Origin of the sequence: Microbispora sp. H10836, assembly GCF_012999525.1 — a bacterium.
Taxonomy (GTDB): Bacteria; Actinomycetota; Actinomycetes; order Streptosporangiales; family Streptosporangiaceae; genus Microbispora.
This window is the reverse complement of record NZ_JABBWU010000004.1, coordinates 113593-168412: the sequence shown is the minus strand read 5'-3', so window position 1 is coordinate 168412 and position 54820 is coordinate 113593. Positions and strand designations below refer to the sequence as shown.

Annotated in this window: 59 protein-coding genes (2 of these 59 running past the window's edge); 38 read left to right on the top strand and 21 right to left on the bottom strand. The window is 71.1% G+C overall.

The window, feature by feature from the left end; genetic code table 11:
• From HHX30_RS10340 to HHX30_RS10330, 3 genes are all read left to right on the top strand, one after another.
• A protein-coding gene (locus HHX30_RS10340) for a DUF6461 domain-containing protein (protein ID WP_169981669.1) crosses the window boundary here: on the top strand, nt 1–260 show its final stretch. The gene continues 451 nt to the left of window position 1, outside the view; the window shows 260 of its 711 coding nt (coding positions 452–711); its start codon lies off the left edge, out of view; the stop codon is at nt 258–260.
• A gap of 4 nt (nt 261–264) precedes the next feature.
• Nucleotides 265–729 carry a hypothetical protein gene (locus HHX30_RS10335; RefSeq protein WP_169981668.1) on the top strand — a complete coding sequence of 155 codons (465 nt, stop codon included), beginning with the start codon at nt 265–267 and terminating at the stop codon, nt 727–729.
• 626 nt (nt 730–1355) lie between these two features.
• Complete coding sequence (locus tag HHX30_RS10330) at nt 1356–1931, top strand: hypothetical protein (RefSeq protein ID WP_169981667.1); 576 nt, start codon at nt 1356–1358, stop codon at nt 1929–1931.
• Between the two features lie 17 nt (nt 1932–1948).
• On the opposite strand, the gene HHX30_RS10325 is transcribed toward HHX30_RS10330, so the two are convergent.
• Complete coding sequence (locus HHX30_RS10325) at nt 1949–3808, bottom strand: ABC transporter ATP-binding protein (protein ID WP_169981666.1); 1860 nt, start codon at nt 3806–3808, stop codon at nt 1949–1951.
• A 189-nt stretch (nt 3809–3997) separates the two neighbouring features.
• Here HHX30_RS10325 and HHX30_RS10320 point away from each other — a divergent pair, with 189 nt between their 5' ends.
• The 5 genes from HHX30_RS10320 (at nt 3998) to HHX30_RS10295 (ending at nt 8228) form a co-directional block, all read left to right on the top strand.
• A complete protein-coding gene (locus HHX30_RS10320) occupies nt 3998–4378 on the top strand; it encodes an SDR family oxidoreductase (protein ID WP_211591841.1) in 381 nt (126 codons plus the stop codon).
• Between the two features lie 13 nt (nt 4379–4391).
• Nucleotides 4392–5135 (top strand): SDR family NAD(P)-dependent oxidoreductase, encoded by a 744-nt coding sequence (locus tag HHX30_RS10315; protein WP_169981665.1) that lies wholly within the window; start codon nt 4392–4394, stop codon nt 5133–5135.
• Nucleotides 5132–6133 carry an asparaginase gene (locus HHX30_RS43195; protein WP_169981664.1) on the top strand — a complete coding sequence of 334 codons (1002 nt, stop codon included), beginning with the start codon at nt 5132–5134 and terminating at the stop codon, nt 6131–6133. The genes HHX30_RS10315 and HHX30_RS43195 overlap by 4 nt, the downstream gene beginning before the upstream one ends.
• A 30-nt stretch (nt 6134–6163) precedes the next feature.
• Nucleotides 6164–7042, top strand: a complete 879-nt coding sequence (locus HHX30_RS10305; protein ID WP_169981663.1) for a polysaccharide deacetylase — start codon at nt 6164–6166, stop codon at nt 7040–7042.
• 394 nt (nt 7043–7436) lie between these two features.
• Nucleotides 7437–8228 carry a collagen-like protein gene (locus HHX30_RS10295; protein ID WP_249349890.1) on the top strand — a complete coding sequence of 264 codons (792 nt, stop codon included), beginning with the start codon at nt 7437–7439 and terminating at the stop codon, nt 8226–8228.
• A 91-nt stretch (nt 8229–8319) separates the two neighbouring features.
• On the opposite strand, the gene HHX30_RS10290 is transcribed toward HHX30_RS10295, so the two are convergent.
• On the bottom strand, nt 8320–8778 hold the full coding sequence (locus HHX30_RS10290; protein WP_396703720.1) for a MarR family winged helix-turn-helix transcriptional regulator: 459 nt from the start codon (nt 8776–8778) through the stop codon (nt 8320–8322).
• Between the two features lie 93 nt (nt 8779–8871).
• Here HHX30_RS10290 and HHX30_RS10285 point away from each other — a divergent pair, with 93 nt between their 5' ends.
• Complete coding sequence (locus HHX30_RS10285) at nt 8872–9051, top strand: hypothetical protein (RefSeq protein WP_169981660.1); 180 nt, start codon at nt 8872–8874, stop codon at nt 9049–9051.
• 131 nt (nt 9052–9182) lie between these two features.
• On the opposite strand, the gene HHX30_RS10280 is transcribed toward HHX30_RS10285, so the two are convergent.
• Nucleotides 9183–10889: a cellulose binding domain-containing protein gene (locus HHX30_RS10280; RefSeq protein WP_169981659.1), complete on the bottom strand. Its 1707-nt coding sequence runs from the start codon at nt 10887–10889 to the stop codon at nt 9183–9185.
• A gap of 383 nt (nt 10890–11272) precedes the next feature.
• Nucleotides 11273–12187, bottom strand: coding sequence for a DUF72 domain-containing protein (locus tag HHX30_RS10275; RefSeq protein ID WP_169981658.1), 915 nt, complete (start codon nt 12185–12187; stop codon nt 11273–11275).
• Between the two features lie 93 nt (nt 12188–12280).
• Here HHX30_RS10275 and HHX30_RS10270 point away from each other — a divergent pair, with 93 nt between their 5' ends.
• From HHX30_RS10270 to HHX30_RS10255, 4 genes are all read left to right on the top strand, one after another.
• Nucleotides 12281–12805 (top strand): hypothetical protein, encoded by a 525-nt coding sequence (locus HHX30_RS10270; RefSeq protein WP_169981657.1) that lies wholly within the window; start codon nt 12281–12283, stop codon nt 12803–12805.
• 74 nt (nt 12806–12879) lie between these two features.
• Nucleotides 12880–13560 (top strand): TetR/AcrR family transcriptional regulator, encoded by a 681-nt coding sequence (locus HHX30_RS10265; protein ID WP_169981656.1) that lies wholly within the window; start codon nt 12880–12882, stop codon nt 13558–13560.
• 80 nt (nt 13561–13640) lie between these two features.
• Nucleotides 13641–14537 (top strand): aldo/keto reductase, encoded by an 897-nt coding sequence (locus tag HHX30_RS10260; protein WP_169981655.1) that lies wholly within the window; start codon nt 13641–13643, stop codon nt 14535–14537.
• Between the two features lie 434 nt (nt 14538–14971).
• Nucleotides 14972–15601: a hypothetical protein gene (locus HHX30_RS10255; RefSeq protein WP_311922283.1), complete on the top strand. Its 630-nt coding sequence runs from the start codon at nt 14972–14974 to the stop codon at nt 15599–15601.
• Between the two features lie 16 nt (nt 15602–15617).
• Here HHX30_RS10255 and HHX30_RS10250 read toward each other — a convergent pair whose 3' ends face one another.
• The 3 genes from HHX30_RS10250 to HHX30_RS10240 form a co-directional block, all read right to left on the bottom strand.
• Nucleotides 15618–16775, bottom strand: a complete 1158-nt coding sequence (locus HHX30_RS10250) for an acyltransferase (protein ID WP_169981654.1) — start codon at nt 16773–16775, stop codon at nt 15618–15620.
• A 42-nt stretch (nt 16776–16817) separates the two neighbouring features.
• Entirely contained in the window at nt 16818–18416 is a 1599-nt protein-coding gene (locus HHX30_RS10245) for a serine/threonine-protein kinase (protein ID WP_211591839.1), read from the bottom strand.
• A gap of 129 nt (nt 18417–18545) precedes the next feature.
• Complete coding sequence (locus HHX30_RS10240) at nt 18546–18734, bottom strand: DNA-binding protein (protein ID WP_169981652.1); 189 nt, start codon at nt 18732–18734, stop codon at nt 18546–18548.
• 199 nt (nt 18735–18933) lie between these two features.
• Here HHX30_RS10240 and HHX30_RS42585 point away from each other — a divergent pair, with 199 nt between their 5' ends.
• The 4 genes from HHX30_RS42585 (at nt 18934) to HHX30_RS10220 (ending at nt 26397) form a co-directional block, all read left to right on the top strand.
• Nucleotides 18934–20553: a cytochrome P450 gene (locus HHX30_RS42585; protein ID WP_169981651.1), complete on the top strand. Its 1620-nt coding sequence runs from the start codon at nt 18934–18936 to the stop codon at nt 20551–20553.
• 67 nt (nt 20554–20620) lie between these two features.
• Entirely contained in the window at nt 20621–23191 is a 2571-nt protein-coding gene (gene lanKC / locus HHX30_RS10230; RefSeq protein ID WP_169981650.1) for a class III lanthionine synthetase LanKC, read from the top strand.
• Nucleotides 23192–23510: 319 nt separating this feature from the next.
• Nucleotides 23511–25346, top strand: a complete 1836-nt coding sequence (locus HHX30_RS10225; RefSeq protein ID WP_311922281.1) for an ABC transporter ATP-binding protein — start codon at nt 23511–23513, stop codon at nt 25344–25346.
• A 22-nt stretch (nt 25347–25368) separates the two neighbouring features.
• Entirely contained in the window at nt 25369–26397 is a 1029-nt protein-coding gene (locus tag HHX30_RS10220; protein WP_169981649.1) for a radical SAM protein, read from the top strand.
• A 19-nt stretch (nt 26398–26416) separates the two neighbouring features.
• On the opposite strand, the gene HHX30_RS10215 is transcribed toward HHX30_RS10220, so the two are convergent.
• Nucleotides 26417–27334 (bottom strand): DUF72 domain-containing protein, encoded by a 918-nt coding sequence (locus HHX30_RS10215; protein WP_169981648.1) that lies wholly within the window; start codon nt 27332–27334, stop codon nt 26417–26419.
• A gap of 139 nt (nt 27335–27473) precedes the next feature.
• Between HHX30_RS10215 and HHX30_RS10210 the strand changes: the two genes are divergently transcribed.
• Nucleotides 27474–28259 (top strand): hypothetical protein, encoded by a 786-nt coding sequence (locus HHX30_RS10210; protein WP_169981647.1) that lies wholly within the window; start codon nt 27474–27476, stop codon nt 28257–28259.
• Complete coding sequence (locus tag HHX30_RS10205; protein WP_169981646.1) at nt 28246–29424, top strand: ImmA/IrrE family metallo-endopeptidase; 1179 nt, start codon at nt 28246–28248, stop codon at nt 29422–29424. Before HHX30_RS10210 ends, HHX30_RS10205 begins: the two co-directional genes overlap by 14 nt.
• Before the next feature lie 30 nt (nt 29425–29454).
• Here the strand turns inward: HHX30_RS10205 and HHX30_RS10200 are convergent, their stop codons facing one another.
• Nucleotides 29455–30798: a glycoside hydrolase family 36 protein gene (locus HHX30_RS10200; protein ID WP_169981645.1), complete on the bottom strand. Its 1344-nt coding sequence runs from the start codon at nt 30796–30798 to the stop codon at nt 29455–29457.
• A gap of 71 nt (nt 30799–30869) precedes the next feature.
• Nucleotides 30870–31238 (bottom strand): group 1 truncated hemoglobin, encoded by a 369-nt coding sequence (locus HHX30_RS10195; protein WP_169981644.1) that lies wholly within the window; start codon nt 31236–31238, stop codon nt 30870–30872.
• 418 nt (nt 31239–31656) lie between these two features.
• Here HHX30_RS10195 and HHX30_RS10190 point away from each other — a divergent pair, with 418 nt between their 5' ends.
• Together HHX30_RS10190 and HHX30_RS10185 are read left to right on the top strand one after the other, a co-directional pair.
• Nucleotides 31657–31923 carry a hypothetical protein gene (locus HHX30_RS10190; RefSeq protein WP_169981643.1) on the top strand — a complete coding sequence of 89 codons (267 nt, stop codon included), beginning with the start codon at nt 31657–31659 and terminating at the stop codon, nt 31921–31923.
• Nucleotides 31924–31951: 28 nt separating this feature from the next.
• Entirely contained in the window at nt 31952–33904 is a 1953-nt protein-coding gene (locus tag HHX30_RS10185) for a hypothetical protein (protein ID WP_169981642.1), read from the top strand.
• 7 nt (nt 33905–33911) lie between these two features.
• On the opposite strand, the gene HHX30_RS10180 is transcribed toward HHX30_RS10185, so the two are convergent.
• Entirely contained in the window at nt 33912–34358 is a 447-nt protein-coding gene (locus HHX30_RS10180) for a hypothetical protein (RefSeq protein ID WP_169981641.1), read from the bottom strand.
• A gap of 266 nt (nt 34359–34624) precedes the next feature.
• Nucleotides 34625–35557 (bottom strand): GerMN domain-containing protein, encoded by a 933-nt coding sequence (locus tag HHX30_RS10175; RefSeq protein WP_169981640.1) that lies wholly within the window; start codon nt 35555–35557, stop codon nt 34625–34627.
• 468 nt (nt 35558–36025) lie between these two features.
• Here HHX30_RS10175 and HHX30_RS10170 point away from each other — a divergent pair, with 468 nt between their 5' ends.
• Nucleotides 36026–40003 (top strand): discoidin domain-containing protein, encoded by a 3978-nt coding sequence (locus HHX30_RS10170; protein WP_311922321.1) that lies wholly within the window; start codon nt 36026–36028, stop codon nt 40001–40003.
• 153 nt (nt 40004–40156) lie between these two features.
• A complete protein-coding gene (locus HHX30_RS10165; protein WP_169981638.1) occupies nt 40157–40348 on the top strand; it encodes a hypothetical protein in 192 nt (63 codons plus the stop codon).
• Nucleotides 40349–40447: 99 nt separating this feature from the next.
• On the opposite strand, the gene HHX30_RS10160 is transcribed toward HHX30_RS10165, so the two are convergent.
• Nucleotides 40448–41581 carry a GH12 family glycosyl hydrolase domain-containing protein gene (locus HHX30_RS10160; RefSeq protein WP_211591837.1) on the bottom strand — a complete coding sequence of 378 codons (1134 nt, stop codon included), beginning with the start codon at nt 41579–41581 and terminating at the stop codon, nt 40448–40450.
• A 192-nt stretch (nt 41582–41773) separates the two neighbouring features.
• On the opposite strand from HHX30_RS10160, the gene HHX30_RS10155 reads away from it, so the two are divergent.
• Nucleotides 41774–42130: a DUF488 domain-containing protein gene (locus HHX30_RS10155; protein ID WP_169981636.1), complete on the top strand. Its 357-nt coding sequence runs from the start codon at nt 41774–41776 to the stop codon at nt 42128–42130.
• A 3-nt stretch (nt 42131–42133) separates the two neighbouring features.
• On the opposite strand, the gene HHX30_RS10150 is transcribed toward HHX30_RS10155, so the two are convergent.
• The 6 genes from HHX30_RS10150 to HHX30_RS10125 all read right to left on the bottom strand — a co-directional run bounded on the left by HHX30_RS10150 (nt 42134) and on the right by HHX30_RS10125 (nt 44715).
• Nucleotides 42134–42709, bottom strand: a complete 576-nt coding sequence (locus HHX30_RS10150) for an alkaline shock response membrane anchor protein AmaP (RefSeq protein ID WP_169981635.1) — start codon at nt 42707–42709, stop codon at nt 42134–42136.
• 88 nt (nt 42710–42797) lie between these two features.
• Nucleotides 42798–43406 carry a DUF6286 domain-containing protein gene (locus HHX30_RS10145; RefSeq protein WP_169981634.1) on the bottom strand — a complete coding sequence of 203 codons (609 nt, stop codon included), beginning with the start codon at nt 43404–43406 and terminating at the stop codon, nt 42798–42800.
• Nucleotides 43381–43713 (bottom strand): Asp23/Gls24 family envelope stress response protein, encoded by a 333-nt coding sequence (locus HHX30_RS10140; protein ID WP_211591836.1) that lies wholly within the window; start codon nt 43711–43713, stop codon nt 43381–43383. The genes HHX30_RS10145 and HHX30_RS10140 overlap by 26 nt, the downstream gene beginning before the upstream one ends.
• A gap of 2 nt (nt 43714–43715) precedes the next feature.
• Entirely contained in the window at nt 43716–43901 is a 186-nt protein-coding gene (locus HHX30_RS10135) for a hypothetical protein (RefSeq protein ID WP_169981632.1), read from the bottom strand.
• Between the two features lie 2 nt (nt 43902–43903).
• Nucleotides 43904–44242, bottom strand: coding sequence for a hypothetical protein (locus HHX30_RS10130; RefSeq protein ID WP_311922277.1), 339 nt, complete (start codon nt 44240–44242; stop codon nt 43904–43906).
• Nucleotides 44239–44715 (bottom strand): Asp23/Gls24 family envelope stress response protein, encoded by a 477-nt coding sequence (locus tag HHX30_RS10125; RefSeq protein WP_169981631.1) that lies wholly within the window; start codon nt 44713–44715, stop codon nt 44239–44241. Before HHX30_RS10125 ends, HHX30_RS10130 begins: the two co-directional genes overlap by 4 nt.
• A 338-nt stretch (nt 44716–45053) precedes the next feature.
• Between HHX30_RS10125 and HHX30_RS10120 the strand changes: the two genes are divergently transcribed.
• The 14 genes from HHX30_RS10120 to HHX30_RS10055 all read left to right on the top strand — a co-directional run bounded on the left by HHX30_RS10120 (nt 45054) and on the right by HHX30_RS10055 (nt 54345).
• The gene (locus tag HHX30_RS10120) at nt 45054–45638 is read left to right on the top strand and encodes a hypothetical protein (RefSeq protein ID WP_169981630.1); all 585 of its coding nucleotides are present in this window, start codon (nt 45054–45056) and stop codon (nt 45636–45638) included.
• Between the two features lie 5 nt (nt 45639–45643).
• Complete coding sequence (locus tag HHX30_RS10115) at nt 45644–47068, top strand: SRPBCC family protein (protein WP_169981629.1); 1425 nt, start codon at nt 45644–45646, stop codon at nt 47066–47068.
• Nucleotides 47069–47134: 66 nt separating this feature from the next.
• Nucleotides 47135–47551, top strand: coding sequence for a gas vesicle protein GvpJ (gvpJ, locus tag HHX30_RS10110; protein WP_169981628.1), 417 nt, complete (start codon nt 47135–47137; stop codon nt 47549–47551).
• 1 nt (nt 47552) lies between these two features.
• Complete coding sequence (locus HHX30_RS10105) at nt 47553–48344, top strand: GvpL/GvpF family gas vesicle protein (protein ID WP_169981627.1); 792 nt, start codon at nt 47553–47555, stop codon at nt 48342–48344.
• A gap of 19 nt (nt 48345–48363) precedes the next feature.
• Nucleotides 48364–48597 (top strand): gas vesicle protein GvpG, encoded by a 234-nt coding sequence (locus HHX30_RS10100; protein ID WP_169981626.1) that lies wholly within the window; start codon nt 48364–48366, stop codon nt 48595–48597.
• A 7-nt stretch (nt 48598–48604) separates the two neighbouring features.
• A complete protein-coding gene (gene gvpO, locus HHX30_RS10095; RefSeq protein ID WP_169981625.1) occupies nt 48605–49039 on the top strand; it encodes a gas vesicle protein GvpO in 435 nt (144 codons plus the stop codon).
• Nucleotides 49036–49488 carry a gas vesicle protein gene (locus HHX30_RS10090; RefSeq protein ID WP_169981624.1) on the top strand — a complete coding sequence of 151 codons (453 nt, stop codon included), beginning with the start codon at nt 49036–49038 and terminating at the stop codon, nt 49486–49488. The genes gvpO and HHX30_RS10090 overlap by 4 nt, the downstream gene beginning before the upstream one ends.
• Nucleotides 49481–50293, top strand: a complete 813-nt coding sequence (locus HHX30_RS10085; protein WP_169981623.1) for a GvpL/GvpF family gas vesicle protein — start codon at nt 49481–49483, stop codon at nt 50291–50293. Before HHX30_RS10090 ends, HHX30_RS10085 begins: the two co-directional genes overlap by 8 nt.
• On the top strand, nt 50290–50589 hold the full coding sequence (locus tag HHX30_RS10080) for a gas vesicle protein (protein ID WP_169981622.1): 300 nt from the start codon (nt 50290–50292) through the stop codon (nt 50587–50589). Before HHX30_RS10085 ends, HHX30_RS10080 begins: the two co-directional genes overlap by 4 nt.
• Nucleotides 50586–51002: a gas vesicle protein K gene (locus HHX30_RS10075; protein ID WP_211591835.1), complete on the top strand. Its 417-nt coding sequence runs from the start codon at nt 50586–50588 to the stop codon at nt 51000–51002. Before HHX30_RS10080 ends, HHX30_RS10075 begins: the two co-directional genes overlap by 4 nt.
• A 98-nt stretch (nt 51003–51100) precedes the next feature.
• Entirely contained in the window at nt 51101–51337 is a 237-nt protein-coding gene (locus HHX30_RS10070) for a hypothetical protein (protein WP_169981621.1), read from the top strand.
• A gap of 40 nt (nt 51338–51377) precedes the next feature.
• The gene (locus HHX30_RS10065; RefSeq protein ID WP_169981620.1) at nt 51378–52115 is read left to right on the top strand and encodes a class I SAM-dependent methyltransferase; all 738 of its coding nucleotides are present in this window, start codon (nt 51378–51380) and stop codon (nt 52113–52115) included.
• Entirely contained in the window at nt 52115–53152 is a 1038-nt protein-coding gene (locus tag HHX30_RS10060) for an iron-containing redox enzyme family protein (RefSeq protein ID WP_169981619.1), read from the top strand. The genes HHX30_RS10065 and HHX30_RS10060 overlap by 1 nt, the downstream gene beginning before the upstream one ends.
• Nucleotides 53149–54345, top strand: coding sequence for a glycosyltransferase family 2 protein (locus HHX30_RS10055; RefSeq protein WP_249349888.1), 1197 nt, complete (start codon nt 53149–53151; stop codon nt 54343–54345). The genes HHX30_RS10060 and HHX30_RS10055 overlap by 4 nt, the downstream gene beginning before the upstream one ends.
• 156 nt (nt 54346–54501) lie before the next feature.
• Here HHX30_RS10055 and HHX30_RS10050 read toward each other — a convergent pair whose 3' ends face one another.
• A complete protein-coding gene (locus tag HHX30_RS10050; RefSeq protein WP_249349887.1) occupies nt 54502–54744 on the bottom strand; it encodes a CDGSH iron-sulfur domain-containing protein in 243 nt (80 codons plus the stop codon).
• Between the two features lie 55 nt (nt 54745–54799).
• On the bottom strand, nt 54800–54820 hold the final stretch of the coding sequence (locus HHX30_RS41495) for a hypothetical protein (protein ID WP_249349886.1). The gene runs 366 nt beyond the window's last position; the window shows 21 of its 387 coding nt (coding positions 367–387); its start codon lies off the right edge, out of view — the gene reads right to left on this strand; it ends in the stop codon at nt 54800–54802.

The window sequence follows — 54820 nt, the reverse complement described above, 5'->3', positions numbered from 1 at the left end:
ACTGGAGCGACAGCACCGACCCTGAACGGCTGAAGCAGGACCTCGAAGAGTTGGGCATGCTCTGGGATTTCGACCCCGACCCCGAGGTCTTCCCGCCATATATCGAGGGCGCTCTGGCACTAGCTGAACGACGTACCGGCGTCCGGCTGGAACCCGGCCACCTCCGGCCTGGCGGCTTACCTCACCGCGCCTCTATAGCCCGCTACTACGAAAGCGCTGAAGGCACATCCCCGAGGCTCGCGCGGCGCATGAAAGAGTGACCATGTGGTCGGCCACCCGCCTGAATCCGTCAACCGCTGGCTCGCGGTTTGGGTTGTGAACAGCTCCTACGCCTGTCAGCCCGAGCAAGGCGAAGTGCGGTGGCTGTGGGCGCAGACGGCCATGTACGCGCTTGCCAGAGCCGAGGCCGCAGGTCTGGACGCCATCACCGCCAACGTGCGCAGATTCCACCTGCGCGCGTATCTGATCGGGAACCTCGGCCCCACAGACGCACCGCTTCTCAATCCGGATGCCCTCGCCATGGACATTCTCACGGCTCTCCCGCTGCAGCTGCGAGACGCCGCACAGTGGGTCACCAACTGGCGGCAGCGGCCCCACACAGAGATCTTGGCCCTCCGTCAGTGCAAAAATCTGCTGGCGCCGGCCCAGGGCATCCGTGGCCATCTTTCAGTGACGCCTACAGCAGAAGCGCTTGATCAGTGGCTGGCTCTCCGCGAGCGACTTCCCTGACCGCAGATCGGATCATGTACGAGCCCTGACCGGCATTGAATTGGTCGACAGTATCGTTCTGAAACGCGCCCGCGGCTCCGGGGAAGCAGGTCCAAAACCTGTCGCTCCTGCTGAGTGATCGGCCTACTCTGGCCGTATGGCCCACGGGAAAACGTCTTTCGTCTGTTTGCCGTGCCGTGCCTCGTACAAGCAGCCATATCCAGGCCCGGGCCCTGACGATCGGCGCTGCCCCCGGTGCGCCCGGCCGCTCATCCATGTCGGATCCGCCTTCGCGGCTCCGCGTCGTAGGGACAGCGCAGGCTGGCGTACCCTCTCGGTGCTGCTGCACGCGGGTGTCCGTTTCAACAAGAGTTGTTGCGGGGGCCCTGGTTACCGCCCACGCTCGCTCAGCGAGGTGCGCGCACGTATGACGTACGCCCGGAGAACCGGAGAACCCTTCTCCAGAGCTCTGATACGCAGCGAACTGCCCTAGCCAAACCTGCCGTCAGAAGGAGAAGCCGTCGAAACGTCGCCCGTGAATGCGCTACGAGACCCGCAGGTCCACGCAGGTTCGGGAGCGACCGCGTCGCGGCAGGTTCACGTTGAAATCACATGACCGACATCGGCGTCGATCCGAGACTGTCCGAATGCCCGCCGCAGAACTCAGCGAGCCCGAATATCTCCGCCACGTCGAACACCTCGCCCGCAAGGTGGTCGCCATGGCGAAAGAGGAGGGTTGGCTCTCCCACGGAGATGATCCGGCGGAGCTCACACCGCTCCAACAGGTGATCAGCCAGCTAGACGACCAGATCCGCCACCATCACTTCGCCGGCGACGGCTGCGTCGACGACTCCGAGCTACCGCTCATGAAGCTCGCGGGGATCGTCGTTCTCCGGCCGGAAGCCATGCCTGCGGGTATGGCGGGGACGTACGACGAGATTTGTGCCCGGCTGGGAGTCGACGCCCGGCCCGAGGGTTGGGCGATCTGGAACACCTGGGCCGCGGACGGACAACCCGTGTCGATCGTCATGGTCGATCTGGAGGGGACCGAAGGCGTGCTCATGAACTGGACGCGAGGCATCGAGGTCTACCCGGTCACCCCGCTTCCCGCTCAGGTGGTGCTGGCTCGGCAGGGATGGGTCACGCCGATGACCCTCTCCCCGCTCAGCGCACGCAAGCTCGGCACCACCCGGCCCGTCTGCTGGTCACCCGCGGACGGGTGATCGCCGGACAGGGGTGCTCAGGTGACGGTCTGGGTGGGACGGTCGAGCGCTTCGGGGGTGTCGTCGTCGATGTCGTCGTCGATGAGGAAGCCTCCGGACTGGTGGTGCCAGAGCCGGGCGTAGGGGCCGTCGGCCTGGAGCAGTTCGCTGTGGGTGCCCTGCTCCACGATGCGTCCCCGATTGAGCACGACGAGCCGGTCCATGCGGACGACGGTGCTCAGGCGGTGCGCGACCACGAGCGCGGTCCGGTCCTGCATCAGCTGCCACAGGGCCTCCTGGACGAGGATCTCGCTTTCGGAGTCCAGGGCGCTGGTCGCCTCGTCCAGCAGGAGGATGGGGGCGTCGCGCAGGATGGCGCGCGCGAGTGCGATGCGTTGCCGCTGGCCGCCGGAGAGCTTGACGCCGCGCTCGCCGACCAGAGTGTCGAAGCCGTCCGGCAGGGCCTCGACGAACTCCGTGACGTGCGCCGCCCGCGCGGCCCGGAGGATCTCGGCATCGGTGGCGCCCGGCCGGGCGAACGCGAGGTTGTCGCGTACGGACCGGTGGAACATGGCGGGTTCCTGGGGGACGTAGGCGATGAGGCCGCGCAGGTCCGCCTGACGTAGCCGGGCGATGTCCTGGCCGCCGATCAGGATCCTGCCTCCGTCTATGTCCATGAGACGCAGCAACAGCCGGGTGAGGGTGGTCTTGCCGCCACCGGACTGGCCGACCAGCCCGATCTTGGCGCCGCTGGGGATGTCCAGGTCCAGGTCCTCGAACAGGAGCGGGCCACCGCCGTGCGCGAACCTCACCCGTTCGAAGCGGATGCCCGCGTCGGCCGGGCGCAGTGGTTGCGGCTCGACCGGATCCACCACGGTCGGCGGTTCGAGGAGCAGTTCGGTGAACTGGGCCGCTTCGGTGAGCACGCTCTCGATGCGCCGGTATATCTGGTTGAACTCGAACATGATGCTGATCGTGTTCGAGTAGTAGGTGAACGTCACCACGATGGCCTCCACGCCGAGACCCCCGCGCAGCGCCACGGCGAGGAGCAGGCCCACGGAGCTGGTGAGCACCGACAACGGGGCGACGACGGTGTCCACCTTGAGATTGCCGTAATCCCAGGAACGGAGCGTCAACCTGCGCTGCTCGGCGATCCTCGCTCGATATTCCGCGGCTTCGCGTTCCTCGGCGGCGAACGAGCGGACCGTCTCCATGTTGGCCAGCACGTCGGCGACGTGCCCCGACACCAGCACCCTGGCGGCCTCGCGTTCGTCCACCAGGGCCTGGCGGCGGCGAATGAGCGGGGCGACGAGGAGTCCGGTGACGATGATGAGGCCCACGAGGACGAGGACCAGCAGCGGGTGATATCGCCACAGCACCACCGAGGCGAAGAGCAGGGGCACCAGCTTGGCCATGATCGAGAAGGTGAGCGTGTCGACGAACTCCTCGAACCTGGAGGAGAACCCGATGACCCGCTTGGTCAGCGAGCCGGCGAAGTTGTCGTGGAAGAACGCGGCGTCCTTGGCCAGCAAGGCGTCCATGCCCACCACACCGAGCCGCTCGATGCCCCGGGCGTCGGTGCGGTTCAGGAAGTGCAGCCCCACCCGCCACAGCGCCTCGCCCGCCAGCAGCATCGCGCCGAAACCCAGCACGTACGGCAGGAGCGCACCGACGGAGCCGTCACCGCCTTCGGACAGGTGCCCCACGAGCCCGGCCACCGCCAGCGGTGCCAGGTAGAACAGGCAGATGTTCCCCATCGCCGGCAACGTCAGCGTGGGCACCGCGACCCGCCACTGACGCCTCAGCTCGGCGCAGTAGTAGCGCAGCACCAGCAGGACCGCCGATTTCCGCGCGGATGGGCCGTCTCCGACCTCCTCACCTGATCCGAGCACAGCCATCAGCCCCTCCCGAATGCCGACGTCGCCGTGGCCATGCTGCCGCAGTGCTCAACGGAAGGGCGAACGATTTTCCTGTCACTCCACTACCAAGAGTGACCGGCCCGGGGGGATCCGAGACGCCGGCGCGGTTCCCCGACCGGCCCGGAGGCGGGACAATGGGCATGGTCCCGCGTTTCCTGTGCGGCCCGGATGGAGCAGGGCGGCGCGATGATGGCCACCTCCTCGATCGCCGGCGGCGTGTACGGATGGGAGGAGCACAGCCACTACGCGGCGGCCAAGGCCGGCGTGCTCGGCCTGTGCCGTTCCCTGGCCGTCGAGCTGGCACCGCGCGGGATCCGCGTGAACGCGGTGATCCCCGGGCTGATCGAGAGCCCCCAGTCGCTCGACGAGGTCAACTCCCTCGGCCCGCGGGGCCTGCGGGAGGCAGAAAAGATCATCCCGGCCGGACGGGTGGGCACGGTCGACGAGGCGGCCCGGGTGATCCGGTTCCTCACCTCCGACGACGCCGCGTACGTGACCGGGCAGAGCGTGATCGTGGACGGCGGGCTCACCGTCCGCTGGCCGAACTGAGGGGGAACGGACCATGGGAGCTCTCGACGGCCAGGTCGCCGTCATCACCGGAGCGTCGAGCGGGATCGGGGCCGCGACGGCCCGGCTGTTCGCCGCGGAAGGCGCCCGTCTCGCCCTGCTCGACGTCAGGCCCGTCGCCGGGGAATTGCTCGGCCTCGGCACGGCCACGGGCCACGTCACGGGGCACGTCGTCGACATCACCGACGCGGCCGCCGTCGAGCGCGCGACGGCCGAGGTGGCGGAGCGGCACGGCCGGATCGACGTGCTGGTCAGCGCGGCCGGCATCCTCGACGAGGTCCCCTTCCTGGAGATGACCCCGGAGCGCTTCGACCGGACCATCGCCGTGGACCTGCGCGGGGTCTTCCTCGCCGCCCGCTACGCCGCGCCGTACATGGTGGAGGCGGGCCGTGGCCGCATCATCAACATCGCCTCCCAGCTCGGGATCAAGGGCGGCACGGGCCTCGCCCACTACGTCGCCGCCAAGGCGGGCGTGATCGGCCTGACGAAGGCCCTCGCCCTCGAACTCGCGCCGAAGGGCGTGCTCGTCAACGCGATCGCGCCCGGCCCGATCGTGACACCGCTCATCGACGGGCTGTCGGAGGAGTGGAAGCGGAGCAAGGCCGCGGAGCTGCCGCTCGGCAGGTTCGGCCGGCCCGAGGAGGTCGCGCCGACCGCGCTGCTTCTGGCGAGCTCGCCCGGCGGGGACATCTACGTCGGCCAGACGCTCGGTCCCAACTCCGGCGACGTGATGCCGTGAGCACCCGGACGGAAGACGGATCCCGGAAGGCGCGCGTCGTCGTCATCGCGACCGGCGGGACCATCGCGTCGAGCAGCGAACCCGGCGGCCCGGCGGTGGCGCGCAGGACCGCCGCGCAGCTCCTCGGCTCCACCGGCTACGGGGACGTCGAGGTCGAGGGCCGCGACCTGTTCAGTCTCGGCTCCTACCTGCTCGGCCACCACGAGCTCCGCCTCATCGCGGAGGCCGTCGCGGCGGAGGTCGCCAGGGACGACGTGACCGGCGTCGTGGTGACCCACGGCACCGACACCATGGAGGAGACGGCGTTCCTCCTGGACCTCGTCCACCGCGGCGACAAGCCCGTCGTCCTCACCGGCGCCCAGCGGGCGGCCGACCAGCCCGACAGCGACGGGCCGCGCAACCTCCGGGAGGCCGTCGCCGTCGCCGCCTCTCCCGATGCGCGCGGGTGCGGCGCGCTCATCTCCTTCGCCGGGCGGATCTTCGCCGCCCGGGGCACCCGCAAGCACCACACCGTCGCCGCCCAGCCGTTCAGGACCCTGGACGGCGGTCCCATCGGCCGCGTCGACCCGACGGGGGTACACATCACGACGAGGCCGGTACGGCCGGCGCCGCTGGACCCGCCCGGGCCCCGCTTCGACGACACCCGGGTGGACGTGGTGACGGTCCACCCGGGCGCCGACGCCGCGCTCGCCCGGGCCGCCGTACGCGCCGGAGCGCGGGCGGTCGTGCTCGCCGGGACCGGCGTCGGCAACGCCAACCACGCCCTGCTGGACTGGATTACCGAGGCGGTGGCCGGGGGAACGGTCGTGGCGCTGTCCACCCGGGTGGCCGAGGGGCCCGTCGTGCCCACGTACGGCAACGGCGGCGGGGTGGACCTCGTACGCGCCGGGGCGCTGAGCGTCGGCGGGCTGCCCGTCTACCAGGCGAGGCTGCTGCTGGCGCTGCTGCTCTCTCAGGGAGTCTCCGTCACGCGGCAGGCCCTCGCCGCCCATGTCTGACCCATCGACACCAAGAGAAGAGGATGCGCTGTGGCCAAGGAAATCTTCGTAGCGTTCGGGATCGACGTCGACGCGGTCGGCGGCTGGCTCGGCTCGTACGGTGGTGAGGACTCCCCGGACGACATCTCGCGCGGCCTGTTCGCCGGCGAGGTGGGCGTCCCGCGGCTCAACGCCCTGATGAAGAAGTACGACCTGCCGTCGACCTGGTTCTGGCCGGGTCACTCCATCGAGACCTTTCCCGAGCAGTTCGAGCAGGTCGTGGCCGCCGGACACGAGATGGGCGTGCACGGCTACAGCCACGAGAACCCGATCGCGATGAGCCGCGAGCAGGAGTCGACGATCCTCGACCACTGCATCGACCTCATCGAGACGCGCACCGGCCGGCGCCCCACGGGGTACGTCGCGCCGTGGTGGGAGTTCTCGCCGGTCACCAACGAGCTGCTGCTCGAACGCGGCATCAAGTACGACCACTCGCTCATGCACCGCGACTTCGAGCCGTACTACGTGCGCGTCGGCGACACCTGGTCGAAGATCGACTATGACAAGGACGCCCGCGAGTGGATGAAGCCGCTCGTGCGCGGGCAGGAGACCGACCTCGTCGAGATCCCGGCGAGCTGGTACCTCGACGACCTGCCGCCCATGATGTTCATCAAGACCAGCCCGAACAGCCACGGCTTCGTCAACCCTCGCGACATCGAGGAGATGTGGCGGGACCAGTTCGACTGGGTCTACCGGGAGTCGGAGTACGCCGTCTTCACCATGACGATCCACCCGGACGTCTCGGGCCGTCCGCAGGTCCTGCTCATGCTGGAGCGCCTCATCGAGCACATCAACAAGCACGAGGGCGTCCGGTGGTGCACGTTCGACGCCATCGCGGACGACTTCAAGGCCCGCCGCCCCCGGGCGTAACCGTCTCGGCGAGGGAGCGCGAACAGGATGTGCAGTGCCTGGCCCATCTCCTGGTCCCGTCGGGATGGAACGAGCTCGAAGCGTCGCTGCGCGACCACGAGCACGGGACCGGCCACGAGGACGACGCCTCCCGCACCCGCCCATGGGCCATGGAAGAACCGGCGGCCCCGGCGCTGACACGGTGCCGGGGCCGCCGCATGCCGAGGCCGCCGTGTGCCACCTGGATGAAGCGGCTGGGGGCGACGAGGACGCGTGATTTCTGACCGGAGTGGCTGACACCGATCGCCGATGCGCATACGTGATCTTCGGGAAGACAACCGCGGCTGCTTCTCGGACGTGTAGCACTCGCACCTCCGCGTTTCAGTCACCTCGTATGCCTCAGGAAGGAAGTCCCGTGGCCATCAAGTTGCCGGGCGGACGCACCATCGGCGTGATGACGGCCGGTGCCCTGGTCGGGTCGCTTCTGGTTCTGGGTGGCGCGGCCACCGCTTCGTCGGCGAGTGACGCCGTGTTCTACGCGTGTGTGAACAAGAGCACGCGGTACATGCGCCTGGTGAACGCGACCACCACGTGCAAGACGACCGAGACCAAGGTGTCGTGGAACAAGACCGGCCCGCAGGGTCCGGTGGGCATCGGCGGCACCGGTCCGCAGGGTCCCGCGGGTCCGCAGGGTCTGCGTGGTCCTCAGGGCATGCGCGGCCCGCAGGGCATCAAGGGCGACACCGGCGCCGCCGGTCCCAAGGGCGAGCCCGGCAAGGACGGCACACCGGGCAAGGACGGCAAGGACGGCGAGCGCGGTCCCGCCGGCCCCCAGGGCGAAAAGGGCGAGCGTGGCCCCGCGGGTCCGCAGGGCCCGAAGGGCCAGAAAGGTGATCCGGGCACGCGTGGTCCGGCAGGCCCCGCAGGTCCGGCGGGCCCCGCAGGCCCGGCCGGTCCGGCGGGGGGAGCCGCCAACGTCATCACCAAAGCGGACGCCCTCTATCTGCCGGCCAACGGTGGCAGCGACGAAATCATGTGCCCGGACAACATGGTCGCCACGGGCGGCGGCTTCATCACGGGCAGCAGCGCGAGCGCGCCCCACATCACCACGAACGCGCCGTACCTCGTCAACGGCGAGGCGGTCGGCTGGAGGCTCTACGGCAAGTCCGTGGCCGGCACGATCTACGTGCTCTGCATCGGAGGCTGACGGCGCGGCAGGCCGGGCGGTGGCGGGGAACCGGCACCGCCTCGGTCCCGGCGACGAGGCGTACGGCGGCCGGGCGTAGGGGGCGCCGCCTTCACGGCCGTCCGACGAGGTGCGCGCCGGTGGCGGCGGCGATCACCCGGGTGAGCGCCTGGTGCAGGTCCTGCAGTTCGGTCAGCTCCATGCCCAGTCGCTCGACGATCGTCGCGGGCACCTTCTCGGCCTGCCGGCGCAGCGCGCGTCCCTCGTCGGTCAGCACCACCGCGAGCGAACGCTCGTCGTCGCTGGCGCGGCGGCGCTCGACGAGACCGGCGGACTCCAGGCGCTTGAGCAACGGCGAGAGCGTGGCAGGCTCCAGCTGCAGCAGCCGGCTGAGGTCCTTGACCGACAGCGGCGCGTGCTGCCACAGGGCCAGCATCACCAGATATTGCGGGTGGGTCAGCCCCATCGGTTCGAGCACGGGCCGGTAGAGGCCGATGACCGACCGTGAGGCGACCGCTAGAGCGAAGCAGACCTGGTTCTCCAGGGCCAGCGGGTCGACGGTGTCGCCAATCTCACTCACTACGCACCTCCACTGCCATGCTAGCGGGTTAGTACACTAATGATTAGTGGACTAAGCGCCAGCGCCGAGAACACAGGAAGTGTCATGGCCCGTAGGAAGAGTCTCGAAGAGCGCATCGCCGACCGCGTCGCCAAGCGCCCGCCGATGAAGGACAGCAAGCACTTCGAGCACGGCCCCGCCAAGTGGATCTTCGCCAGCGTGCTGGTGTTCGCGGTGCTCGTTCACTTCGTCATCGTCGGCATCGTCATGCTGCTGGGCAACTGACCGACAGCGGCACGAGGGACGCCCGGGCGACTCCCGCGCTCCTCGCGTGGCGCGGAGAACGGGATCGGGCCCGCGGCACGGTCGCCGCGGGCCCGATCGATTCACGGGTCAACCGGTCGCGACCGGTGCGGTCACGGGCTGGTGCAGGTGATCGCCGGGGTGGCCGAGGACCCTCCGGCGATGAAGCCGAAGGTCGTGCTTCCGTTGGCCGCGACCGAGCCGTTCCAGGCCTCGTTGCGCACCGTCACGGCGGAGCCGGAGCCCGACCGTACGCCTCCCCAGACCTGGGTGATGGTCTGCCCGCTTGGCCAGGTCCAGTTCGCGGTCCAGCCGTTGATCGAGGAGGTGCCCGCACGCACCGTGACCTCACCCTGCCAGCCGCCGGACCAGGAGTTGACCACGCGCATCGTCGCCGAGCACGGGCCGGTCACCCCTCCGGACGGCGAGGGGCTCGGGCTCGGAGACGGGCTCGGGCTGGTGTTGGGACTCCCGCTGGGCGAGGGGCTCGGGGAAGGGCTCGGGCTCGGGGAAGGGCTCGGAGACGGGCTGTTGTCGGTCAGGACAGGAGTCGTCCAGTCCCTCCACTGCGACAGGTTGCCGGACTTCCTGGACGAGATCCGGAAGACACCGGCGGCGTTGCCCGACTTCACCAGGAACTTCTGGATGTTCTGCTGCAGAGGCGTCCGCCATTCCGACCTAGTGGCACAGTGGGTGCCGTCCTGCACGTCGGACCAGTAGCTGATGTCGTCCCCCGCGCCGAGCGCCTTGTAGACCTCCGCACCGGCCAGCGCCGCCACGCTGCCCGACTGGGCGCCCAGCCAGTCGACGTGGGGGTTCTCCATGATGAACAGCCCGCGCGGGGCGATCATCCCCACCATCTCGTGCGTGTCGACCGGCAGCTGGCTCGGGTTGCCGGTGAAGGAGCCGAACGCGTCACCCAGCCACGGCTGCTCGGAGTAGGCGCTGCTCAGCGGCTGCGCGCCGCTCTCCTGGGCGACGCCGCGCAGGATGGGAACACCGGCGCTGCCCGACTCGATCGGCATGGTCAGCGCGATGCGCTGGTCGAACACTCCGGCCGTGAAGGCGCCCTTGCCGTACCGCGAGCACCCGGTGACGCCGGTTGCGTCCGCCTTGAGGATGCTCCCGCCCGACTGCTCGATGACGTCGATGATGCGGCTCACGCCCCAGGCCCAGGCGGCGAGCAGCCCGGTGCTGCTCGAAGAGCTGTAGATGCTGTAGAAAGCACCCTGCTTGTTGTTGCGCGCCGTGCCTTCCTTGCCGACCGTGAACGGGTCGTAGCTGATGACCGCGGCACCGCTCGCCTTGATGGTGGCGGTGTCCGCGCCGAATCCGCCGTACACGATGACGGCCGGGAACGGCCCGGTGCCGCTCGGCAGGTCCACCGACGCGGAGAAGCCGGCGCTCCTGCCGTTGGCGGACACGTTCACGGTGATGCCGGTCCGCGAGACCGTGCCCGTGACACTCGCCGGCTTGCCGGGTTTCTCGCCGTAGACGTAGCGTTCGGCCAGCTTCTTGATCTCTTCTCGGCGGCACCGCCACTCCGATTTGGACGTGATGCGCTGTCCGTTGATCTTCTTGAAGGGATCGGGAAGCCGGGAGTTGGACGCCGGCGACCCCAGGTCGGGCACCGGGCAGTCGGCGCCCTCGTCCTCGACGCCGGCCGCGGCTGCCGCGACGAGCGTGGCGGCGGTGGCCTCAGCTCTGGGAATCTCTGTTGTCGCCAGGCCGAGCGAGAGCGCCGCGACGGCGCCGATGACGAGCGCGCGGCGTACGCCGGGAGTTCGGCTCCTGCCGTCCGAGTCGACGGTGCCGATCATCGGGAGCTCCCGGGGTGAAGCCGTCCGGCAGCGGGGGCGGGCATGCGTCCGGCCCGCGGCGGGCTCTCCATCGGTGCAGGCGAGACCGTGGGACGTGTCAAGGCGGCTCGTCCTTCCTCCTGGGGATCCCGGACCTGTCACCAGGTCCGGCGATCGACCACAGGCGAGTAGGGAGGTAGGTATTTTCGGAGACTTGCCGAAAACTTCCGACGCCCGCAAGGCCCAAATCTCACGAGTTGACCTTCGTCTCCGTGTCGGTGAAACAGGGCTGTTCGGGGCGATGGCATCGATGGTGCGCACAGAAGTTTCGCTTTCGTACACGAAACTTTCAGCTTCGGGGTACACCACTCCCCGTCCGCCGTGCGGAGCGCGTCGGCGACGTCTCAGGCCGCTCCGCCGGGAGGCCTCACGACATCGGCACCTCGCACTTCGAGCAGCTCGGCCAGGCGTGCCGCGTTGCGCTGGGAGTTGTCGGCGCAGCAGTTGTTGGTCAGCACGTGGGTGGTGGTCGTACGGGCGGCCAGATCGGCGATCCTGCCGGCCCAGTGCCGGAGCTCCTCCTCCGAGTAGAGGTAGCCGAACCGCTCCTCGATCACGCGGCTCGTCCACTTCTCCGAGTGACCGTGGAGGCGGACGACGGCGAGGTCGGAGGTGGCCGCCAGCACCGGCGGGACCGACGAGGGATGCCCCTGCGGCATGTCCACTCCGACGTACGGCAGGTCGTTGGCGGTCAGGAAGCCGAGCGTGCCGCTCCGGGTGGCCTCGTCCATCCAGGCCGCGTTGCGGAACTCGACGCACACGCGCATCGGCAGGCAGCGGTCACGGCATTCCAGGATGTATCGGCGGTTCGCGCCGCCCGGCGGGAACCACTGCGGGAACTGGAACAGCACCGCGCCGAGCTTCCCCGATTCGTGCAGCGGCTCCAGCGCGCCGAGGAACCGGCGCCACACCTCCTCGACGACCTCCGGGGGGAGGTCGCGCCGGTACAGCATCCGCTTGGGCTCCCCCAGCACGGCCCGCAGGTCCTTGTACAGCGCGGCAGGCCGGGTCGGGTGCCCGGTGAGCAGGGAGAACGCCTTCACGTTGAAGGTGAAGTCCTTCGGCGTGCGGTCCCGCCACAGCTCGGCCGTACGCCGGGCCGGGGGGTTGTAGTAGGTGGCGTCCACCTCGACCAGGGGGAACCGGCCGGCGTAGTGGCCGAGCCTCTTCTCGGGGGTGGATGCCTCGGCCGGATACCAGCCCGAGGCGAGCAGCGACTTGTCCGTCCAGGAGGCCGTGCCGACCAAGATCTTGCCCATGCCTTGACCTCTCCCCTCCCCAAGGGAGGGGATTCCGGCCGTCGCCGACATCGGGCCGCGAACTTCTCCGCCGGGCACGGACTCCAACAGGACATGAAGCTCACGACCTCGCTCCGTGTTGCCCTCCCCGCCGTCGCGGCCACCGCGTTGGTCTCCGCCGCGGCGCTGCCCGCCGACGCGGCCGCCATGCCGAAGTTCACCAAGCCCAAGGTCTTCGGCACGTCGTTCCAGACCGACCCCCGTCACGACTTCACCAAGCACATCTCGCCCCGGCATGACGGCATCCTGCGGGGCTGGGTCACGTATTACCGGTCCGGTAGGGCGGAATACGAGCCGATCAAGTGGGTGAAGGACACGACCGGCCACACGGAGGGGCACTTCGAGGGCCCTGCCGAGGGTGACGTCATGGCCTACGCCTCTCCCCTGGCGAAGAACGTCGTGTTCTACAGCGCCACCGGGTGCAAGGGCACCACGGTGACGGTGAAGAACGACAGTCTCGGGTCGAAGCGGTGCTCCCCGAGCGTGCTGATTCCCCGGATGAAGGCCGGCCATCGCCCGGCGCTCATCACCGTCTACCGCGGCAAGATCGTCAAGGTTCAGGAGATCTACACCCCCTGAGCGACCCCGCCGATCGCGGACGGCCGGACCCGCCTCCGGCGGCGCCGATGAGAGGCACTCACCATAATGAGGGGATGTCAACGCCGCGGCAGCGCTACCGGGACCAGGTCCGTTCGGAGATCAAGCAGATCGCGCTCGTCCAGATCGGCGAGGGCGGGGCGGCGGCGCTCAGCCTGAACGCGGTGGCGAAGCAGCTCGGCGTCACCGGCCCGGCGATCTACAAGTACTTCCGCAGCCGCGACGACCTGCTGACCGAGCTGATCCTGGAGGGCTTCGACGAGGTCGGCGCGGCCGTACGCGCCGCCGTACGGGAGGGGTCGCCGCGGGAGCGGCTGCACGCGCTGGCCCGGGCCTTCCGCGGATGGGCCGTGGCCAACCCGCACCTGTTCCAGTTGCTGGCGGGCACCCCCTCACCCGGCTACCAGGCGCCCCCGGAGAGCGTGCTGCGGGCCCGCGACGTGCTCGGGCCCTTCCTTCCGGTGTTCGCCGGGGGACGCTGCCGTCGGGGAGCCGAAGGGCTGCGGGACCAGATGCTGCGGTGGGTGGAGCGGACCCCGGCGGTGGCCGAGTGGGTGCGGGCGTTCGCCCCGGAGGGGGACCCGGCGACCGCTCTCGCCGGAACCCTGATGGCCTGGGCCCAGCTCCAGGGCGTGGTGAGCCTGGAGGTCCAGGGGCAGTTCGCCGGCATGGGCCACGACGGGTCCACCCTGCTCGCCGCCTGCGTGGACGGCCTCGCCGACATGATGGATCTGTAGGCGGCCTGTTCCGAGCGCCCGCGTCCGCCCTCCTCCTCCCGGCTTCGGCCGGTTCAGCAGTTTTGTGACACTCTGCAGGGATGGGTGGGGACAGAATCGGCGCGGCGGCTGCGGGCACCTGGAAGCTCGGCGACCTCGCGGTCAACCGGATGGGATTCGGCGCCATGCGCCTGACGGGCAGCGCGGCCTTCGACCTCGGCACGCCGAGCGACCGCGAGCGGTCGATCGCGGTGCTGCGGCGCGCCGTCGAGCTCGGCGTGAACCACATCGACACGGCCGCGTTCTACTTCTCCCGGCTGCGCTCGGCCAACGAGCTGATCAACCGGGCGCTCGCGCCGTACCCGGACGACCTGGTCGTCGCCACCAAGGTGGGCCCGGGGCGGGATCCGTCCGGCGAGTGGCTGCCGTTCGCCCGGCCGGACCAGTTGCGCGGCCAGGTCGAGGAGAACCTGCGCCAGCTCGGCCGTGACCACCTCGACCTGGTGTACCTGCGCCAGCCGGGGCTCGACTCGATCGCCGAGCACTTCGGCGCCCTCGCCGAGCTGCGTGAGGCCGGGCTCGTCCGGCACCTCGGGATCTCCAACATCCGGCCCGCGCACCTCGCGCAGGCCCAGGCGATCGCGCCCGTGGTGAGCGTGCAGAACCGGTACGGCGTGGGCGCGACGCGGAGCCGCGAGCTGCTGCGCACCTGTGGGGAGCAGGGCATCGCCTTCGCACCGTTCTACGCGATCGCCGGCGACGGCCGTGAGGCGGGTGCGAGCGGCACGGACCAGGAGGAGGTGCTCGCCGTGGCTCGCGCGCACGGGGCGACGCCCGCGCAGGTGCGGCTGGCCTGGACGCTCCGGCAGGGACCGCACGTCCTGTCCATCCCGGGCACCGGCGACCCCGATCACCTGGCCGAGAACGTGGCCGCCGCCGCACTGCTCCTCACGGACGAGGACATGGCCCGCCTGGACGCGCTCACCGAGGCCGCCTGACCGGCTCGTACGTGCCGGAGGCGGGGACGTCGGGCCGCCCGCGCCGGCCGAGTGGGTTCAGCTGGTCCTTTTCACGACGCCGTGAAATACGTCCGGAGAATCGGTCGAAAAGTAGATTTTCCGCACCGCCCTTTTCCCCGTCCCCGGAAGGTCGACGTTCACGGGGGGATCGAGTTCGATGCGGACGTTGACCGTGCTCAGCACGGAGCACGCCAGAATTCGTGCGATACGCGTTTGGACGGTCTCACTTTCACATGGCCCTCGAGCGTACCCGGCACAGGTCGAATTCCTTCCGACGACGCGGACGATTCACCTGCCGGGATAATTTCGCGACGGGATGCTGTCGCTTACGGCCGTGGATCGCCTGTTTCACGCGGGCCTTCTGAGATCATTCCAGCACCGGATTTCGCCGGTGACTTGGAAAGGGAGACCGGGTGGCTTCGGCGGGTCGCGGCGGCATGCGAGCAGGTCGTCAGGGGGACAGGGAGGAGAACCGGGTCGCCCGGGGGCTGACCGAGGTCTTCGCGCCCGCGCACATCGTCATGGGGCTGCCGCTGGTGGTGGGCGCGGTCACCGGCGGTTGGGCGGGCGCCGCCTGGGGTGCGCTGACCGCGGCCCTGTGCGGAGGGATTCCCCTCGGGGTGCTGCTGGCGGGCGTCCGGTCGGGCCGCTTCGGCGACAAGCACGTCAGGGACCGTGCCCAGCGGCCGAAACTGATCGGCCTGATCGTCGTCCTGGTGGTCACCGCGCTGGCCCTGATGGTCATGCTCGGCGCCCCGCGCCTGATGGTCGCCGGCGTGACCGCCATGCTCGCCACGCTGGCCGTGACCGGCCCGGTCACGCTCTGGTGGAAGATCAGTTTCCACACGGCGGTGGCGGCGGGCGGCGTGGTGATGCTCGCATGGGTCCTGCCACCGGTTCCGGTCTACGCGGCCGGCGCCGTGCTGGTCTCGGCGCTGGCCTGGTCCCGGGTGGTCATCCGCGATCACACCGCGGCCCAGACCGTCGCGGGAGCCGTGGCAGGCGGCGCCGCGACGTGGCTCACCCTCGCCGTCCTCCTCTGACCGCGGGCGCCGGGGCTCACGCGCCGTCCGGCAGGCGCCCCCGCTCACCCCTCAGGGCTCCGCCGCGCTCGGTGTTCAGGCGGCGGCCGAGGCGCTGGCCGGGGGCCTCCACGAGCCGGTACGCCACGAGGCCGAGGACCAGCAGGGCGAGGAAGAACACCGGCAGGTTCGGAACGACCCGCAGCAGGAGCGGGTGCAGCAGATACAGGGAAAAGCTGATCACCCCGAGGTACGCGAGCCACCGGGGGAACGACCGGTGCCGCAGCGCGAACACGAGCACGAAGAACCCGGCCGCCAGCAGGACCGCCGAGGCCCAGGCGGGCTCGCGCGCCACCAGGACGCCGCAGGCGAGGACCGTCAGCAGGGCGGCGGCGGCCCACCTCCACCGGAGCATGCCCCGCTCCGCACGGTGGACGGCCGTACCGGCGAACATCATGGCCGCGATGACCAGCCCTTGTCCGGCGCCGATCCTGCTGCCGAGGACGACCAGGGCCAGGCCGAGAAGGCCGCCGATCACCGCAGCCGCCGTCCTGAGACGCCCGCTCGCGAGCACGGTCACGGCGATGACCAGGACCACCGCGACGCCCAGGATCGCGGCGGCCAGGTCCGCGCCTCCGTTGATCGTCGCGTGGGGCATGAGCAGCCCGAGCGGCACGGCCGCCACCGCGAGGACCACGGCGATCGGCGCCGGCCTGTGCGCCTGCCGTACGGCGAACAGTCCCGCCGTCATCAGGTAGAACGCCATCTCGTACGACAGCGTCCACATAACGCCGATCACCGAGGGGACGCCGAGGAGTTCCTGCAGCATCGTGAAGTTGGCCAGCGCGACGAGCGGCGGCGGCCGGCTGTCGAGGCCCGGGGACGTCTCGAACACCCCGGCGTACGCGAGGAGCAGCGCGAGGGCGAGCGCGGCGAGCAGCAGCGGGAGGAGCCGGAAGGCCCGGCCGGTCCAGAAGGCCCGCAGGTCGCCCCGCCGCTCCAGCGAGGCCGGGATGATGTATCCGCTGACCAGGAAGAACACGAAGACGCCCCAGGTGCCGACGTCGACCCTGCGGTCGACCTCCGCCCAGACGGCCGGGACGAAGGTCCAGGCCGAGTGGTGCAGCGCCACGGCCGGAGCGGCGACCCCCCTTAAGGCGTCCAGCCATGCCAGCCGGGAGCGGTTTGATGCCATTCAGGTGACTTTAGGTGATAAATGGGGACGTGCTCCCCCGGGTCAACCCGTCGTGTGGACGCTGAAATCGTCGAACGAGACGGTGACCACGCCGCTACCGGCCTCGGGCACGCGAGCGAGGACCCCCGCCTGGCTGTGCGGGCCGGACGGCAGAGGATTCGCGTCCTCGGCGTCGAGAGCGCGCGTGCCGTCGACCCAGAACGTCAGGCGGGAGCCCCGGCAGGCGGCCTGGAGGCGCACCTCGCGCCCGGCGCGCGGCAGGGCCGCCTTCACCGGCGGCACGACGTCGAGACGCGTGCCCCCGGACTGCCGCACGACGCGGGCGGTGCCGTCGAGGCCGAGCAGGAACGCGTATCCGCTGGGGACGTCCTCGTCCCACCGGCACAGGAGCCCGAAGCCGCCCTGTCCCGGGCCCTCCCGCAGCTCGGCCGTCACGCCGACCAGCACGTCGCGTCCGGCCGCGGCGTCGGTCTTGGCGGGCACGGGCGACAGTGCCGTGTTGACCGGGCCGGAGCGGTCGGCGCGGACCGTGTAGACGCCGCGCTCGATCTCGTAGCCGCGGGTCGTGCGCTGGTCGCCGACCGCGCCGGGGTCGAAGGTGTAGCCGTCCCAGTTGCCCCGCTCGCCGAAGTCGTCGCCGTACAGCAGGCTCCCGCCCGCGGGAACCGCCTCGCCGCCGCGGGACGCGTACAGCAGGAGGACCCCGCCCGCGACGAGCACGGCCGTCACGCCCGCCACGAGCCCCGCGGCCCACCGCCGCCGCGGGCCGGTCCCGGGGACCTCCGTACGCACCGGATCGGCCGGCCGGGTGGCGGCCGTGGCGGCGTCGCCGCCGGTGAGGGCGCGCAGCAGGCCGGAGGCGGCGGGCCGGGCGGCGGGATCCTTCGCCAGGCATGCCTCCAGCAGCGGGCGAAGGTCGGCGGGCACGCCGGACAGGTCGGGGTCGCGGGCCGAGATGGCCATCAGGATGGCCGGGACGGTCGGCCCGGCGAAGGGCAGGCGCCCGGTCGCGGCGTACGCGATCGTCACGGCCCAGCTGAACACGTCGGAGGGAGGACCGGGCCGCTGCCCGGCGAGCTGCTCGGGGGCGATGAAGGCGGGCGTGCCCGCCATGCCGCCCCCGCTGACGGTGTGGTCGGCGGCGCTCGCGATGCCGAAGTCGATGACCACGGGCCCCTCGGGGCCGAGGATCACGTTGCCCGGCTTGAAGTCGCGGTGCACGATCCCGGCCCGGTGGATCGCGGCGAGGGACGTCAGCGTGGCGACGGCGAGGCGGTGGAGCCCGCTGCCCGTACGCGGGCCGTCCTCGGCGACCGCCGTCGCCAGCGAGGGCCCGGGGATGTACTCGGTGACGATGTACGGCCGCCCGTGATGGGACCCGGCGTCGAGCACGCGGGCCGTGCAGAAGGGGGCGAGCCTGCGGGCCGTCTCCGCCTCCCGCAGGAAGCGGCGGCGGCTCGTGGCGTCCATCGCGGCCCTGGCGTGCAGCACCTTGATCGCGACCTGGGCTCCCGAGGTGTCCCGTGCGAGGTAGACGGTGCCCTGGCCGCCCTCGCCGAGGACGCCGACGAGCCGGTGGTCGCCGATCCGCTCGGGATCACCGGGGTCGAGGGGGTGCGGCGGCACGACGCGGTTCGTCACGCGCGGCGGCCGCACGTGATCGGCTCCGGCCGTTCCCGCATTCGTCCCGCTCCCCCACGATGCCGTCGGTATGTCGATGAACCAGGCGGATCCTGTCATATCCGGAGGTCACCCGGCAGCGAATCAGCCTCAACCGTCGCGGAAGGACAGGCCTCGCTCCTGCAGAGCCCGGCGGAGCACGGACATCGCCTTCGGCCCCATGCCGTGCAGCGCGAGGATCTCGGCCTCGGTCGCCCGAGTGAGGTGCTCCAACTGGGTGTAACCGGCGTTCACCAGTGCCCGCGTGGCCGGAGCACCGGTCTTCGGCAGGTCCGTCATCGGGTCCTCTCCTCGTGTGCAGGCTCCCCGTCCGGCCGGGGGGCGTACGTCGCAGCCGGGCAGGCCCGCCACGGCGTCCGCGCAGTTCACTCCACATAACACGCGGTTCACAAGTAAATCTCAACCAGACGACAAGAGTCGTCGGGAGAAATGGACCCCGTCGCAGCGGTTCCAAGGGGCATGGAACGGGGGGAACCAGATGACAACGATCGTCAGCGACGGGGGCCGGACCCTGCTGATCCTCAACGCCGAGGACGGGACGGGCCGCCTGGAGCGCGAACTCGCCGGCCTGGGCTGGCACACGGGCAGGGCCGACCTGGCCGCGGGGGACCTTCCCGGCCTGGTGGAACGGCTCGCGGACCTGCTGGCCGCGCCGGGCAGCCCGGACCGCGCCGCGATCCTCGGATACGGCGAGGCGGGCCTGGCGGCGCTGGAGATCGCCGACCGCCATCCGGAGCGGGTCACCGCCGTGGTCGTCGTGGGCACGACGGACCACGACCTCGCCGGGGAGCTGTCCTGCCCGACGCTGACGCTGCCCGCCTCCGGGCGGGAGTCCGTGGCCTCGGTGGTCGTCCCCTTCCTGGCCGCGCTGGACGAGCAGGCGGAGGTTCCCCCGCACCTGCCCGCCGCGCTCCGGCCGCTCACGCCGGCGCTGCTCAACGACGCCGAACTGCTCGGGCGGTTCCGTGAGATCGGGCCGGTCCACCGGCTCAACGCGGAGGGCGCCGCGACGACCTGGATCCTGACCGGCCACGCGGCGTCCACCCGGACGCTCACCGACCCGCGCCTCGCCGGAGAGGTGGAGATCACCGCGGGGTTCCGGCTCCAGTCGGACGATCCGGCCCTCGCCCACAAGGGCGATCTCGACCTCATCACGATCGACGGCCGGGAGCACGCCCGGCTGCGCCGGCTCATCGAGCGGCACCTCACCCCCGAGCGCGTCGAGGCGCTGCGCCCGCGGATCCAGCGCGCGGCCGACGCGCTGCTCGACGCGATCCCCGCCGGGGAGGTGGTGGAATTCCTCCACGCGTTCGCCTACCCGCTGCCGGTCCTCGTGCTGTGCGAGCTGCTCGGCGTGCCGGAGGACCGGCGGGGCCAGATCCGCGAGTGGATCCTGGAGCGGCTGGTCACCCCGCCGCCGAAGGCGCACCCCGACATCGACGAGCTCCTGCGGGACCTGATCGCGGCGCGCCGCGAGAGCCCGTCGGACGACCTGCTCGGCTGGGTCGTCGCGGCTGAGGGAGACGGCCTGGCGGAGGACGACCTCGTTTCGGCGGCCAGGTTCCTCCTGGTGAACGGGCACCGCGCCCCGACGACGGTGCTGGCGAGCGGACTGGCCGCCCTGCTGAAGCGCCCGGAGCAGTGGGCCCGGCTCGTGGCCGAGCCCGCGCTGGTCGCCCCGGCGGTCGAGGAGCTGCTGCGGCTCGTCACGCCCTTCCCTGTCACCATCGCCCGTCAGGTGACGGCCCCGATCGAGGTGGGAGGCACCCCGATCCCGAAGGGCGACCTGCTCGGCGCGTCCCTCGTGGCCGCCAACAGCGACCCGTCGTTCTTCCCCGACCCCGATCTGCTGGACGTCGGACGCCGGGACAACGCGCACCTCGCGTTCGGCCACGGTCACCACCACTGTCTCGGCGCGGACCTGGCCAGGGCCCAGCTGCGGATCGCCTTCGGCACGCTCGCGAGGCGCTTCCCCGGCGTCGAGCTCGCCCGCGACTCGCGGAGCCTGCACTACCGGCAGAGCAGCGTCCGCTACCTCCTCGGTCTGCCGGTCGTCCTGCGGCCGGATCCTCAGGGGGAATCCGCCGCCGGAGCGTGAGCCGGCACGACCGTCTCCACGAACAGCAGTTCCCCACGCACGCCCTCAGCAGCCAGGAGCCGACCCGATGAAAGAGACGATTCCGCAGTTAGTGGCCTACTGTCAGGCCGACCCGCTGTTCTTCGAGCCGGTCTGGCGCATCCCCGACGGCGACAACCGCTTCCCGACGGGCTCCCGGCCGCTGCCCACCGGATGGCGCCGCGGCGAGAGCGAACTGTGGGTCGTGCTGCTCCCGCCGGACCTCGCGCTCCCCGAGCAGGGATGGAAGATCCACGTCTCGGCGACCGACGCCGACGCCGCGGCCGTCTGCGACCTCGTGGTCGACTTCTGCCTGGCCCGCGGCATCGCGGTCAAGTTCCTGCGCAGCAGGATGGCGGTGCGGCTGATGAACAACAAGTACGCCGACCGGGGCAGCAGCGGCAAACTGGTCACCCTGTATCCGGTGGACGAGGAGCAGTTCGCCGAGGTGCTGCCCGCGCTGGCCGAGCTCCTCAAGGGGTACACCGGGCCGTACATCCTCAGCGACCTGCGCTACGAGGACTCGCCGGTCTACGCCAGATACGGCGCGTTCCAGCCGATGACGTACACCAAGTCGGACGGCAGCCTCGGATACGCGATCCGCACGCCGGACGGCCGGCTGGTGCCCGACCAGCGGACTCCCGCGTTCACCGTGCCGGAGTGGGTCCCCCTTCCCGAGGTGCTGCGCGGGTCGTACGAGAAGCACACGGCGGGCGACGGACAGGAGTTCCCGTACCAGATCGAGCGGGCGCTGCACTTCTCCAACGGCGGCGGCGTGTACCTCGCCCGTGACGAGGCGTCCGGCGGATACGTGGTGCTGCTGGAGGCCCGGCCGCACGCGGGCCTGGACGCCGGGGGCGTGGACGCGGTCGCCAGGCTGGCACACGAGCGCGACATCCTGGAGCGGCTGAGCGGGCTCGACTGCGTGCCCCGGCTGCTCGGCCACATGGTGATCTGGGAACACCACTTCCTGGTCGAGGAGTACATCGAGGGCAAAACCCTGCTGGACGAGGTGTTCGAGCGCTATCCGCTCGCCACGCCCGACCCGGCCCCCGAGACGCTGGCCGCCTACACCCGCTGGGCGATCGACGTCCTGGCCAAGGTCGACCACGCCCTGATGTCGATCCACGCCAGAGGCGTGCGGGTCGCCGACCTGCACCCCGAGAACATCATCGTCCGGCCCGACGGGCGGGTCGCGCTCATCGACTTCGAGATCGCGTCCGACCTGACGGACACGCGGGCCCCCGGCCTCGCCGCGGCGGGGTTCGCCGCGCCCAAGGACCTGAGCGGCCGAGCGGCGGACAACTACGTGCTGAACTGCCTGCGGCAGTGGATGTTCCTGCCGATCAGCCCGCTGCAGGACCGGGACCCGGTCAAGCTGGCCGGCCTCACCGGCGTCATCACCGAGCACTTCCCCCTCCCGCAGGGGTTCGGCGCGCGCATGGTCCGCAACTTCGAGGCGGTGAAGGGCCCCCTCGGCGAGGACGTCGCGGCGCGGATGTTCACCGAACCGGACTGGCCGGCCATCCGCGACTCGATCGTGGCGGGGATCACGGCCAGCGCGACGCCCGGCCGCAGGGACCGGCTCTTCCCCGGAGACCCGCAGCAGTTCGCGACCGGCGGGTTCACGGTGGCCCACGGCGCCGCCGGAGTGCTGTGGGCTCTGCGGCAGGCCGGCGCACCGGTGCCGGAGGAGCACGTGGACTGGCTCGTCACGGCCGTGCGCCGGGCGCCCGACCCGCGTCCCGGCCTGCTGAACGGCCTGCACGGCGTGGCCGCGACGCTCGAGTCGCTCGGCCGCCGCGACGACGCGCTCGACATGCTCGACCGGGCCCGCAAACTGCACGACGGACTGGAGGTCCCCGGCCTCCACGGCGGCCTGGCCGGAGCCGGCCTCAACCTTCTGCACTTCTTCGCGATCACCGGCGACGAGGACCTGCGCGCGGAGGCCGTGCGCATCGCCGACCGGCTCGGCCGGGAGCTCGGCGACGGCGGGTCGCGGATGTTCCGCCCGGACGGCAGGGTCGGCCTGCAACACGGCCTGACCGGAGTCGCGTCCTACTTCCTGCGGCTGCACGACGTCACCGGGGAGTCCGGGTATCTCGACCTGGCCCGTACGGCACTGCGGCGCGAGATCGGCCGCGGCCAGACGCTGCCGGACGGCGGCTTCTGCCTCCTGGACAGCAACCGATACCTGCTCTACCTCGGCACCGGCAGCGGCGGGCTGGCCCTGGTGCTGTCCCAGTATCTCGGCCGGCGCGAGGAGCCGGGCTTCGCCGACGTGATCGGCGGCGTCCGCCGGGCCCTGCGCGCGCCTTTCACCCGCCACCCGGCCCTGCTGGAGGGCCGGGCGGGCACCGTCGCGGCCCTCCGCCTCATGGGCCTGCCGGAGGACCGGCCGCTCGTCGACGAGCACGTACGCCGGCTCTCCTGGCACGCCCTGTCCTACGAAGGCCACCTGGCCTTCCCCGGCAACCAGCTCATGCGGCTCTCCATGGACCTGGAAACGGGTTCCGCCGGTGTGCTTGCCGCCCTCAGCGTCGCGTTCGACCAGAGCGCGTCGGTAATGCCGGTTCTCGATCTGCGGACCCCCGCGTTCGAGACGACAGAAAGGAAATAGGAAATGGCTCAGGTTCTGCAGCTCCAGACCCTCAACCCGAACGAGGCCAAGGCGCACCCGTGCTCCAGCATCGTGACCTCGTACAACGGCACCGCCTGCTACATCTGCATCTGACCGAGGCCGATCGAGCCGGCACCCGGGTGGACGCCACCGGTGACCACCCGGTGAACGCTCGCGGACGGTGAGACACCCGGCCCTGGCCGGTCGCGCACGGCGCGGACCTGCCGGGGCCGGGCCTTCCCTCTCCCCACAGTCTTGGCGAGCCCCTCTCCCCTCAGTCTTTGCGAGCCCTTCTTCCCACAGTCTTTGCGAGGAACCCGTGGACACGCAGCGCGACCAGTCCGGCGCGACGGCGGCGGCACCCGCCGCCCCGCCCCGCGCCGCGACCGACGGCGCGGATGACGGCGCGGCCGCGACGCCGCCCACGTGGCGGGTGCTGCTGCGCTACATGCGCCCGTCCTGGCGCTGGCTCGCCCTCGGCGGGCTGCTGAACCTCACGACCGGAGCGGTCGGGCTGACGCTCCCGCTCGTCGCGAGGCGGCTGATCGACGACCTCGGCGCCGACCGGCCGCTGACCGGCGTGCTGCTGGTGATGGGCCTGCTCGTCGTCGTGACCGCGGGCGTCGGCCCGCTGGGCGAGTGGGTGCTGCGCCGCACCGGCGAGTCGATCGTGCTCACCGCCCGCCGCCGCCTGGTCTCGCATCTGCTGCGGCTGCGGGTGCCGGCCCTCGACCGCGCCGAACCCGGCGACCTGATGTCCCGGGTCACCTCCGACACGATCCTGCTGCGCCAGGTCACCACCGATTCGGTGATCGGCATCGTCACCGGAAGCCTCACGGTCCTCGCGACCGCCACGCTGATGGGCCTGCTCGACCCCGTGCTCCTCGTGGTCACGCTCGGCGTGCTGGTGCTCGCCGGGACGCTCATCCGGGTGGTCATGCCGCGCGTCGGCAGGATGAGCAAGGACGCGCAGAAGTCCGTCGGGGCGATGGGCGCCGCCCTCGAACGCGCGCTCGGGGCACTGCGCACGATCAAGGCGTCCGGCGCCGAGCACCGGGAGGAGGCCGCCGTCCACCGCTCCGCGGAGGAGTCGTGGCGGGCCTCCGTACGCGCCGGCAAGTGGCTGGCGATCGCCGGGCACACCGCGGAGCTGGCCCTCCAGGTGGCCTTCTTCGTCGTCCTGTCCGTGGGGGGAAGCCGCGTGGCCGCCGGGGCGATCGACGTGGGCACGCTGATCGCGTTCCTGATGTACGTCTTCTTCCTGGTGCCACCGCTTCAGCAGCTCATCGGCGCGGCCGGGCAGTACCAGGTCGGCGCCGCCGCGGTCGCCCGCATCACCGAGGCGGAGCGGCTGCCCGCGGAGCCGGTCGCACCGGCCGCGACGCCCCCCGCGCCCGGCGCGGCCCCCGCGGAGCTGGAGTTCCGCGACGTGCACTTCCGCTACTCGCCGGAGCTGCCGCCGGTCCATCACGGGATCAGCTTCAGCGTGCCCGCCCGGGGCATGACCGCCTTCGTCGGGCCCTCCGGCGCGGGCAAGACCACGGTGTTCTCCCTCATCGAGCGGTTCTACGAGCCGGTCTCGGGGAGCATCCTCATCGACGGCGGCGACATCGCCACCTGGGACATCCCGCGCCTGCGGGCCGCGATCGGCTATGTCGAGCAGGACGCTCCCGTCCTGTCGGGCTCCCTGCGGGAGAACCTCCTGCTCGGCGCGCCCGAGGCCACCGGCGAGGAGATCGAGCGCGTCCTGCGCGTCGCCCGCCTCGACGCTCTGGTGGCGCGACTGCCCAAGGGTCTGGACACCCTGGTCGGCCATCGCGGCACCCGCCTGTCCGGCGGCGAGCGCCAGCGCGTGGCCATCGCCCGCGCGCTCCTGCGCCGCCCCCGCCTTCTGCTGCTGGACGAGGCCACCTCCCAGCTCGACGCCGTCAACGAGGCGGCGCTGCGCGACACGATCGCCGAGATCGCGCGTACGACGACGGTTCTGGTCGTGGCGCACCGGCTGTCCACGGTCACGCTGGCCGACCGGATCGTCGTGATGGACGCGGGCGTGGTGCGGGCCGTCGGCACGCATGAGGAGCTGGTCGGCGCCGACCCCCTCTACGCCGAGCTGGCCGCCACCCAGTTCCTCGCCGCCTCCCCCGTGACCGCGTGAACCATCCCCCTTTGGAGCATCCATGGAAACCCCCGGCCGCCCACTCGAGATCATCTGGGACATCACGTACGCCTGCCCGCTGCGATGCTTCCACTGCTACTCCGAGTCCGGCCGCCGTCCCTCGCGGCAGCTGGAGCGGGCCGAGATGCTGCGGGCGGCGGACGCCATCATCGCGATGAGGCCGTACGGCGTCTGCCTGGCCGGCGGCGAGCCCCTTCTGGTGCCGGGCGTGCTCGACGTCGCCGGCCGCATGACGGCCGCGGGCGTGCAGGTCTCCCTCTTCACCGGCGGCTGGACGCTGCGCCCGCCGATGGTCGGGGACATCGTGCGGAACGTCGCCAAGGTGAGCGTGAGCCTCGACGGCGCCACGGCCGAGGTGCACGACCGCGTCCGTGGCCGCCGCGGCTCGTTCGACCGGGCGATGGACGCCCTCGCGCTGTTCGACGCCGCCGCGAGGGAGCGGCGTCTGGCCGAAGAGGGACCGCTGTCCTTCGGGATCGACTGCGTCGTCGTGCGCAGCAACTTCGACCAGATCGACCAGTTCTGCACCGACATCGCGCCGAGGTTCCCCGAGCTGGAGTACGTGTCGTTCGGCGCGGTCATCCCGGAGGGGCTCGCCAGCCGTACGGGGGTCGTGGAGCACGAGCTGCTCTCCGACGCCCAGGTCGCCCTGCTCGGCAGCCGCGAGTTCACGCGCCGCCTGCGCACGTTGGCGCCGCCGTCCGTCCAAGTCAGCGCGACCGACAACCTCGCGCTGCTGATGCACCCCGACCGTCCGTTCCTCCCCGTGCTGCAGGTCGAGCCCGACGGAGCGGTCCGGGCCATGCCGGCGTACGAGGGGACGGTCGGCAACCTGCTGACGGACCCGCCGGAGCGGCTGTGGGAACGCGCGCTGGAGCGCTGGCGCGACCCCTTCGTGGTCGACACGTTGAGGTCCGTGCACACGATGGAGCAGTGGGCGGAGGCGACCCGGAAGATCGACTACCGCTTCGGCTCCGACGCCGACCGCGCCCGCATCGACCGCCGGCCGCACTTCGCGCCGACGGCCTGACGATCCCGGCGGGGCGCGTTCAGGCCTCCGGCGTGCCGCCGGGCCTGGGGCGTACGTCGCAGTCCGGCAGGCCCGCCAGGACGGCGGCGAGCTGGCGGGCGTTGGTCTGGGCGTGATCGCGGTAGCAGTTGTTCATCAGCACGTGGGTCGTGGACGCCCGGCCGCCGAGCTCGCGCAGCCTCGGCGCCCACCGCCTCAGCTCGTCGAGCGAGTAGCGGTAGCCGAAGCGCTCGTGGATGTCGTGGCTGGTCCACTTGTCGCTGTGCCCGTGGAACCGGACGACCTCCAGGTCGGACGTGGCCGCGACGACCGGCGGGATCGAGTCCGGGTAGCCCTGCGGCATGTCCACGCAGACGTACGGGATGGCGTACGAACGGAGGAAATCGAGGGTCTCCGCCTGGTTCTCCTCGCTCATCCACGTGTGGTTGCGGAACTCCACCGAGATCCGCAACGGCTCGCAGCGCCGCCCGCACTCCAGGATGTACTGCTTGTTCGCCCTGCCGATCGGGAACCACCGGGGGAACTGGAAGAGCACCGCCCCGAGCTTGCCCGCCTCCCGCAGCGGCAGCAGGGCGCCGATGAACCGCTCCCAGACCTGGTCCACGACCTTCGGGTCGAGATCGCGGGCGTACAGGTTCTTGCCCGCGCCGCTTGGCCGCAGGTCCTTCGGCAGCGCGGCCGGCCGGGTCGGGTGCCGCGTGAGCAGCGAGAACGCCTTGACGTCGAACGTGAAGTCCGCAGGCGTGCGCCCGGCCCACAGCCGTACGGTGGCCTCGGCGGGCGGCGCGTAGTAGGTCGAGTCGACCTCCACCACCGGGAACAGGCTCGCGTAGTGCCGCAGGCGTTGCTCGGGCGTCGTGACCTCGGGCGGATACCACCCCGACTCCAGCAGCGTCTTGTCCGTCCACGACGCGGTGCCGACCAGGATCGTCCCCATATCTCACGATAGGCACGCCTGCCGGCAGACCGGTGCGACAGAAGTGACCTGTGAAGCATCGGCGGGTCTATGATGTTGGAAAGTAAAGTGCCTCCGGTGTCCCCGGCGGCCGCTCAAAGCATGCACACCGGAGGTGGCGATGCCGTCGACCTGGGCTTTGGAGACGTTCGGCCCGCGTGCCGAGCAGATCCGCCAGGGGGTGATCGAGGCGCTGGCACTCGCGCTGGAGAACGCCCAGGACGCCCAGAAGACGGCGCGGACCGACCTCCTCCACCCGTTCGGCTTCACGCTCATGTCGCGCAAGTTCGAGGCGCTCGCCAGCACGTTCGCGGACATGCCCGACGTCGTGACCGTCAAGCCGCCGGGCTCGCAGCACGAGCTCGTCGTGCTCGGCGGCAACCTGCTGTTCCCCTTCCGCTACGCCAAGGACCGCTCGGTGAGCGTGGTCAACGCCCGGATCGGCGACGGCAGGCCGTCCGGGCTGGTCCAGGCGCTGTTCACCAGGTTCGGCCCGCAGCCGTGGGCCGAACAGCTCGCGCTCGGCGGCGTCGAGGCCGCCCTGCCGGAGCCCGCGACTCCGGCCGCCCGTGCGCTCACCCGGCTCCCCGAGGACACCCGCCTGATCCTCATCGCGTACGCCTGCAACGCGCGGGCCGGTCTCCTCGACGTGTGGTGGGGCGAGGCCGAGCTGCTGGACCGCACCGGCAGCCTGCACTGGCACCACTGCGAGGAGATTCCGCTCGCCGGGGCCCTGCCCGCCGGGCTGCCCCTGGTGACCCCGGCCGGACAGGAGTCCCCGTTCGCCGGGGGCGCGATGCCGGCTCCCGCGCTGAACCCCCGCCCACGCCACGAGCGCGCGACGGCCCTGCCCGCGACCGGTGACGCACCGTACGCACCGGACGCCGCGGCCCATGAAGGACGGTAGGCGGCTCCGCCCGGCCGGAGACGGAGGCATCCCGCCCGAACCGAGCCCGCAGGCCGTGGCGGACGCCTTCGACGGCACGCGGCTCACGCAGGCGCGGCGGCTGGCCGCGCTCACCAAGAAGGAGGTGGCCGAGCGCATCGGGGTGTCGCCCGCGGCGGTCGGCCAGTACGAGGCGGGGGTCACCCGGCCGCGTCCCGACCTGGTCCCGCTCCTCGCCGAGGTGCTCGCGGTCCCGGCGGCCTTCTTCCTGCCCGGCCGTCCGCACGGCAAGCTGGACGGCTCGATGGCGCACTTCCGCAGCCTGCGCTCCACCCGGGCCTATCAGCGGGCCAAGGCGGTGGCCTTCGTCGAGCAGGTCTGGGAGCTGACGTACGCGCTGGAGAAGCGGGTGCGGCTCCCGCACGCCGACCTGCCGGGGTTCGCCGGGGGCGAGGTCGACTCGGGCAGCGCGCTGCCGCGTGACCCGGCGGGTGCGGCGCGCGCGCTGCGCGCGCACTGGGGGCTCGGCACCGGACCGATCAGCCATCTGGTGCGGCACATGGAGTCCCGGGGGATCGTCGTCGTCTTCCCCGAGGCCGACGAGGACGCGGTGACGGTGGACGCGTTCTCCACCTCCAGCCTGCCCCGGCCCATCGTCGTGCTGACGCCCAACCGGTTCGACGACGTCTACCGGCACCGGTTCACCGCCGCCCACGAGCTGGGACACCTGGTGTTGCACGGGGACGCCGCGGCCGGGGACACCCAGCAGGAGCGCGAGGCGGACTCGTTCGCCGCGGAGTTCCTGACCCCGCGCGACAGCATCCTGCCGAGCCTGCCCGCACGCGCCGACCTGCGGCGGCTCGCGGAGCTGCGCCGCGTCTGGGGTGTGTCGGTCGACTCGCTGCTGTACCGGTGCCGCGAGGTGGGACTGCTGTCCGACTCCGCGGCCGGGCGCGCCTACCAGCGGCTCGCCGCGCTGCGCGACCAGCCGGGCTTCGCCACCGAGCCGGTGTCGGGCTACCCCGGCGAGCAGCCCGTCCTGCTCAGCCGCGCGTTCGAGATGGCGGCGGCCGAGACCGGGCTCACCGTGCCCGCGCTCGCCCGGGAGCTCGCCTGGCCGGTCCCGAGGGTGCGGGAGCTGATCGGCCTGCCCGCCCACCGCCCGGAGCTGAGACTCGTCCCCTAGGGTCGGCGGAGCCCGAGCTCGGGCGAAAGATCAGACAAGTGGGGCGGGGTCGCCGGGGGTGAGCAGGCGCCGGGTGGTCTCCAGACCCCACGCGTCGAGGCCGTACAGGCGGTCGCTGGAGGCGCGCAGGCCGCCGTAGCGCTCCACCGTGCGGGCCCAGTCCTCCCGGCGCTCGACCTCCGGGCGGAGCATCAGGCAGTCGGGGTCGTTGATCCAGAACCTGCCGTGCTGCCAGGCGCGGGCGACGGTGTTCCTGGTCGCGTTGGCCTGGCTGGGCTCGGTCGGATGACCGGTCGGGCTCCGCCAGTAGGCGGCGATGTCGGGACCGACCCGCATGGCGTCGACCATGCCGACCGAGGGCAGGATCGGGGCGCCGCAGCCCAGCAGGTACGCCTCCGGCCCGATCGCCTCCCGGATGAGCCGCAGGCCGCGCCGGTAGGCCTCCACGCCCGTCGCGTCCTCGTGGCGGCGGCCCTCCAGCGCCCCGGCGTACACGAAGTCGATTTTGAAGTAGTCGACGCCCCAGCCGCGCATGGTGCGCAGCACGTCCGCCAGGTATTCGGCCGCGCCGGGGTGCGTGAGGTCGAGCGCGGCGCAGGAGTCGCCGAGGACGTCTCCCGCGACGACGGGTTCTCCGCTCTCCGGATCGGTGACCAGCCATTCGGGGTGAGCCGAGAACAACTCGCTCTTACGCGCCACGACCATGGGGGCGATCCAGATGCCCGCCCGCCGTCCGTGGTCGCGGATGCGGCGCATCAGGCCGGGCAGGTCGTCGAAACGGCCCGACGAGACCAGCCAGTCGCCCGGCGCCGCCTGGTAGCCGTCGTCGATCTGCACCACGTCCACGGGGAGCGTCAGGTCGTCCATGGCCGCGAGGTTCTCTTCGACGTCCCGCTGCGTGACGCCGGAGAAGTACTGGTACCAGGAGCACCAGACCGTGGGCGACGGGCGCGGGCGCACACCGCCGTTCTGCCCGGCGAAGGCGTCGCCCCACCGGGCCAGCGCCGTCTCCAGGCCGCCACCGGCCGTCGTGTGGCGCACGGGGGCGTCCGCGGCGATCACGACCTGCCGGCCGCGCGGCCGCGCCTCGACGACCGGCACGCGGGCAGCGGCGGTCTCGGCTCCGAACACGTGGACCGGCCCGCCGTCTCCGGGGTCGACCGCCAGCAGCCCCTCGCCCCGGAACACGCCCTCGTCGGGGGCCGAGCAGTAGTGGCAGTCGATGACGAGCGAGTTCGGCAGCGTCACCCGGTACGGCGTCTCGGCCAGCGGGAGGGGGGCCGTCAGGCTCCAGGACTGCCAGCCCTCGGCGTACACGCGGGCCCTCGCCGGGTCCACGTTCAGCGCGGTGATGTCCTCGGTCGCGATTCTCATCACGACCAGTCCAGCCATGAACCGGTTAAGGGTCAAGCTCTGTCTCACCGCGTGGACGGACCCGCCCGGAGTCAGGCGGCGACGGCGCTCTCCACGATCTGCTCCCGCAGCGGAGCCAGGGCGCCGGCGATGGATCCGATCGTCTCGGCGTCGACGCCGCACGACTCAAGCGCACCGGTCAGGTGGAGGACCACCTGGCCGAACTCCTCGGCGGTGATGCCGAGCCCGGCGTGCGCCTCGCCCATCGACTTGCCCCGATACTCCTGCGGGCCGCCGAGCGCCGCGGCGACGAAGCTGCGCTGGTGCGCCTTGAGCTTGGCCATATCCACGTCCGCGAAGTAGCCGCGCAGCATCGGGTCGGCGACGACCCGCGCGTAGAACACGTCGACCACGGCCACGACCGCGTCCGAACCGCCGATCCGATCGAAGATGGACCCCATACGCTTTCCTCCCGCGCCTGTGTGACCTCGTGCCCACGACGATCGCCACGGACTGTTACGGGCCGATTACGAGACGGAAATACGTACGTAGCCGTGCGCTCACCCGGTCGACACGACCGAAAAGGCCACAGGCGGGGGCTGGTACGGGTACCGGTTGTCGCTCCAAGTAGTTGCCTTTTCCCACTGGTGACGGAAGACAGGCGGGGATACGGTCCCACCGGGGAGGACGTTTTTCGCCTTCACGACAAGAAAAGCGTCAGCGAATTCACTCTCGATATGCTGGGCCATTTCGGGGTTGCCGACGCTTGAGGGCTATGTCTACCTTTGACATCAAATGCGACTCGGGGGCGAGCGGCGGGCGGCAGCAGGGGGCGGCGTGGCGGAAGAGATGGTGCCCAATCCTCGCCACGCACAGCTGGTGGAACTTCTCAAAGAGGTACACAACCGATCTCAGGAGGTCGGGCAGGCATACCAGCGCGTCTACGCGTCGATGCGGTCCGGCAAGGTCTGGACGGGACCGACCGCCACGAAATGGACTACCGAGGTCGCCGACCGGCACCACCGCCTGGCACAGCTCGTACGGCAGATGACCAACGCGATCGAGGACGAACTGCACCGCCATCCGGCGATGGTGACCCGTTCCCAGGCCGAGCTCATCCGTCGCCGGCTGACCGGACGCCCCTGAGCCGGTAGCCACGGCGAGGAAGGACGCGATGACATCCCCCAGCGGTGACTTCTGCGGCATCGACCCGGCGGCGATGAACGCCATGGCGGCCGACCTGCGCCAGGCGTCCGACCGGCTCACGACCTTCGCCACCGACTTCGAGGGGCTCTTCCGGGCCAACGGAGTGAGCACCACGCCACTCGCGCAGATCGCCGCCGTCGCCGACTGGGGCAGAAGCCAGGCCCCAACGCTGTCGGAGCGGGCCGAGCTGATCAAAGCGCTGAACGGGACCGGCGACCACACCTTCGCCCGCCTGCCCGACGCGCTGGACAGTTTCGCGGCCGGCCGCGACCTGGGCCTCATGTACGGCACCGGCATCCTCACCAACCCCGCCATCGATGTCGGGACCAAGGGCGAGCTCGCCCACCAGCACATCAAGGAGATCGCCGCACTGGCCGAGGACCCCGCCGCCGCCGCGGCGTTCTTCGCCGCACTACCGGCGAAGGTGCGCGACGCGCTGCCCAACCTGCTCATGAACACCGGCAGCCCGACGGCCAGGCAGGATCTCGCCGCCTTCAGCGCCGCCCTGGGCGCCGCGCTGCGCGCCCCCGGGGGCGTCCCGGCGTTCGAGAAGGTGAAGGCCGAGTTGCTGAGCAGACCCGGCAGTCGCGAGACCGCGTGGAACCGGCTCGCGCTGCTCGTCGGAGCGAAGGCACCGACCAGCGTGCGCGTGGCCGCCGCCCGCTCCCTCGCACTGGACGACTTCGTGAAGAACCCCCGCCAGGACCGGACCGGCGCCGGCCTCGACGAGAGCAGAACGTACGGCTACTCCCCCGACACCGTCGCCCTCGCACTGGAGGTCCTCGTCGGGGACGGCAAGGCCGCCCGCGCCGCCTTCACCCAGATGGGCGGCGACGGGGTCAAGCTCACCCAGGTCGAGAAGATGAAGCAGTTCCTGGACTACAGCGAATCCGTCGCCTCGGGCAACGACGTCGCCGACGCCTTCGGCCGGGTCCTGGCCACGGCCTCCGGAGCGTACGACGAGAGAGACGGGGCCCATTCCGCCGAGGCCGCGAAGTTCGCCTTCGATGTGATCCGGGAGATGCCCAAGCTCGGTGTCCTCCGACCGATGCAGGTGTCCATGGCCGAGATCGCGGGCTCCTATGCCACCGAATTCACCGAGGGAGCCAACCTCAGTGACGCCAACCGCACCCAGCCCAGCGCCTTCGGACCGGTCAAGACAATCGTGCCCGGCCTGAATCCGGTGTTCCGCCTCAGCCCGAAGGACACCAAAGAATTCGTCAGAACGTTCGCGGATTCGGCCTCGCACATCAAGCCCTTCGAGGAAGGGATGGGCAACCTCACCGACAGGATCGTCAACGCCGCCGCGAAGATGGACCACGGTAAGAGCACCGACCACCTCGAACGGGCGATGCGGGCGCTCGGCTACGTCGCCGGCATGCAGTTCTCCACCGAGCGGGAGGTGCAGGGAAAGCTCGACGCCGAGGACCAGGCCCGGGTCAAGGCGGAGATGTTCGCGTACGGCCTCGGTCTCGGCGTCGCCGGGCTGGCCGTTCCGGGCATGGCTGGGCAGATCTTGTGGGTGGGGGTGTCCAGCTTCTCCCCACTCATCGTCGAACCGGGCGTCACTCCGGGCAACAGCCGGATGAGTGAGTTGGACGAAAAGGAGCGCGCCGCCTGGATGGCCCGTGAGACCTGGCTGGCGAACATCTTGATGTCCAACGGCTTCACGGCCAAGGTCCCGCCGAACGACCCACGCTTCTCGAACGCGCCGATCACCGGAGCCGACGGCACGCTGCTGCCCTTCTCCGAGATCGCCAAGAACAAGGAAGCCGTACGCAACTTCGACAACTGGCTCATCGCCAACGGCTCCGGCGGACTGGACAAGCGAGAACTCGGCGAGGCACAGATCAGGACGAAGATAGCCTTTAACGGAGCGAAAAAAGACGTAGAAACTGGCGGCGCATCGCCATACGAGTGATAGCACATCACTCCAGTGGCAGGCACTCCGTCTCGCCACTCACCATCAGTCGATCCCGGGCAGGAGAGGAAAGCACGATCCGGGTATGGTATTGGTCGCTCACCGCGACCCGACGCGGCGGATTCGTATCAGCGCTGACCAGCTTGTAGTTCGTATCGGCATAATCCAGGGCACCGATCAGCCCCGTGATGATGGCCTGAGAATCCAAGGACCAGACACTCTTAGCTTGCACGGCATAGGTGCGCTTGTACTTTCCATTTCCACAGGCGATGTCCTTGCCGCCGGGATCGGCCACCTCCACGTCGGTGGACACGGCATTCTTCACGGTCTGGTCAATGTGAGATTTGAGGACCTGGCCGGCTTCGGCTGCGGTTGGTTCCGATTCGCTGCATGCGGACAGTGTCAGCCCGGCTGCCAGGGAAATCGAGACGATAAGCCGCAGGCGAAGCGTCATGCAACCCTCCAGACAACCAAGTCACGCCATACATCATCATGTCAACCGACCGGCCCATCGTACGTCCCGTTTACCGAGATACCTAGGCTCACCTATCAAAGGTGAGCCGTTCCAGCCGACCCTGTTCAGCGGCTGTACTTATCTCGGCTCTTTCTTGTGCTCATTCACCTGCGATGACGAGCGGCCCGTAGGTACACGCCTAAGGGCTCGAGGGCCGGGCTCGGTGCGGGGTGCGAGGGCCGGGGGCGTCCCCGGCCCTCACGCCGTCACGGTTCGAGGCTCTCCGGGATGGAGTCGGAGCGGCCCTTCGGGCGCTCGGTGCGGCCGTGGGCGTCGTAGATCTTCACCCAGCGGATGCCGGGAAGCCGCTTGAGCGTGGGCATGATCTCGTCGGCGACGGTGAACGCCGACCCTCCGCTCGCGACCGCACCGGTGAGCCGCACGTGGGCGACCCCGTCGCGGACGACGACCGAACGGACGCCGGTGGCCCCCGAGGCGACGAAACGCAGGCCCTTGGCGTACTCGGCCTGCGTCGGCCCGGCGAACAGCCGCTGCAGCGCGCCGCGCGCGGTGGACGGCGGCGTCACCGGCCGCGACACCGCCACCGTGTACGGCCGCCGCCCTGCGGCGTACGCCCGGGAGTCGAGGAAGTACGTCCCCACCGGCACGGTCCGGTAGGGCGTCTTGACGTCCACGACCACCCGGCTCGGGCGGGTGAGGGTGTAGACGCGGTAGGACGACTTCCGGGCCAGGCCGATGCCGAACGTGAGCTCCGCCTCGAAGTCGCCCGCGTTGACGACCTGGATCACGCCGGGCAGCGCGAAGGTCTCGCGAGCGGGCCCATAGGTGGGGCGCCCGTTCTGGTCGTGGCCGGCCGCGCCGCCGAAGCGGAGCCCGAGGATCGCGTCGCCGGCCACCGGGACCGTGCGGCCCGAGCCGTCGGCGATCAGCCGGGACACGTAGTGGGCGCTCCGCCGTGCCGGGAGCGGCCCGCTGAACTCGAAGACGACCCGGTCAAGTCCGGGGTGGTGCGAGGCGCGCACGTCGACCAGGGTCGCCACGCGGGGGGCCGCGTGAGCGGCGGCGGCCGGTCGCACGGACGTGGCGGCGGCCGGGGTGGCCGGGACCGCCATCAGGGTGGTCGCGCTCACCAGCGGCACGGCCAACGCCGCGAGCGAGCGCTTGGGGGGCAGAAACATGAGGGCTCCTCTGCCGGGTTCCTTTCGCGAGTTGGGGGACCCGCGAGTGGGCACCGGACCCGTTTCCGGTACCGGCACCCAATTGAAGTATCCCCAGGTGGACACGGATCGGGGACGGGCCTTTCGGCCCGACTTCTCTACCCCGTTGACGGCGACGTGGGCCGTATGTAACATCTGGGCAACTTGATGTAAGAAATTTGCAGTTCTAAATCGAGACTTTGCGGTTCTCCGCAAGTTCCGGCAGGAAGCACTGCGTCCGTGCGCCCCGCCACCGTCACCTTTCGTATGAAAGGACCTGAGGTGATGTCGGCCACGGCAGTGGGCAACCGGTCGCCGCCGCGACCTCGTGCGCCCCGGTCTCCAAATCCCCCCACGACCGCGCGGATCGGATGGCCCGCCGGTCGGTTCCTGCCGGACAGAGGAACGCGAATGTCGAAAACGCACGTCCCCTTATCACGCTTGATCGCCGTGCTGGTCGCGGCCTGCCTGCTCGCCGTGGCCGCGCCCCTCTCCCCCGCCTCTGCCGCGGGCGGCCCCAACCTCGCGGCCGGCCGCCCCGTGACCGCGAGCAGCACCAACGGCCCGTACGTCGCGGGCAACCTCAACGACGGTGACCAGGGCACCTACTGGGAGAGCGCCGGCAGTGCCTTCCCCCAGTGGGCCCAGGTCGACCTCGGCGGCGCGCGGAGCATCGACCAGGTCGTGCTCAAGCTGCCGGCGACGTGGGAGGCCCGCACCCTGACGCTGTCGGTGCAGGGCAGCACCGACGGGAGCGGATTCGCCGCGATCGCGGGCTCCGCGGGCCGATCCTTCGCCCCCGGCTCGGGCAACACGGTGACGATCGGCTTCGCCGCGACCACGACCAGGTACGTCCGGATCAACGTCACCGCCAACACCGGCTGGCCCGCCGCCCAGCTGTCCGAAATCGAGGTGTACGGCGCCGCCGCGGCCACCGGCAACCTCGCCCTCGGCAAGACCATGAGGGAGAGCGCGCACGCCGACGTGTACGGCGCGGGCAACGCCAACGACGGCAATCAGGGCACCTACTGGGAGAGCGCCAACAACGCCTTCCCCCAGTGGCTCCAGGTGGACCTCGGCGCCCCGGCAGCCGTCGGCAAGGTGGTGCTGAAGCTCCCGCCCGCCTGGGAGGCGCGCACGCAGACGCTGGCCGTGCAGGGCGGCACCGACGGCACGAACTTCTCCACCCTCGCCGCCTCCGCCGGGCACGCCTTCACCCCGGCGAGCGGCAACACCGTGACGATCACCTTCTCCACCGCGAACGTCCGGTACGTCCGGCTGACCGTCACCGCCAACACCGCCTGGCCTGCCGGGCAGATCGCCGAGTTCGAGGTGTACGGCTCGGCGCCCACCGGTGACACGCAGGCCCCCACGGCACCCTCGAACCTCGCCTACACCGAGACCACGCCGGGGCAGGTCAAGCTCACCTGGACCGCTTCCACCGACAACGTGGGCGTCACCGGCTACGACGTCTACGCGAACAACGTTCTGCGCGGCAGCGTGGCCGGAAACATCACGACCTACACCGACACCCAGCCCGGCAGCGCCACCGTGACGTACCACGTGCGGGCGAAGGACGCGGCCGGCAACGAGTCGGCCGACAGCGACGCCGTCACCCGCAACGGCTCGGGCGGCGGCTCCAACATGGCCGTGGGCAAGCCGATCACCGCCTCCTCCTCCACGTTCACGTACGTCGCGGCCAACGCCAACGACAACGACCTGACGACGTACTGGGAGGGCGCGGGCGGCTCCTACCCGCAGACGCTGACCCTGCAGCTCGGCTCGAACGCCGTCGTGAGCTCGGTCGTGCTGAAGCTCGACCCCGCCGCCGCCTGGTCCACCCGTACACAGACGATCCAGGTACTGGGCCGCGAGCAGAGCGCGTCGGGGTTCACCACCCTGACCGGCGCGGCCACCTACACCTTCAACCCGGCGACCGGCAACACGGTGACGATTCCGGCCTCCGGCACGGTCGCCGACGTGCAGCTGAGGTTCACCGCCAACTCCGGGGCCCCGGCCGGGCAGATCGCCGAGTTCCAGGTGATCGGGACCCCGGCGCCCAACCCCGACCTGACCGTCACCGCGCTGTCGGCCTCCCCCGCGTCCCCGGCCGAGACCGACGCCGTCACGCTGTCGGCGACGGTGCGCAACGCGGGGAGCCTCGGCTCCGGCGCCACCACCGTGAACTTCTATCTCGGCGGCGCCAAGGCGGGCACCGCGCCGGTCGGCGCGCTCGCGGCCGGCGCCTCGGCCACCGTGACGGCGGACATCGGCCGGCGCGACGCGGGCAGCTACCCGTTGAGCGCCAAGGTCGACGAGTCGAACGCGGTGATCGAGCAGAACGAGACGAACAACTCCTTCACCGCCTCGTCGCCGCTCGTCGTGAAGCCGGTGGACAGCTCCGACCTGGTGGCCTCGCCGGTGAGCTGGTCGCCGGGCAACCCCGCCGGCGGAAACCCCGTGACGTTCACCGTGGCGATCAAGAACCAGGGCGCGGTCGCGTCGGCGGGCGGCGCCCACGGGATCACGCTGACGATCGTCAACGACGCCGGGACCGTGGTCAGGACGCTGACCGGCTCCTACAGCGGCGCGATCGCGGCCGGTGCCACGACGGGCCCGGTGAACCTGGGCACGTGGACGGCGGTCAACGGCAGATACACGGTGAAGACGGTGCTCGCCGCCGACGCGAACGAGCTGCCGGTCAAGCAGGCGAACAACACCTCCAGCCTGCCGTTCTTCGCCGGCCGCGGCGCGAACATGCCGTACGACATGTACGAGGCCGAGGACGGCGTGACCGGCGGCGGGGCGACGGTCGTCGGTCCCAACCGGACCATCGGCGACCTGGCCGGCGAGGCCTCCGGCCGCCGGGCCGTGCGGCTCACCACGACGGGCGGCTACGTCGAGTGGACGACCAGGGCAAGCACCAACACCCTGGTCACCCGCTTCTCGATCCCGGACGCGCCGGGCGGCGGCGGCACCGACGCCACGCTGAACGTCTACGTCAACGGCACCTTCCTCAAGGCCGTCAACCTGACCTCGAAGTACGCCTGGTTGTACGGCGACGAGAAGGCCCCCGGCAACTCGCCGGGGGCGGGCGGCCCGCGGCACATCTACGACGAGGCCAACGTCATGCTCGGGACGACCGTCCCGGCCGGCAGCAAGATCCGGCTGCAGAAGGACGCGGCCAACACCTCCACGTACGCGATCGACTTCGTCAACCTGGAGCAGGTGTCGGCGATCCCCAACCCCGACCCCGCGACGTACGCCGTGCCCGCCGGGTTCACCCACCAGGACGTGCAGAACGCGCTCGACAAGGTGCGGATGGACACCACGGGCAAGCTCGTGGGCGTCTACCTGCCGCCCGGCGACTACCAGACGTCGAGCAAGTTCCAGGTGTACGGCAAGGCGGTCAAGGTGGCCGGCGCCGGGCCGTGGTTCACCCGCTTCCACGCGCCGTCGACGCAGGAGAACACCGACATCGGCTTCCGGGCGGAGTCGTCGGCCAACGGCTCGGTGTTCTCCGGGTTCGCCTACTTCGGCAACTACACCACCCGCATCGACGGGCCGGGCAAGGTGTTCGACTGGCAGAACGTCGCGAACATGACGATCGACAACATCTGGGTCGAGCACCAGGTCTGCATGTACTGGGGCGCGAACACCGACAACATCACGATCAAGAACTCGCGGATCCGCGACACCTTCGCCGACGGCGTCAACATGACCAACGGCAGCACGGACAACCTGGTCTCGAACATCGAGGCGAGGACGACCGGAGACGACAGCTTCGCGCTGTTCTCGGCGATCGACGCGGGAGGCGCCGACGAGAAGAACAACGTCTACGAGAACCTGACCGCGATCCTGCCGTGGCGCGCGGCCGGCATCGCCGTCTACGGCGGGTACGCGAACACGTTCAGGAACATCTACATCGCGGACACGCTGACCTACTCCGGCATCACGATCAGCTCGCTCGACTTCGGCTACCCGATGAACGGCTTCGGCGCGAGCCCGCCCACCGTGTTCGACAACATCTCGATCGTCCGCGCGGGCGGTCACTTCTGGGGCCAGCAGACCTTCCCGGCGATCTGGGTCTTCTCCGCCTCGAAGGTGTTCCAGGGCATACGCGTCAGCAACGTGGACATCGTCGATCCGACGTACTCGGGGATCATGTTCCAGACCAACTACGACAACGGTCGCCCGCAGAACCCCATCAAGGACACGATCTTCACCAACGTCTCGATCTCGGGCGCGCACCGGAGCGGCGACGCGTTCGACGCCAAGTCGGGCTTCGGGCTCTGGGCGAACGAGATGCCGGAGCCGAACCAGGGCCCGGCGGTCGGATCGGTGACCTTCAACAACCTGCGGCTCAGCGACAACTACCAGGACGTCAGGAACACCACGTCCACCTTCACCATCGACATCAACCCCTGATCACATGAGAAGCGCCGCCGGAGAGACTCCTCTCCGGCGGCGCTCGCCGTCCTGCGAGGGTCCCGGCGCGCGTACAACTGGTCCACAAGTCGATCACCACCACCCTGTGATGGGCTCGTGCGCGTTCCGACGACCGCACAAGGAGTTCAGCTGATGTCGCGTTTCTCCAGAATCGGCAGGCGTGCCGTGGCCGCCCTGCTCGGCGTCCTCGCGGGTGCCGTGATCGGCGTCTCCGCCGGCGCCGTCACCTCCGCTCCCGCCCAGGCGATGGAGATGGAGTGGGTGTGGGACTGGTGCTTCGAGTGGGACGGCGGCGGCTACGGCATGTGCTGGCGCCACCTCTGAGTCACCCCGCGCCGACGCGCCCCGCCGTCTCAAGGACGGCGGGGCGCTTCTCGTGTTCATCCGACGGGCCGGGAGCCGCCAGGGTGTGGTGTCAGGGCGTCACGAGCAGCGGGTGCCGTTCAGCGTGAAGCCGGTCGGGTCGCCGTTCGAGCCGCTCCAGGTGCCCTGGAAGCCGAACGAGACATTGCCGCCGGCCGGGATCGAGCCGTTGTACGACAGGTTCTTCGCGGTCACCGACGACCCGCTCTGGGTGACGTCGGCGCTCCAGTAGCCGGTGATCCTCTGGCCGCTCGGGAAGGAGAAGCCGACGTTCCAGCCATTCACCGGGCTGGAGGAGGTGTTGGTGACGGTCACGTTGCCGGTGAAGCCGCCCTGCCACTCGTTCTTGCTGTAGCTCACCCGGCAGGCGCCGCCGCCGTTGCCGTTCCCGCCGGTCGGCGAGACGGTGGGGCTCGGCGAGGGGCTCTGGACCACGCCGCCGATGCTGTAGGAGAAGTTGTTGACCGCGAGGCCGGCGCCGCCCACCCAGGGCTCGAATCCGGCCTGGACGCTGGTGAGGTACCACGACCGCTGGGCGTAACCCCTGTTCACCATGTCGTCGAAGAAGGTCCGTACGGCGAAGTTGATGGAGTTCGTCGGGGAGGTACGCACGTAGGAGACGACGTTCCAGCCGGTGTTACCGAACCAGACGTCCCACGTGCCGCCCGCGAGATTGACCGTGCCGACCTTCGAGCCGACGGGCTGGACCGAGCCGGTGTGGTTCAGCCAGACCATGAGCTCGGCGCCGGTGTTCTGGCCGTCCCGGCGCGCCGTGGGGTCGAACCAGATGTCGTACGCGGCGTCGTAGACCCCCGAGCCCGGGTAGCTCATGCTGACGCTGGTCTGGACCGTGTTGAACTGGCTGTTGCTGACCGCGAGGGGCAGGCCGCTGCCGCTGGAGCAGTTGGCGTAGTGGCAGCCGGCGTAGACGGCGGGGTACGACGCCGGCGCGCCGTTCTGCGCCTTGTTGTGCCCCGCCTGCGTCACCGTGAAGCCGGTGTTGGTGACGTTGATGCACTGCTGGGCGTCGCTGCCCCAGACGTTGTTGATGACGACGTACTTGCCGCCCTGGATCGTGGTCGATCCGTACTTCTCGCAGATCGTGGTGTCCGCGTGCGCCGCCTGACCGACGACGAGCGACGCGGCGACGGAGCCGAGCATGGCGAGGCCCGCCGTGATCAATCGCATCCTCATGCCCCGGACGATAGACATCGGGCAAAGACGCGTGACATGGCCCGTTTTGGTCGACAATGTGGACGAAATCTCGACCAGCGACAACACCCTTACCGTGAGTGAAACTTTCAGTTGCACGCCCTGTCCGGCTGCCGGACGCCCGGCGTACGCCGTCACCCGCTGGGGAGGATGGCCGCAGGAGGAGGTGAGGCGATGGCCGTCACGGTCCGTCGCGTGTACGAGGACCCCGCGCCCGGGGACGGGACGCGGGTGCTGGTCGACCGGGTGTGGCCGCGCGGCCTCACCAAGGAGGCCGCTCACCTGGACGAATGGGCCAAGGACGTGGCGCCGTCCGGCGAGCTGCGCTCCTGGTACGGCCACGTCCCGGAGAGGTTCGCCGAGTTCCGCAGCCGCTACCTCGCGGAGTTGGACGACCCCGAGCGGCGCGCCGCCCTCGACCGGCTGCGCCGGCTCATGGAGAACGGGCCGCTGACCCTGCTCACCGCGACCAGGGACGTCGAGCACAGCCAGGCCGCCGTCCTCGCCGAGATCCTGTCCGAGAGCCGGTAGGGGCTAGTGGGTCGCGCGGGTCCGGTGGCCGCCGGTGAGGTTGAGCCGGACCATCGCGGGAAGGCGGTGCAGGCCGAGCGTGGTGCGCAGGTTCGGGACGGCCTCGTCGTGCAACCGCGTGACCAGCGCCCCGAGGTCGGCCGGTTCCACGGCGGAGACACCCAGGTCGAGGCGTGGGTGATCGGACGGGCCGCGCAGCACGGCGTGCGCCCTGCGCACGTCCGGATAGGCGCTGACCTGCTCGGCGAGGGCCTCGCTCGCGGGATGCGCGTCGACCTCGGTGACCCCCGCCGTGCCCGACTCGAGGCGCAGTCTGCGCAGCCGGTCGACCCGCAGCAGCGCCAGCAGCCAGGCCAGTCCGATGAGCGCGAGCACGATGCCCACGGCGGCCACGACCGGCCAGAACCACTGCGTCGTCGCCGCGAAGCTCCTGGTCCCGGCGTCCAGCACGGGGCGCCGCGCGGCCGCGCCGCCGAAGGCGCCGAGCGCCCGCGCGAGCGCCAGGCCGCCCGCGACCAGCGGCACCAGCCCGCACAGGGCGAGCCCGATGCGGTTGCCCTTGCCCGATCTCGTCCTCACAGCCGATCTCCTCCAGCGCTTGTCCGCCACCGTGCGAAGCGGGCTTGATGTGCCACGGCTCGTGAGCGCTCCACCAGGGCCCTCGTGGTCAGGACGGGCCGTTGACCCGGACGTGCAGCGAGACGTGGTGGGCCGGGGCGAGCCGGGCCAGTTCGTCGCCGACGGCCGCTCGCACCCGCTCCCCGATCGCCGCCGTGTCGCGCAGGTCGGTCCGGACCGACACGTCGGCGTGCCAGCCGCGCATCCGCGCCCCGGCCGCGCGCACCCCGTCCACCGCGTTCGCCCTGGCTCTCAGCGCCCGCGCCAGCGTGCGTCGCGGCAGGCCGACCATCAGGTCGGGGTCCCCGGTGCGCAGCGCGACCATCCGCCCCCGTCCGGGAACCGCCGCGATCAGTATCAGCACCAGGCCGATCAGGGCCAGCGCGCCGGCCACCGCGAGGGCCCGGTCGTCGTTCCAGGCCATGCTGCTCGCCGAGCGTGCCCACTGCTCGTACGGCACGATCCTGATGGGACGCCCCAGTAGCGCGGCGACCACATGGGCGGCGGTCAGACCGCCGATCGCCAGCAGGGCGAGCGCGGCGACCGCGGCGGGCAGCCCCCGATTGGGCCGGAAGGCCCGGCTGGCTCTCGCGCCCTCGAACCCCCGAGCAGGCACGAAGAGCGGGAGCTTCTCAGACGGGCCTCGTCCTTCGGTCATCGCCCCTCCTCGGCCCGGGCCGCTGCTCGGGCACCAGCTCCACGACCTCGATGTCCACGTTCTCCACGGCGATGCCGGTGAGCTCCCGCAGCCGCCGCCGCACTCGTTCGCGGATCTCCGCGGCCAGCCGCGGCACCGGCGCCGGGTAGCGCACAGCCAGGTCGTAGTGGACCGCCGCGACCGCCCCGCTCACCGACGCCGACACGTGGGGCCGGCCGGTCACGTGCTCGTCCTCGCTCGCCAGCCTTTCGGCGATCCTCGTGAAGGCGCGGTCCGAGATCGTCGTCGTCCCGCGCGCCGTCGGCACGCTCACTGCCGTCTCGGGTGCATCTGCGGCAGGCGCACGCCGCCTTCGAGCACCATGCCGACGAAGAACCCGACGATGCCGAGCACCAGCACGATGAGGAACGCGTTGAGGCCGCCGAAGGCCCCGACGACCCCCAGCACGGTGCCGAACAGCAGTCCCGCGAGGGCCCAGACCGGATACCCTTCCATGATCAATCATTCCTTCCACTGTCGTCAGTGACCACGTCGGCGATCGTCACGTCCACCCTGCGGCCGCCCGCGAGGCCGCCGATCGCGTCACGGACCAGGTCTGCCACCTCCGGCAGCGGCCTGCCGTACCGGGCGACGACGTCGACCTCGATCGCGTCGTCCCGTATGGCGACACCCGCGACCTGACCACCGGGCAGGTATGTCGCGACCACCCCGAACGGTCCCCGGGACAGGCCGGCGACGTCGGGGCACGACAGCACGCGGTCGGCGAGCCGCCGGGCGGACACCTCGCGTTCCTCGCCCTCCCGCTCCACGTCCGCCCTCTCCGGAACGGTGTTCACAGGACTCGCGGCTCCCCTTCGGCGGACTCCTGCGCCTCCTCCTGCCTCGGCAGGTGGACGTCGTCGACCGCGATGTTCACCTCGGTGACCTCCAGCCCGCACATGCGCTCCACGGCGCGGATCACGTGACTACGCACCGCCTGCGCGAGGTCGGGGATCGCGACGCCGTACTCGACGATGAGATGGATGTCCACGGCGGCCTGCCGCTCGCCGACCTCCACCGCCATGCCCCGGGTGACGCCGTCCTCGCCGCCGAACGCGCCCTTGATCGCGCCGAACGCGCGAGCCGTGCCGGTGCCGAAGTCGTGGACCCCGTCGATCTCGCGGGCCGCCATGCCGGCGATCTTGGCGACCACTCCGTCGGCGATCGTGGTGCGGCCCCGCTCGGTCACCAGGCCGGAACCGCCCTGCACTCCGAAAGACCGCCCGGACGCCTGCTCGACGGTCGCGGTCGACGTTCTGGTTTCGGTCATGTGACTCCCCCGCTTCGTACGCGCGGTTCGTGCCGCTTCCCGCCGATACATGCCCGTGATACCCAATTTGCGCACAGTAATCAGACCAGGCAGGGCGAGGTTGGGTCAGCGGAAACTCTCGAACCCCCCAAGGGGGACGAGCCCTCGGCGGAGACAGAGTCAACGGCCTTAACGCGGAGATCAAGTCGGACCAAAACTGACCGGTATGTCCGAGATCGAGTTTTTCTGTGCCCGTCTAGGGCATTCATACCGTTCAGTCGGGTCGCAGCGCCGCGTGGCGAGCCGGGCGGTCGTCCGGGGGCCGGCGCTACGGGGGCGGGCCAGTAGGAGGCGCGATCATGAAGGACGGACTGAAGGTGGCTCTGGCGGTCATCGCGGGCTACTACCTCGGCCGGCACCAGAAGCTCCGTTTCGCGCTGATGCTGGCGCTCGCCATCCTCGCCGCCCGCCTCAAGGGAGAGGGAGCGGCGGGCGCCCTGCTGGAACAGGTCCCCAAGATCCTGGGCGGAGCCGCCCCCGACGTCGGCAAGATCACCGAACGCGTGCGCGGCGACCTGCTGGACATCGGTAAGGCGGCGGCCATGCGCGCCACCAGCAAGCAGATCGACAACCTGAGCGACAAGCTGCACGAACGCGCCGAGGCGCTGCGGCATCCCAAGGGCAAGGGCCGGGCCGCGGAGGAGGAAGAGGAAGAAGAGGAGCGGCCGGAGGAGAGCCGCCGCCGCGCGCCCCGCCGCCGCCCGCCGCGGCGCGAACCCGAGCGCGAAGAGGCCTACGACGAGGAAGAGGAGTACGAGGAGGAGCCCCACGAGGAGGAGCCCCACGAGGAGGAGCCCCACGAGGAGGAGGCCGAGGAGCCCGAACCCGAGGAGCGGCGCCGGCCCCGGATCCGTCCCACCCGTCCCGTGCTGCGGAGGCGGTGAGACCGATGACCGAACAGACGCGGGAACGCGACCAGGGCACGCGGGCGCCGGACGAGGGGACGCTGCCCACCCAGCGGCTCGGGGAGGAGTTCCAGAACCTCGCCACCGCCGTCGCGGAGCGCGCCCTGTCCCGGGTCGCCGAGAAGATCGACGGCCTGGCCGGCCGTCTCACCGACTACGTGGAACACGGCGGCTCCGGGCTGTTCAGCGCGCTCACCGGCAAGGAGGGCGGCGGACGGGAGGCGCTCGGCGGGGTGCTCGGCGTCCTCACCGGCGGCCGGGACGCCCGGGGACTGCTCAAGACGGTGGCCGACCGGCTCGGTGCGACGGGCGGAGGCGGCCTGCTCAGTGCTCTCACCGAGGACGGCGGGGGCAGTCACCCCGTACGCGCGGCCCTCATGGCGTACGGCAAGGAGAAGATCAAGGGCCTGTTCGGCGGCGGGGGCGGGGGCAAGGGCCGCAAGGGCAAGAAGCTCAAGGTCACCAACATCGTCGAGTCACTCGACGTCGGCGCGCCCATCCGCCTGGTCTACAACCAGTGGACGCAGTTCGAGGACTGGCCGAGCTTCATGAAGAAGGTCGAGACCGTCGAGCAGAAGTCCGACGAGAAGCTCGGCTGGAAGGCCCAGATCTTCTGGTCCCACCGCACGTGGGAGTCGACCATCATCGAGCAGGTCCCCGACAGCAGGATCATCTGGCGCTCGCAGGGGCCGAAGGGCTTCCCTGACGGCAGCGTGACCTTCCACGAGGTAACTCCCGAACTGACCCGGGTGCTCCTCGTCGTCGAGTATCACCCGCAGGGTCTCTTCGAGCGCATCGGGAACCTGTGGCGTGCCCAGGGCCGCCGGGTCCGGCTCGAGTTCAAGCACTTCAGACGGCACGTCATGACCAACGCCCTGCTTAATCCCGACGACGTCGAGGGCTGGCGGGGCGAGATCCGCGACAGCCAGGTCGTCAAGGACCACGAGACGGCGCTGCGCGAGGAGCGCGAGCGCGAGGAGGGCCCCGAGGAGGAGTTCGAGGAGCCCGAGGAGCCCGAGGAGCCCGAGGAGGAGCCCGAGGAGCAGGCCGAAGAGGAGGAGCCGTACGAGGAGGAGGAAGAAGAAGAGGAAGAGGAAGAGGAGCCCGGGCGGGCACGCAGGCCCGCCTACGCGGGCGCCGCGGCCGGCGGTCAGGGCGGGTCGACGGCCACCCGCAGGCGCGGGGCCGAACCCGCGGAGCGCGGCACGCGGGCACCGGACCGGCGGCGCGAAGCGGAGGCCGGGCAGGACCGCGGCGGCGAGCCCCGCAGGGGCGAGCAGACGCGCAGGAACGAGGAAGCCGAGGAGCCGGGCGAGCGGACGCGCAGGGGCGAGGAGACCGAGAAGACGGGCGACCAGCGGAAGCCGGCGCGCCGTCCGCTGATCCGGCGCCGCCGGTCCTCGCAGTAGCGGACACGAGCGGCGGCGGGGGCGGCCAATGATCACAGACATCACACACTCGAGGAGGGGAAACGCATGACGGTAGCCGTTCCACCAGCGGGTGGCGGCGGACTGCCGGGCCGGTCATCGGGATCGGGCCTGGCCGACGTCATTGACACGATCCTGGACAAGGGCCTCGTGATCGACGCCTACGTACGGGTTTCACTGGTCGGCATCGAGATTCTCACCATCGACGTACGCGTCGTCGTCGCGAGCGTCGACACCTACCTCCGTTTCGCCGAGGCGGTGAACCGGCTGGACCTGGCATCGCAGCAGCAGGGGCTGCCCGACCTCCTGTCGAGCGCGCCCCAGAGCATCGCTCGCGGCAAGTCCAAGGGCGTGGCCCAGGGCGTGCTGGAGGCGGCCGGGGAGAAGCTGCAGGACATGTTGGCGAGCTACGCGGAGGAAGAACCCGCCCCGCGTGCCCGCCGTCGTCGACGGGAGGATGACTGAGATGTCGGGCTCCATCAAGCAGTCCGGGGCGGGCGACCGGGCCGAGGCCGCCCGGCGCGACACCGCGTGCTACGTCTACGGCATCCTCCCCGAGGACGTGGAGATCAGCGAGGACGCCGTCGGCGTGGGTGAGCCCCCCGGCCAGGTCAAGATCATCCGCCATGGTGAGATCGCGGCTCTGGTGAGCGACGTCGATGTGGACCGCCCCCTCGGCCGTGCACAGGACCTGGTGGCTCACGAGCAGCTGCTCGACGAGGCCGCGGCCGAGGTCCCCGTGCTCCCCCTGCGGTTCGGCGCGGTGATGACCACGCCCGAGGCGGTCGTGGAGGAACTGCTGGCCCCGCACCACGACTCGTTCGCGGCCGCCCTCAAGCAGATCGAGGGGCGCGCCCAGTTCGTCCTCAAGGCGCGGTACGCCGAGCAGCCGGTGCTGGTCGAGGTGCTGACGGAGAACGCCGAGGCCAGACAGTTGCGCGACCGGATCAGGCAGTTGCCGGAAGAGGTGACGCGCAACGAACGGATCCGGCTCGGCGAGCTGATCACGCAGATCATCGCGGCGAAGCGCGAGGCCGACACGCAGGCCGTCGTCGAACGCTTCGAGCCCTTCACCGCCGGCGTGGTCGTCCGGGATCCCAGTCACGAGCGGGACGCCGCGCACGTCGCGTTCCTCGTCGAGAACGACCGCCAGACCGACTTCGAACGCGCCGTCGGGGAGTTGCGCTCCGAGTGGGGCGACCGGGTCGAGGTCCGCCTGCTCGGGCCGATGGCGCCGTACGACTTCGTCACCACGTGACCCAAGAGGGGAGGCCGCCGTGGGACTGATCAGTGCGCTGTTCACCTGGCCGCTCGCCCCGGTCCACGGAGTGATCCGGCTGGGCGAGCTGATCCAGAAGCAGGTCGAGCATGAGCTGAGGGACCCGGCGGCGGTCCGGCGGCGGCTGGAGGCCATCGAGGAGGCCAGGCGCTCGGGCCAGATCTCCGAAGAGGAGGAGGCCCAGGCCGTGGAGGAGATCCTCAGGCTCATGAGCGGCCCGCGGAGGGGGTGATCGTCCCATGCCTCCCCGGCGGAGAGCCCGGTACGACGAGGACGCCGCGCCGTACCGGCGGCGGGCCTCCTCCGGCGTGCCCGCCGGGGAGGACGGGCCGTACGGCGAGTCCGAGGGCGACGACGAGGACGAGCGCGGAGGTGAGCGCGGGGCGGAGCCGCGCCGGCGCAGGGCCGCGCTGAACGCGGTGTCCGCCGGCCGGCTCGGCCTGCGGTACATCGCGGACCTGACTTCCAAGGACACCGAGGGGGTCACGTCGGTGGAACCCGTGGAGGACGGCTGGCTGGTGGACGTCGAGGTCGTCGAGGACCGCAGGATCCCGTCCACCAGCGACATGCTGTCGATCTACGAGTGCCAGGTGGACGACGAGGGCAACCTCATGTCCTACCGGCGCACCCGGACCTACCGGCGCGGCACGGGCGCCTACGGCGGTGGGCTATGACCGATCCCCGCTCGCGTCCCGTCCTGCGCGAGTCGTACGCGCCGCCGCCCGTGATGGGCCGGGAGTCGACCAACCTGGGCGACATCCTGGAGCGCGTGCTCGACCGGGGCATCGTGATCGCCGGCGACATCCGGGTGAACCTGCTGGAGATCGAGCTGCTGACCATCAAGCTGCGGCTGGTCATCGCCTCGGTGGACACCGCGCGGGAGATCGGCATCGACTGGTGGGAGCGCGACCCGTGGCTCAGCGGCAAGGACCGCGAACTGGTCGAGGAGAACCGGCGGCTCCGCGAGCGCCTGAACGCGGTCGAGGAGCGCCTGCTCGCCTGGGAGGAGCGGACGGAACTCGAAGCGGGCGAACGTGCGGGTGAGCGGCGGGGCGACCGCCAGGCCGAGGCCCGCGACCGGCGGCTCGGCCGTTCCCCCGGAACGGAGCCCGGTCATGAGTGAGAACCACACGGACGCCCCCGGACAGGGGGTCTACCTGTACGCGGTGACGCCGGGTGGGGAGCCTCCTCGTGACCTGCGTGGCGTGCTGGACGGGCCGGTCCGGCCCCTTTCCCACGTCGGGCTCGTGGCCCATGTCAGCGACGTGCCCCTCGACCGGTTCGGAGAGGAACCGCTGCGCCGCTCGCTGGAGGACCTCGACTGGGTGGAGGGAGTCGCCCGCGCCCACCACCGGGTCGTCGAGGCGCTGGCGGCGGCCGGGCCGACGGCCCCCGTGCGCCTCGTGACCGTCTACACCGGCGAGGAGCAGGTCCGCGACCTGCTCGACCGGCGGCACGACGACTTCGCCGAGATCCTGTCGCGGGTCGCGGGGCGGCGGGAGTGGGGCGTCAAGGCGTACCTGCGCAGGCAGACGCCGCAGCCCGCGCCGGTGCCTCCGGCCACGACCACGGCCGGCGGCGACAGCCCCGGCATGGCGTACCTGCGCCGGAAGAAGGAGAACCTGCGCGGCAGAGAGGACCTGTGGCGCGCGGCGGCCGAGCGGGCCGAGGACCTGCACGCCGAACTGGGACGGTTCGCGGTGGCGAGTCTCCGCCACCGCCCGCAGGACCCCCAGTTGTCCGGGCGGAGCGAGGCGATGGTGCTCAACGGCGCCTATCTGGTGGATCCGGCCCGCGAGGAGGAGTTCGCCGCCGTGCTCGGCGGTTTCCGCGACCGGTTCCTGGACGTCGAGCTCACCGGCCCGTGGGCGCCCTACTCCTTCACCTCGGTCGACCTCGGGGCCGACCGGGCCGGAGGTGTGCGATGACGCCCGGCGGCACTCCGGCGTACCTGCCGGAGCGGCAGAGGGACACCTCTCTCGCCGCCGGGGGCCGCCTGCCGCCCGAGCGCGTGGCGCTCGTCGACCTGCTCGACCGGCTGCTCGCGGGCGGCGTGGTGATCACCGGCGACATCGTGCTGTCGATCGCCGACATCGACCTCGTCCGCATCTCCCTGCGGGCGCTGCTCGGCTCCGTACGCGGCACCGAGCCGTTCGACCCGCTCGGCCGGCCGGACGCGGAGAGCGGGCGATATCGGCCCCGGCAGGAGGGGGAACGAGGATGACCGGCGCCGGTGGTGAGACCAGGAACGGAGCGTGGGACACCGCGAAGGGACCGTGGCGGATGGGCGTGCCAACCGGGGCGGACGGCACGGACAGCACGGTCAGCACGGCCGGCGCGGAGACCGCGAGGGCGGGCCCCTGGCGGCTGAACACCGACCCGGAGGCGGTGCGGCGCGACCTGAGCCGCCTGGTGCTGACGCTCGTCGAGCTGGTGCGCCAGCTTGTGGAACGGCAGGCCATCCGGCGGATGGACCAGGGCGACCTGTCGGACGAGCAGGTCGAGACGCTGGGCGTGACGCTGATGCGCCTGGAGGAGGCCATGACCGAGCTGTGCGAGCGGTTCGACGTCTCGCCGTCCGAGCTCAACCTCGACCTGGGACCCCTCGGCACGTTGCTGCCCACCGACGCGCCGTGACCGGCGGCGTGTACGGCCAGGTGGCAGGGGTAGGCGCAGGGGATCGATCGGGCCCGAAATCGATCGGGTCGGAAATCGATCGGGGCGGAGGAGTCGTCATGAGTGTCGTCGGCCGGGACGAGGTCCGCGCGCTGCTGGAGTCGTCGTCGCCCGACGCGACGCTGGTGCTGGTGGGCGGACGGTGCGAGGTCGTGCCGGAGGAGCGGGCCGAGGGCCTGGTGATCGCCAGCCGGCGCGACCTGAGGAGCCTGGTGGGGGACGGCCCGGTGGACGACCTGCGGCTCGGCGAGCTCGCGGACCGGCTCGACACGGTGGCCCGCGAGCTGGGGGCGTGACAGGGCGGCCGGGCGGCCCCTGTGACACCGGGGGGAACGTATGGGGGAGTTCGATGCGGCCGCGTACGGGCGGACCATCGCGGACATCTACGACGAGATGGTGGTGCACGTGCCCACCGGACCGGCGGTCGAGCAGGTCTTCCGGCTGGCCCGGGGAGGGCCCGTCCTGGAGTTCGGGATCGGCACCGGCAGGCTGGCGCTCCCCATCGCCGCCCGCGGCCTGACCGTGGCGGGCGTCGACGGGTCTCCCGACATGGTGGCGGTCCTGCGGGGCAAGCCCGGCGGAGACCGCATCCCGGTGACCGTGGGCGACTTCTCCGAGGTGAGCGTCGAGGGACGGTTCGCGCTCGTCCTGCTGGCCTTCAACACCGTCTTCGCGCTGCCCTCGCAGGACGCCCAGGTGCGGTGCTTCCGCAACGCGGCGGCCCATCTGCGGCCCGGGGGGCGCTTCGTGATCGAGACCTGGGTGCCGGACCCGGCGGCCTTCCGGGACCGGACGGCGCTGCGGCTGCTGGCGCTCGGCGAGGACGAGGTCGTCGTCGAGGCCGCCCGGCTGAGCCCGGCCGAGCAGTTCATGCACACCACGAAACTGCGGATGACCGCGGACGGCCTGCGGCTGTTGCCGGCCAACCACCGCTACGCCTGGCCGTGCGAGCTGGATCTCATGGCCCGCCTCGCCGGGATGGAGCGGGAGCACCGCTGGGCCGACTGGTCCGGCGCTCCGTTCACCGACGACAGCCGCGCCCACGTGTCCGTCTACCGCCTGCTGGAGAGCTGATGCAGTTGCCCGCGCCCCGAGGCCCGCTGACCGAGCGGCTCTTCACGGAGCTGGCCAGGCCGCCGCACGCTTTCGCCCCGCCGCCCACTGTCCCGTACGGCGGCCCGTTCGACGACGAGGACGCCCACCTCGCGCTGTTCGTCTGTTACGAGCTGCACTACCAGGGCTTCGACGGCGTCGACGACCGCTGGGAGTGGAACCCGTCGGTGCTGGCCCTGCGGGAGCGCCTGGAGCGCTGGTTCGAGCGATGGCTGGCCCGGCGCGTGCCCCGCCCGCCCGCACCGCCGCCGCGGGAGGTGCCCCGCGCTCTGGCGGCGCTGGTGGCGGCCGACGACGGTCCCTCGCTGTCGGCGTTCATGCGGGCCGGAGCCGGCGCGGAGCAGTTCCGCGAGTTCGTGATCCACCGCTCGATCTACCAGCTCAAGGAGGCCGACCCGCACACCTGGGGCATCCCGCGCCTGCTCGGCCGGCCGAAGGCGGCGCTCGTGGAGATCCAGTCCGACGAGTACGGCGGGGGCAGGCCGGAACGCATGCACTCCGAACTGTTCCGCGCGACCATGCGGGGACTCGGCCTCGACGACGCCTATGGCGCCTACCTGGTCGGCGTTCCCGGTGTGACGCTGGCGATCAGCAACGTCATGTCGCTGTTCGGGCTGCACCGCCGCCACCGGGCCGCTCTCCTCGGGCACCTCGCGGCGTTCGAGATGACCTCGTCGATCCCCAACCGCCGCTACAGCCAGGGTCTGCGGCGGCTGGGCGGGGACGCCGGCGTACGCCGCTACTACGACGAGCACGTGCAGGCCGACGCCGTACACGAGCAGATCGCCGCGCACGACTTGTGCGGCGCGTTCGCCGCCGAGCATGCCGGCCTGGCCGGGGACATCCTGTACGGCGCCGCCTGCGCGCTCACCCTCGACCGGCTCTTCGCGGAGCACCTGCTGGGCCGCTGGCGGGAGGGGCGCACCTCCCTGTGGCGCACGGACGCCGAGGCGACGACCCGGCCACCACGCTCGACCGCCGAGGCGACAACCCGATGACCACGCTCGACCGCCCAGGCGACGACCCCGTCACCACGCTCGACCGCCCAGGCGACGACCCCGCCACCACGCTCAGCCGCCGTCCACCCGCAGCACGCCGCCTCGTGCCGCCGTCCGCCTCCGTCACCTCCAACCCGGGCCAGGTCACGCCGGAGATCGACTACGTGCTGCCCCTGCGCTGGAACGACGACGCGGGGCTGGCGGAGCTGACCGTTTATCTGCGCGGCCTTGCCCGGCATGTCCGGATCGTGGTGATCGATGGTTCACCGTCTCCGCTGTTCGAACGGCACGCGCGTGAGTGGCGCGGCATCGCCGAACACGTGCGGCCCGACGACGACCTCACGGTCGCGAACGGCAAGGTGGCAGGGGTGCTGAGTGGCATGCGCCGCGTCCGGAACGAGCACGTCGTCATCGCCGACGACGACGTGCGCTACGACGCGGACGCACTCGCCCGGGTCCACACCCTGCTCGGCCACGCCGACCTCGTCCGCCCGCAGAACCACTTCCACCCGCTCCCCTGGCACGCCCGCTGGGACAGCGCCCGCACCCTGCTCAACCGCGGCCTCGGCGCGGACTACCCGGGGACCTTCGGCGTGCGCCGCTCGACGTTCGAGAAGATGGGCGGCTACGACGGCGACGTGCTGTTCGAGAACCTGGAGCTCATCCGCACCGTCCGCGCCCACGGCGGCCGCGAGGTCCGCCCGCTCGACCTCTACGTGCGGCGTCTGCCGCCCGACACCCGCCGGTTCTGGTCCCAGCGGATCCGGCAGGCGTACGACGACCTCGCACAGCCCGCCCGGATGGCGGCCTTCCTCGCCGTCCTTCCCTGCGTGGGCATGGCTCTGTGGCGGCGCCGGCCCGAGTTGGTCGCAGCGGGCGCCGCGGCGGTGGTGGCCCTGGCCGAAATCGGACGCCGCCGCGCCGGGGGCCGCCGGATCTTCCCCGCCACCTCCAGCCTGTTCGCCCCGGTCTGGGTCCTCGAACGCGCCACCTGCAGCTGGGCGGCCCTGACCGCCAGGCTCCTGCTCGGCGGCGTGCCGTACGCCGGACGACGCCTGCGCACCGCCGCCCACTCGACGCGCCGGCTCCGCCGCCGCGCCCCGCCCCGACGACCCCGACCCGCGTGCCTTCGTAATGCCGTCCACGCCCTGGGCCTGATCGTCCGCCACGACCTCGGGCGATCCAACCGATGACGCGGACCTTGGCCAGATGCCTGACGACTACGAGCCTTGGGCGGGCCCCGGTCACTGCGCCGGAAGGAACCTCCGGTCCTCGCGAAGTCCGCTCCGCTGGACCTTCGCTGCGGTCCTCGCTCCCTTCCGCTCCGCTCCCTCGATCCCGGCTTTCCGTCAGGCGGGCGGGTCGGGTTCGCTCGTCGCCCGGAAGCCGACCACCTTGTGAGAGCCGTCGCAGAACGGCTTGGTCGAGGACCGGCCGCAGCGGCACAGCGCGACCGTGGCCCTGCCCGGGTCGATGCGCCGTCCGTCCTGCGTCGTCAGCGTGAACGGCCCGCGCACCAGCAGCGGGCCGTCCTCGCAGGGCGTCACGGTGACCGCCGTCACCGTGGCCGGGTCCTCCGCCATGTGCTCCATGCGGAGCAGCCTGCCCGGGACGGTGACGGCGTAACACCTGGTCAGCGACGCATGGTCAGTCCCATCGCGCGCAGTG

What these genes read in the sequence shown, in the direction of transcription:
- HHX30_RS10325 (WP_169981666.1), bottom strand. Translation starts at nt 3,808, where the DNA reads ATGGCTGTGCTCGGATCAGGTGAGGAGGTCGGAGACGGCCCATCCGCG.
- HHX30_RS10210 (WP_169981647.1), top strand. Translation starts at nt 27,474, where the DNA reads ATGCCGTCGACCTGGGCTTTGGAGACGTTCGGCCCGCGTGCCGAGCAG.
- HHX30_RS10075 (WP_211591835.1), top strand. Translation starts at nt 50,586, where the DNA reads ATGACCGGCGCCGGTGGTGAGACCAGGAACGGAGCGTGGGACACCGCG.
- HHX30_RS10220 (WP_169981649.1), top strand. Translation starts at nt 25,369, where the DNA reads ATGGAAACCCCCGGCCGCCCACTCGAGATCATCTGGGACATCACGTAC.
- HHX30_RS10155 (WP_169981636.1), top strand. Translation starts at nt 41,774, where the DNA reads ATGGCCGTCACGGTCCGTCGCGTGTACGAGGACCCCGCGCCCGGGGAC.
- HHX30_RS10080 (WP_169981622.1), top strand. Translation starts at nt 50,290, where the DNA reads ATGACGCCCGGCGGCACTCCGGCGTACCTGCCGGAGCGGCAGAGGGAC.
- HHX30_RS10070 (WP_169981621.1), top strand. Translation starts at nt 51,101, where the DNA reads ATGAGTGTCGTCGGCCGGGACGAGGTCCGCGCGCTGCTGGAGTCGTCG.
- HHX30_RS10285 (WP_169981660.1), top strand. Translation starts at nt 8,872, where the DNA reads ATGGCCCGTAGGAAGAGTCTCGAAGAGCGCATCGCCGACCGCGTCGCC.
- HHX30_RS10240 (WP_169981652.1), bottom strand. Translation starts at nt 18,734, where the DNA reads ATGACGGACCTGCCGAAGACCGGTGCTCCGGCCACGCGGGCACTGGTG.
- HHX30_RS10270 (WP_169981657.1), top strand. Translation starts at nt 12,281, where the DNA reads ATGAAGCTCACGACCTCGCTCCGTGTTGCCCTCCCCGCCGTCGCGGCC.
- HHX30_RS10120 (WP_169981630.1), top strand. Translation starts at nt 45,054, where the DNA reads ATGAAGGACGGACTGAAGGTGGCTCTGGCGGTCATCGCGGGCTACTAC.
- HHX30_RS10115 (WP_169981629.1), top strand. Translation starts at nt 45,644, where the DNA reads ATGACCGAACAGACGCGGGAACGCGACCAGGGCACGCGGGCGCCGGAC.
- HHX30_RS10090 (WP_169981624.1), top strand. Translation starts at nt 49,036, where the DNA reads ATGACCGATCCCCGCTCGCGTCCCGTCCTGCGCGAGTCGTACGCGCCG.
- HHX30_RS10060 (WP_169981619.1), top strand. Translation starts at nt 52,115, where the DNA reads ATGCAGTTGCCCGCGCCCCGAGGCCCGCTGACCGAGCGGCTCTTCACG.
- HHX30_RS10135 (WP_169981632.1), bottom strand. Translation starts at nt 43,901, where the DNA reads ATGGAAGGGTATCCGGTCTGGGCCCTCGCGGGACTGCTGTTCGGCACC.
- HHX30_RS10215 (WP_169981648.1), bottom strand. Translation starts at nt 27,334, where the DNA reads ATGGGGACGATCCTGGTCGGCACCGCGTCGTGGACGGACAAGACGCTG.
- HHX30_RS10265 (WP_169981656.1), top strand. Translation starts at nt 12,880, where the DNA reads ATGTCAACGCCGCGGCAGCGCTACCGGGACCAGGTCCGTTCGGAGATC.
- HHX30_RS10200 (WP_169981645.1), bottom strand. Translation starts at nt 30,798, where the DNA reads ATGAGAATCGCGACCGAGGACATCACCGCGCTGAACGTGGACCCGGCG.
- gvpJ (WP_169981628.1), top strand. Translation starts at nt 47,135, where the DNA reads ATGACGGTAGCCGTTCCACCAGCGGGTGGCGGCGGACTGCCGGGCCGG.
- HHX30_RS10280 (WP_169981659.1), bottom strand. Translation starts at nt 10,889, where the DNA reads ATGATCGGCACCGTCGACTCGGACGGCAGGAGCCGAACTCCCGGCGTA.
- HHX30_RS10050 (WP_249349887.1), bottom strand. Translation starts at nt 54,744, where the DNA reads ATGGAGCACATGGCGGAGGACCCGGCCACGGTGACGGCGGTCACCGTG.
- HHX30_RS10260 (WP_169981655.1), top strand. Translation starts at nt 13,641, where the DNA reads ATGGGTGGGGACAGAATCGGCGCGGCGGCTGCGGGCACCTGGAAGCTC.
- HHX30_RS10105 (WP_169981627.1), top strand. Translation starts at nt 47,553, where the DNA reads ATGTCGGGCTCCATCAAGCAGTCCGGGGCGGGCGACCGGGCCGAGGCC.
- HHX30_RS10330 (WP_169981667.1), top strand. Translation starts at nt 1,356, where the DNA reads ATGCCCGCCGCAGAACTCAGCGAGCCCGAATATCTCCGCCACGTCGAA.
- HHX30_RS10175 (WP_169981640.1), bottom strand. Translation starts at nt 35,557, where the DNA reads ATGTTTCTGCCCCCCAAGCGCTCGCTCGCGGCGTTGGCCGTGCCGCTG.
- HHX30_RS10180 (WP_169981641.1), bottom strand. Translation starts at nt 34,358, where the DNA reads ATGACGCTTCGCCTGCGGCTTATCGTCTCGATTTCCCTGGCAGCCGGG.
- HHX30_RS10055 (WP_249349888.1), top strand. Translation starts at nt 53,149, where the DNA reads ATGACCACGCTCGACCGCCCAGGCGACGACCCCGTCACCACGCTCGAC.
- HHX30_RS10195 (WP_169981644.1), bottom strand. Translation starts at nt 31,238, where the DNA reads ATGGGGTCCATCTTCGATCGGATCGGCGGTTCGGACGCGGTCGTGGCC.
- HHX30_RS10160 (WP_211591837.1), bottom strand. Translation starts at nt 41,581, where the DNA reads ATGAGGATGCGATTGATCACGGCGGGCCTCGCCATGCTCGGCTCCGTC.
- HHX30_RS10165 (WP_169981638.1), top strand. Translation starts at nt 40,157, where the DNA reads ATGTCGCGTTTCTCCAGAATCGGCAGGCGTGCCGTGGCCGCCCTGCTC.
- HHX30_RS10085 (WP_169981623.1), top strand. Translation starts at nt 49,481, where the DNA reads ATGAGTGAGAACCACACGGACGCCCCCGGACAGGGGGTCTACCTGTAC.
- HHX30_RS10205 (WP_169981646.1), top strand. Translation starts at nt 28,246, where the DNA reads ATGAAGGACGGTAGGCGGCTCCGCCCGGCCGGAGACGGAGGCATCCCG.
- HHX30_RS10185 (WP_169981642.1), top strand. Translation starts at nt 31,952, where the DNA reads ATGACATCCCCCAGCGGTGACTTCTGCGGCATCGACCCGGCGGCGATG.
- HHX30_RS10275 (WP_169981658.1), bottom strand. Translation starts at nt 12,187, where the DNA reads ATGGGCAAGATCTTGGTCGGCACGGCCTCCTGGACGGACAAGTCGCTG.
- gvpO (WP_169981625.1), top strand. Translation starts at nt 48,605, where the DNA reads ATGCCTCCCCGGCGGAGAGCCCGGTACGACGAGGACGCCGCGCCGTAC.
- lanKC (WP_169981650.1), top strand. Translation starts at nt 20,621, where the DNA reads ATGAAAGAGACGATTCCGCAGTTAGTGGCCTACTGTCAGGCCGACCCG.
- HHX30_RS42585 (WP_169981651.1), top strand. Translation starts at nt 18,934, where the DNA reads ATGACAACGATCGTCAGCGACGGGGGCCGGACCCTGCTGATCCTCAAC.
- HHX30_RS10125 (WP_169981631.1), bottom strand. Translation starts at nt 44,715, where the DNA reads ATGACCGAAACCAGAACGTCGACCGCGACCGTCGAGCAGGCGTCCGGG.
- HHX30_RS10320 (WP_211591841.1), top strand. Translation starts at nt 3,998, where the DNA reads ATGGAGCAGGGCGGCGCGATGATGGCCACCTCCTCGATCGCCGGCGGC.
- HHX30_RS10145 (WP_169981634.1), bottom strand. Translation starts at nt 43,406, where the DNA reads ATGACCGAAGGACGAGGCCCGTCTGAGAAGCTCCCGCTCTTCGTGCCT.
- HHX30_RS10315 (WP_169981665.1), top strand. Translation starts at nt 4,392, where the DNA reads ATGGGAGCTCTCGACGGCCAGGTCGCCGTCATCACCGGAGCGTCGAGC.
- HHX30_RS10065 (WP_169981620.1), top strand. Translation starts at nt 51,378, where the DNA reads ATGGGGGAGTTCGATGCGGCCGCGTACGGGCGGACCATCGCGGACATC.
- HHX30_RS10250 (WP_169981654.1), bottom strand. Translation starts at nt 16,775, where the DNA reads ATGGCATCAAACCGCTCCCGGCTGGCATGGCTGGACGCCTTAAGGGGG.